At 54.7% G+C, this 57,671-nt stretch carries 53 protein-coding genes and 4 tRNA genes (1 of these 57 running past the window's edge); 13 read left to right on the forward strand and 44 right to left on the reverse strand.

Features of this window, described 5'->3' with window-relative positions:
• Positions 1–360 precede the first annotated feature (360 nt).
• Genes hemG through pepQ form a run of 4 tightly spaced genes read right to left on the reverse strand, consistent with a single transcriptional unit; the run spans position 361 to position 4,353 of the window.
• Entirely contained in the window at positions 361–906 is a 546-nt protein-coding gene (gene hemG, locus AOY24_RS16365) for a menaquinone-dependent protoporphyrinogen IX dehydrogenase (protein WP_042998838.1), read from the reverse strand.
• A gap of 11 nt (positions 907–917) precedes the next feature.
• A complete protein-coding gene (gene trkH, locus AOY24_RS16370) occupies positions 918–2,369 on the reverse strand; it encodes a Trk system potassium transporter TrkH (protein WP_042998837.1) in 1,452 nt (483 codons plus the stop codon).
• 38 nt (positions 2,370–2,407) lie between these two features.
• Positions 2,408–3,022, reverse strand: a complete 615-nt coding sequence (locus AOY24_RS16375; RefSeq protein ID WP_054176988.1) for an IMPACT family protein — start codon at positions 3,020–3,022, stop codon at positions 2,408–2,410.
• On the reverse strand, positions 3,022–4,353 hold the full coding sequence (pepQ, locus tag AOY24_RS16380; protein ID WP_054176989.1) for a Xaa-Pro dipeptidase: 1,332 nt from the start codon (positions 4,351–4,353) through the stop codon (positions 3,022–3,024). Before pepQ ends, AOY24_RS16375 begins: the two co-directional genes overlap by 1 nt.
• Positions 4,354–4,543: 190 nt before the next feature.
• Here pepQ and fadB point away from each other — a divergent pair, with 190 nt between their 5' ends.
• Positions 4,544–6,733 (forward strand): fatty acid oxidation complex subunit alpha FadB, encoded by a 2,190-nt coding sequence (gene fadB / locus AOY24_RS16385; RefSeq protein WP_054176990.1) that lies wholly within the window; start codon positions 4,544–4,546, stop codon positions 6,731–6,733.
• A gap of 9 nt (positions 6,734–6,742) precedes the next feature.
• Positions 6,743–7,906: an acetyl-CoA C-acyltransferase FadA gene (gene fadA, locus AOY24_RS16390; protein WP_046402115.1), complete on the forward strand. Its 1,164-nt coding sequence runs from the start codon at positions 6,743–6,745 to the stop codon at positions 7,904–7,906.
• Positions 7,907–8,076: 170 nt separating this feature from the next.
• Here fadA and fre read toward each other — a convergent pair whose 3' ends face one another.
• Positions 8,077–8,778 carry an NAD(P)H-flavin reductase gene (fre, locus tag AOY24_RS16395; RefSeq protein WP_044258316.1) on the reverse strand — a complete coding sequence of 234 codons (702 nt, stop codon included), beginning with the start codon at positions 8,776–8,778 and terminating at the stop codon, positions 8,077–8,079.
• Positions 8,779–8,816: 38 nt separating this feature from the next.
• The gene (gene ubiD, locus AOY24_RS16400) at positions 8,817–10,310 is read right to left on the reverse strand and encodes a 4-hydroxy-3-polyprenylbenzoate decarboxylase (protein WP_044327658.1); all 1,494 of its coding nucleotides are present in this window, start codon (positions 10,308–10,310) and stop codon (positions 8,817–8,819) included.
• A 168-nt stretch (positions 10,311–10,478) separates the two neighbouring features.
• Between ubiD and rfaH the strand changes: the two genes are divergently transcribed.
• A complete protein-coding gene (gene rfaH / locus AOY24_RS16405) occupies positions 10,479–10,967 on the forward strand; it encodes a transcription/translation regulatory transformer protein RfaH (RefSeq protein WP_042998831.1) in 489 nt (162 codons plus the stop codon).
• 7 nt (positions 10,968–10,974) lie between these two features.
• On the opposite strand, the gene tatD is transcribed toward rfaH, so the two are convergent.
• From tatD to udp, 9 genes are all read right to left on the reverse strand, one after another.
• Complete coding sequence (tatD, locus tag AOY24_RS16410; protein ID WP_054176991.1) at positions 10,975–11,757, reverse strand: 3'-5' ssDNA/RNA exonuclease TatD; 783 nt, start codon at positions 11,755–11,757, stop codon at positions 10,975–10,977.
• A gap of 41 nt (positions 11,758–11,798) precedes the next feature.
• Complete coding sequence (tatC, locus tag AOY24_RS16415; RefSeq protein ID WP_042998829.1) at positions 11,799–12,590, reverse strand: Sec-independent protein translocase subunit TatC; 792 nt, start codon at positions 12,588–12,590, stop codon at positions 11,799–11,801.
• A gap of 2 nt (positions 12,591–12,592) precedes the next feature.
• Positions 12,593–13,123 carry a Sec-independent protein translocase protein TatB gene (tatB, locus tag AOY24_RS16420; protein WP_042998828.1) on the reverse strand — a complete coding sequence of 177 codons (531 nt, stop codon included), beginning with the start codon at positions 13,121–13,123 and terminating at the stop codon, positions 12,593–12,595.
• 3 nt (positions 13,124–13,126) lie between these two features.
• Positions 13,127–13,396 carry a Sec-independent protein translocase subunit TatA gene (gene tatA / locus AOY24_RS16425; RefSeq protein WP_042998827.1) on the reverse strand — a complete coding sequence of 90 codons (270 nt, stop codon included), beginning with the start codon at positions 13,394–13,396 and terminating at the stop codon, positions 13,127–13,129.
• A gap of 78 nt (positions 13,397–13,474) precedes the next feature.
• Positions 13,475–15,115: a ubiquinone biosynthesis regulatory protein kinase UbiB gene (gene ubiB, locus AOY24_RS16430; RefSeq protein ID WP_044258310.1), complete on the reverse strand. Its 1,641-nt coding sequence runs from the start codon at positions 15,113–15,115 to the stop codon at positions 13,475–13,477.
• Positions 15,112–15,717: a ubiquinone biosynthesis protein UbiJ gene (gene ubiJ, locus AOY24_RS16435; protein WP_042998825.1), complete on the reverse strand. Its 606-nt coding sequence runs from the start codon at positions 15,715–15,717 to the stop codon at positions 15,112–15,114. Before ubiJ ends, ubiB begins: the two co-directional genes overlap by 4 nt.
• A 13-nt stretch (positions 15,718–15,730) precedes the next feature.
• Positions 15,731–16,486: a bifunctional demethylmenaquinone methyltransferase/2-methoxy-6-polyprenyl-1,4-benzoquinol methylase UbiE gene (gene ubiE / locus AOY24_RS16440; RefSeq protein ID WP_042326162.1), complete on the reverse strand. Its 756-nt coding sequence runs from the start codon at positions 16,484–16,486 to the stop codon at positions 15,731–15,733.
• A gap of 94 nt (positions 16,487–16,580) precedes the next feature.
• Complete coding sequence (gene rmuC / locus AOY24_RS16445) at positions 16,581–18,008, reverse strand: DNA recombination protein RmuC (protein ID WP_054177010.1); 1,428 nt, start codon at positions 18,006–18,008, stop codon at positions 16,581–16,583.
• 153 nt (positions 18,009–18,161) lie between these two features.
• Positions 18,162–18,923 (reverse strand): uridine phosphorylase, encoded by a 762-nt coding sequence (gene udp, locus AOY24_RS16450; RefSeq protein ID WP_042998824.1) that lies wholly within the window; start codon positions 18,921–18,923, stop codon positions 18,162–18,164.
• A 260-nt stretch (positions 18,924–19,183) separates the two neighbouring features.
• Between udp and AOY24_RS16455 the strand changes: the two genes are divergently transcribed.
• Positions 19,184–19,993: a dienelactone hydrolase family protein gene (locus tag AOY24_RS16455; protein ID WP_042998823.1), complete on the forward strand. Its 810-nt coding sequence runs from the start codon at positions 19,184–19,186 to the stop codon at positions 19,991–19,993.
• Positions 19,994–20,059: 66 nt separating this feature from the next.
• Here the strand turns inward: AOY24_RS16455 and metE are convergent, their stop codons facing one another.
• The gene (gene metE / locus AOY24_RS16460; protein WP_054176992.1) at positions 20,060–22,321 is read right to left on the reverse strand and encodes a 5-methyltetrahydropteroyltriglutamate--homocysteine S-methyltransferase; all 2,262 of its coding nucleotides are present in this window, start codon (positions 22,319–22,321) and stop codon (positions 20,060–20,062) included.
• 235 nt (positions 22,322–22,556) lie between these two features.
• Between metE and metR the strand changes: the two genes are divergently transcribed.
• A complete protein-coding gene (gene metR, locus AOY24_RS16465; RefSeq protein WP_042998821.1) occupies positions 22,557–23,510 on the forward strand; it encodes an HTH-type transcriptional regulator MetR in 954 nt (317 codons plus the stop codon).
• Here the strand turns inward: metR and bioP are convergent.
• The 3 genes from bioP to pldB all read right to left on the reverse strand — a co-directional run bounded on the left by bioP (position 23,398) and on the right by pldB (position 26,209).
• Positions 23,398–24,297 carry a biotin transporter gene (gene bioP, locus AOY24_RS24095; RefSeq protein WP_042998820.1) on the reverse strand — a complete coding sequence of 300 codons (900 nt, stop codon included), beginning with the start codon at positions 24,295–24,297 and terminating at the stop codon, positions 23,398–23,400. The two genes, metR and bioP, sit on opposite strands and share 113 nt — an antisense overlap.
• 80 nt (positions 24,298–24,377) lie before the next feature.
• Positions 24,378–25,178 carry a sugar/pyridoxal phosphate phosphatase YigL gene (gene yigL / locus AOY24_RS16475; RefSeq protein WP_042998819.1) on the reverse strand — a complete coding sequence of 267 codons (801 nt, stop codon included), beginning with the start codon at positions 25,176–25,178 and terminating at the stop codon, positions 24,378–24,380.
• 8 nt (positions 25,179–25,186) lie between these two features.
• Positions 25,187–26,209 (reverse strand): lysophospholipase L2, encoded by a 1,023-nt coding sequence (gene pldB, locus AOY24_RS16480; protein WP_042998818.1) that lies wholly within the window; start codon positions 26,207–26,209, stop codon positions 25,187–25,189.
• A 236-nt stretch (positions 26,210–26,445) separates the two neighbouring features.
• On the opposite strand from pldB, the gene rhtB reads away from it, so the two are divergent.
• Positions 26,446–27,066 carry a homoserine/homoserine lactone efflux protein gene (gene rhtB, locus AOY24_RS16485; protein WP_054176993.1) on the forward strand — a complete coding sequence of 207 codons (621 nt, stop codon included), beginning with the start codon at positions 26,446–26,448 and terminating at the stop codon, positions 27,064–27,066.
• Positions 27,067–27,108: 42 nt separating this feature from the next.
• Here the strand turns inward: rhtB and rhtC are convergent, their stop codons facing one another.
• The 3 genes from rhtC to pldA form a co-directional block, all read right to left on the reverse strand.
• The gene (gene rhtC / locus AOY24_RS16490) at positions 27,109–27,729 is read right to left on the reverse strand and encodes a threonine export protein RhtC (protein WP_042998816.1); all 621 of its coding nucleotides are present in this window, start codon (positions 27,727–27,729) and stop codon (positions 27,109–27,111) included.
• Positions 27,730–27,795: 66 nt separating this feature from the next.
• Positions 27,796–29,625 carry an ATP-dependent DNA helicase RecQ gene (recQ, locus tag AOY24_RS16495; RefSeq protein ID WP_054176994.1) on the reverse strand — a complete coding sequence of 610 codons (1,830 nt, stop codon included), beginning with the start codon at positions 29,623–29,625 and terminating at the stop codon, positions 27,796–27,798.
• Between the two features lie 84 nt (positions 29,626–29,709).
• Positions 29,710–30,579, reverse strand: a complete 870-nt coding sequence (gene pldA, locus AOY24_RS16500; protein WP_054176995.1) for a phospholipase A — start codon at positions 30,577–30,579, stop codon at positions 29,710–29,712.
• A gap of 164 nt (positions 30,580–30,743) precedes the next feature.
• On the opposite strand from pldA, the gene yigI reads away from it, so the two are divergent.
• Complete coding sequence (yigI, locus tag AOY24_RS16505; protein ID WP_042998813.1) at positions 30,744–31,211, forward strand: acyl-CoA thioesterase YigI; 468 nt, start codon at positions 30,744–30,746, stop codon at positions 31,209–31,211.
• A gap of 43 nt (positions 31,212–31,254) precedes the next feature.
• Complete coding sequence (rarD, locus tag AOY24_RS16510) at positions 31,255–32,148, forward strand: EamA family transporter RarD (RefSeq protein WP_042998812.1); 894 nt, start codon at positions 31,255–31,257, stop codon at positions 32,146–32,148.
• A 91-nt stretch (positions 32,149–32,239) separates the two neighbouring features.
• On the opposite strand, the gene corA is transcribed toward rarD, so the two are convergent.
• The 8 genes from corA to AOY24_RS16545 all read right to left on the reverse strand — a co-directional run bounded on the left by corA (position 32,240) and on the right by AOY24_RS16545 (position 39,176).
• Positions 32,240–33,190: a magnesium/cobalt transporter CorA gene (gene corA, locus AOY24_RS16515; RefSeq protein WP_042326126.1), complete on the reverse strand. Its 951-nt coding sequence runs from the start codon at positions 33,188–33,190 to the stop codon at positions 32,240–32,242.
• 154 nt (positions 33,191–33,344) lie between these two features.
• Positions 33,345–33,401 carry a YsgD/CorL family protein gene (gene ysgD / locus AOY24_RS25405; protein ID WP_212723238.1) on the reverse strand — a complete coding sequence of 19 codons (57 nt, stop codon included), beginning with the start codon at positions 33,399–33,401 and terminating at the stop codon, positions 33,345–33,347.
• A 148-nt stretch (positions 33,402–33,549) separates the two neighbouring features.
• Positions 33,550–35,712 carry a DNA helicase II gene (uvrD, locus tag AOY24_RS16520; protein WP_042998811.1) on the reverse strand — a complete coding sequence of 721 codons (2,163 nt, stop codon included), beginning with the start codon at positions 35,710–35,712 and terminating at the stop codon, positions 33,550–33,552.
• 86 nt (positions 35,713–35,798) lie between these two features.
• A complete protein-coding gene (gene yigB, locus AOY24_RS16525; RefSeq protein ID WP_042998810.1) occupies positions 35,799–36,515 on the reverse strand; it encodes a 5-amino-6-(5-phospho-D-ribitylamino)uracil phosphatase YigB in 717 nt (238 codons plus the stop codon).
• Complete coding sequence (xerC, locus tag AOY24_RS16530) at positions 36,515–37,411, reverse strand: tyrosine recombinase XerC (protein WP_044327585.1); 897 nt, start codon at positions 37,409–37,411, stop codon at positions 36,515–36,517. The genes yigB and xerC overlap by 1 nt, the downstream gene beginning before the upstream one ends.
• On the reverse strand, positions 37,408–38,115 hold the full coding sequence (locus tag AOY24_RS16535) for a DUF484 domain-containing protein (protein WP_042998808.1): 708 nt from the start codon (positions 38,113–38,115) through the stop codon (positions 37,408–37,410). The genes xerC and AOY24_RS16535 overlap by 4 nt, the downstream gene beginning before the upstream one ends.
• Positions 38,112–38,936, reverse strand: coding sequence for a diaminopimelate epimerase (gene dapF / locus AOY24_RS16540; protein WP_042998807.1), 825 nt, complete (start codon positions 38,934–38,936; stop codon positions 38,112–38,114). The genes AOY24_RS16535 and dapF overlap by 4 nt, the downstream gene beginning before the upstream one ends.
• Positions 38,937–38,972: 36 nt before the next feature.
• Positions 38,973–39,176: a lipoprotein gene (locus tag AOY24_RS16545; protein WP_042326113.1), complete on the reverse strand. Its 204-nt coding sequence runs from the start codon at positions 39,174–39,176 to the stop codon at positions 38,973–38,975.
• A 138-nt stretch (positions 39,177–39,314) separates the two neighbouring features.
• On the opposite strand from AOY24_RS16545, the gene cyaY reads away from it, so the two are divergent.
• The gene (cyaY, locus tag AOY24_RS16550; protein WP_042998806.1) at positions 39,315–39,635 is read left to right on the forward strand and encodes an iron donor protein CyaY; all 321 of its coding nucleotides are present in this window, start codon (positions 39,315–39,317) and stop codon (positions 39,633–39,635) included.
• A gap of 33 nt (positions 39,636–39,668) precedes the next feature.
• Here cyaY and cyaA read toward each other — a convergent pair whose 3' ends face one another.
• Positions 39,669–42,215, reverse strand: coding sequence for a class I adenylate cyclase (cyaA, locus tag AOY24_RS16555; protein WP_042998805.1), 2,547 nt, complete (start codon positions 42,213–42,215; stop codon positions 39,669–39,671).
• A gap of 390 nt (positions 42,216–42,605) precedes the next feature.
• On the opposite strand from cyaA, the gene hemC reads away from it, so the two are divergent.
• The 4 genes from hemC to hemY are packed head-to-tail and all read left to right on the forward strand — an operon-like array spanning position 42,606 to position 46,689.
• Positions 42,606–43,547: a hydroxymethylbilane synthase gene (hemC, locus tag AOY24_RS16560; protein ID WP_042998804.1), complete on the forward strand. Its 942-nt coding sequence runs from the start codon at positions 42,606–42,608 to the stop codon at positions 43,545–43,547.
• The gene (hemD, locus tag AOY24_RS16565; RefSeq protein ID WP_044258294.1) at positions 43,544–44,284 is read left to right on the forward strand and encodes a uroporphyrinogen-III synthase; all 741 of its coding nucleotides are present in this window, start codon (positions 43,544–43,546) and stop codon (positions 44,282–44,284) included. Before hemC ends, hemD begins: the two co-directional genes overlap by 4 nt.
• 21 nt (positions 44,285–44,305) lie before the next feature.
• A complete protein-coding gene (gene hemX, locus AOY24_RS16570; RefSeq protein WP_054176996.1) occupies positions 44,306–45,490 on the forward strand; it encodes a uroporphyrinogen-III C-methyltransferase in 1,185 nt (394 codons plus the stop codon).
• A gap of 2 nt (positions 45,491–45,492) precedes the next feature.
• The gene (hemY, locus tag AOY24_RS16575) at positions 45,493–46,689 is read left to right on the forward strand and encodes a protoheme IX biogenesis protein HemY (RefSeq protein ID WP_044258291.1); all 1,197 of its coding nucleotides are present in this window, start codon (positions 45,493–45,495) and stop codon (positions 46,687–46,689) included.
• Positions 46,690–47,376: 687 nt separating this feature from the next.
• On the opposite strand, the gene AOY24_RS16580 is transcribed toward hemY, so the two are convergent.
• The 13 genes from AOY24_RS16580 to rffG all read right to left on the reverse strand — a co-directional run.
• A tRNA-Pro gene (locus AOY24_RS16580) sits at positions 47,377–47,453 on the reverse strand.
• A 41-nt stretch (positions 47,454–47,494) separates the two neighbouring features.
• Positions 47,495–47,581 (reverse strand) — tRNA-Leu (locus AOY24_RS16585).
• Positions 47,582–47,600: 19 nt separating this feature from the next.
• Positions 47,601–47,676 (reverse strand) — tRNA-His (locus AOY24_RS16590).
• Positions 47,677–47,733: 57 nt separating this feature from the next.
• Positions 47,734–47,810 (reverse strand) — tRNA-Arg (locus AOY24_RS16595).
• Positions 47,811–47,912: 102 nt separating this feature from the next.
• Positions 47,913–49,298: an amino acid permease gene (locus AOY24_RS16600; RefSeq protein WP_042998800.1), complete on the reverse strand. Its 1,386-nt coding sequence runs from the start codon at positions 49,296–49,298 to the stop codon at positions 47,913–47,915.
• A gap of 203 nt (positions 49,299–49,501) precedes the next feature.
• Positions 49,502–50,242: a lipopolysaccharide N-acetylmannosaminouronosyltransferase gene (gene wecG / locus AOY24_RS16605; protein WP_054176997.1), complete on the reverse strand. Its 741-nt coding sequence runs from the start codon at positions 50,240–50,242 to the stop codon at positions 49,502–49,504.
• A 2-nt stretch (positions 50,243–50,244) separates the two neighbouring features.
• Positions 50,245–51,597, reverse strand: a complete 1,353-nt coding sequence (gene wzyE / locus AOY24_RS16610; protein WP_054176998.1) for an ECA oligosaccharide polymerase — start codon at positions 51,595–51,597, stop codon at positions 50,245–50,247.
• Positions 51,594–52,673 (reverse strand): TDP-N-acetylfucosamine:lipid II N-acetylfucosaminyltransferase, encoded by a 1,080-nt coding sequence (locus tag AOY24_RS16615; protein ID WP_054176999.1) that lies wholly within the window; start codon positions 52,671–52,673, stop codon positions 51,594–51,596. Before AOY24_RS16615 ends, wzyE begins: the two co-directional genes overlap by 4 nt.
• A complete protein-coding gene (gene wzxE, locus AOY24_RS16620; protein WP_044267317.1) occupies positions 52,670–53,920 on the reverse strand; it encodes a lipid III flippase WzxE in 1,251 nt (416 codons plus the stop codon). The genes AOY24_RS16615 and wzxE overlap by 4 nt, the downstream gene beginning before the upstream one ends.
• A 1-nt stretch (position 53,921) precedes the next feature.
• Complete coding sequence (gene rffA, locus AOY24_RS16625; protein ID WP_044258283.1) at positions 53,922–55,052, reverse strand: dTDP-4-amino-4,6-dideoxygalactose transaminase; 1,131 nt, start codon at positions 55,050–55,052, stop codon at positions 53,922–53,924.
• Positions 55,053–55,056: 4 nt separating this feature from the next.
• Positions 55,057–55,734, reverse strand: coding sequence for a dTDP-4-amino-4,6-dideoxy-D-galactose acyltransferase (gene rffC, locus AOY24_RS16630; protein WP_042998794.1), 678 nt, complete (start codon positions 55,732–55,734; stop codon positions 55,057–55,059).
• Positions 55,712–56,593, reverse strand: a complete 882-nt coding sequence (gene rfbA, locus AOY24_RS16635; RefSeq protein ID WP_054177000.1) for a glucose-1-phosphate thymidylyltransferase RfbA — start codon at positions 56,591–56,593, stop codon at positions 55,712–55,714. Before rfbA ends, rffC begins: the two co-directional genes overlap by 23 nt.
• 19 nt (positions 56,594–56,612) lie before the next feature.
• On the reverse strand, positions 56,613–57,671 hold the 3' portion of the coding sequence (rffG, locus tag AOY24_RS16640; RefSeq protein ID WP_054177001.1) for a dTDP-glucose 4,6-dehydratase. 9 nt of this gene lie beyond the right edge of the window; only the last 1,059 of its 1,068 coding nucleotides appear in the window; its start codon lies beyond the right edge, outside the window; the stop codon is at positions 56,613–56,615.

Raw genomic sequence — 57,671 nt, forward strand, 5'->3', positions numbered from 1 at the left:
ATGAATTACGTGTTCACTCTTTGAGACTTGGTATTCATTTTTCGTCTTGCGACGTTAAGAATCCATGTCACTCTGAGTGCCCACACAGATTGTCTGATAAATTGTTAAAGAGCAGTGCCGCTTCGCTTTTTCTCAGCGGCGCGGGGTGTGCATAATACGCTTTCCCGCTTCAGAGTCAAGCATTTATTTCGCTTTTCTCTGTCGGTGTTCATCACTGGTTTTCACCGGAGAACCCTGCTGACCCGGCGGCTTGCGTGCCGTTGTTCCGTGTCAGTGGAGGCGCATTATAGGGAGTTATTTCGGGCTGACAAGGGGAAATTTAAAATAATTTTCCGAGTGCGCATTTTTTATTCTTTGCGTTTATTTAACCACCGAATCGGGGGTTAACTGGGCGATTTCGCGGGCAAAACTCGCCACTTGCTCCCAGTCGGTATAGATAACTTCTTTGCGCGTATCCGTTTCGCCGCCCGACATTTTCATAATGAGTTGAATCATCATGCGATCATACCAGCGATAGCGTGGGTACAGCAGCGCCCCGGCGATAACCGCAGAACGGTCTGGCCGCCACTGTGAGTTCATTAAAAACTTGCGCGCGTAGCTGTTGGTCTGCGGCGTCCGCTTTTCCGGTTTACGCGCCACCAGGTTGACGGAGTAAAACGCGCTTGGCATGTGATTCAGTCGCGTCGCATGTTTCTTCACAAACTCGAGAAATGCAGAATGATAGTGTCCATAACGAATGGATGCGCCAATGACCACACGGTCATAGCGTTCCCAGTCAGGCTCTTCGGTACGATGCAGGTTGACGACATCCGTACAAACGCCAAGCTCTTTGAGTTCTGACGCCAGATAAGCGGCGATTTCCCGGGTCTGTCCATCGCGAGATGAGAAAAGAATCAGTGTTTTCACGTGTTACTCCATTATTCACGCCAGAAGGTCGGGGTAAAAAGTACCAGCAAAGTGAAGACTTCCAGACGACCGAACAGCATATTGGCAATCAGGATCCATTTTGCCACTGGATTCATACTGGCAAAGTTGTCCGCCACGACGCCCAGCCCGGGTCCAAGGTTGTTCAACGTCGCCACCACGGAAGCAAAGGCCGAGAAATCGTCCACACCAGTCGCGATAATCGCCAGCATACTGACAATAAAAACCAGCGCATACGCCGAGAAAAATCCCCAGACCGCTTCAAGAATACGCTCCGGCAGCGCGCGATTCCCCAGTTTGATGCTATAGACCGCATTGGGATGCACCAGGCGCTTTAGCTCGCGGTTCCCCTGTTTGAACAGCAAGAGGATACGGATAACCTTCAGTCCCCCGCCCGTTGACCCTGCACAGCCGCCGATAAACGCAGAACATAGCAGCAATACCGGCAGGAAAAGCGGCCAGCGCGCAATACTGTCGGTGGTAAATCCGGCCGTAGTCGCCATCGACACCACCTGGAAAAAGGCCTGATTGAGCGTCGTCAGTGCGGAGTTATAGATGTTATGGAACCAGAGCACTAATGTGCAGATGACCACCAGCGTCAGTTGGACGCCAATGAACATGCGAAATTCGGGGTCACGCCAGTAAACCTTCAGGCTGCGGCCACTCAGTAACGAGAAGTGCAGACCGTAGTTACAGCCGGAGATTAATAAGAAGATAGCGATGATAGTGTTAATCGTTGGGCTGTCAAAATAACCCACGCTGGCATCATGGGTAGAAAACCCGCCGATCGCGATAGTAGCGAAACTGTGTCCGATGGCGTCAAACGCTGGCATGCCGGCAAACCACAGCGCCAGCGCGCAGGCGACCGTCAGCAGGACGTAGATCAGCCACAGCGTTTTTGCCGTTTCGGCAATACGCGGGCGCATCTTGTTATCTTTCAGCGGCCCTGGCATTTCAGCGCGATAGAGTTGCATCCCACCGACGCCGAGTATCGGCAAGATCGCGACGGCCAGCACAATGATTCCCATCCCACCGAACCATTGCAGCATCTGGCGATAAAAGAGGATCGCATGCGGCAGCGAATCCAGCCCCACCAGCGTGGTAGCGCCGGTCGTGGTCAGTCCGGAGAATGATTCGAAAAACGCATCGGTAATCGTGAGGTTCGGGCTTTCAGAAAAAATGAAGGGTAACGCACCCACGCTACCCAGCACGGTCCAGAACAGTACCACGATCAGAAACCCTTCACGGGATTTCAGTTCGCCTTTCTCACGACGGTTCGGCCACCACAACATGGAGCCAATCACCAGTGCGACAAAAAAGGTTTGCGTAAATGCGCGTCCCGCCCCATCACGATAGATAAGCGCTACCAGCCCCGGGAGGATCATCGTGCCCGAAAATAAGATAACCAGTAGTCCTACAATTCGGGTAATGGCGCGAAAATGCATCTCTGCCGCTTCCTTAGTTCTTCAAAATGAGGTGGGGATTATTCTTCAATCGCTAACAATTGCAATGAACCACGACTAAAATCCGCCAGCTTTGCTGAAAATTCATCCACTTTCGCATAAGGAAGCGCCACCCGTAACCGAACGAATGCCTGGTAATCACTGGTGACGATTTTGCCGCCATATTGACCCAGAAGTGCTTCAACGCCAGCCAACTGCGCGTACTCACACTGCAAAGTATATTCGGTTAATGGCGTCTTGCGCTGTGTCGTTAACTGACGCAATGCCTGGTTTACGCCACCGCCGTAGGCTTTAACCAGTCCGCCGGTGCCGAGTAAGATCCCGCCGTAATAGCGCACCACAACGGCGGTAATTTCCCCAACGCCGCTGCCCATCAACTGCGCGAGCATCGGCCTGCCTGCCGTTCCCGCCGGTTCACCATCATCTGAAAAGCCCAATTGCTGCGAATCATCCGGCGCTCCCGCCACCCACGCCACGCAATGGTGACGGGCGTCCGGGTGCTCCGCTCTGACTGATTCCACAAACGCTTTTGCCGCCTCTACGCCATCGGTATGCGCCAACAACGTAATGAAGCGGCTTTTTTTGATCTCTTCGACAACGGTGACCGGCGCCGCAGGGATTAACCAACTGTCCATTACGCCAGTTTCAGATCCCGCGTCATGTTTTCAACGTTGTTCTCGTGGATCACCACGTTATCTTCAATACGAATACCACCAAACGGTTTCAGCGCTTCAATTTTCTGCCAGTTGAAGTGTTTGCTGAACTGCCCTTCACGCCACGGCGCGAGCAGCGATTCGATGAAGTAAAAGCCCGGTTCAATGGTCAACACCATGCCCGGCTGGAGCACACGGGTGCAGCGCAGATACGGATATTTGGACGGCGCGGCGAGATGCGTACCGGTGTCATCCTGCATAAAGCCCGCAACATCATGCACCTGCAGGCCCAGCGGATGGCCGATCCCGTGCGGCATAAACGGTCCGGTGAGATCGTTTTCGACCATCGCCTCTTCGCTCATGTCGGTGACGAGCTGATGCTTACGCAGCAGTTTTGCAATACGCTGATGGAACTGAACATGATAATCCACATAGCTGACACCCGTTTTCATGGTGGCAATCAGCGCCAGCTGTTCGTCATTCACATCTTTCACTAACTGCGCATACTCATTGTCGCTTTTCGCCGACCAGGTACGGGTCAGGTCTGCGGCATAACCGTTGTACTCCGCACCGGCATCCAGCAAGAAGCTGCGGATTTCAGACGGTGCCTGATGATCCAGCTTCGTATAATGCAAAACCGACGCATGCTCGTTCAGCGCCACGATATTGCTGTACGGCACATCGGTGTCGCGGTGACCGGTCGCAGTCAGATAGGCCAGGTTGATATCGAACTCGCTCATCCCCGAACGGAAGGCTTCTTCCGCCGCACGGTGTCCATTCACCGCCATTTTCTGCGCTTCGCGCATGCAGGCCAGTTCGTAGTCCGTTTTGTAGGCGCGGTAATAGTGCAGATAGTCGATCACCCCTTTCGGGTTGATATTGCTGGCGGCGATCTCCAGTTGCAACGCACGCTCTGGAACCGGGCCGATATAACCAATATTGCCGCGCGCGGCAGGCAGTTGACTGCCAATGCCATCCGCCTTCGGCAGGGCAATCACCTCAACTTCTTCAGTCCAGAAGGAGGTCGGCAGCGGTTCAACGTTGTGCCAGTAATCGACCGGCAAGTAAAACCACAGTTTGGGTTTGTTCACCCCATCAACCAGCAACCAGCAGTTGGGAACCTGAGTCACCGGCACCCAGGCTTTAAACTGCGGATTAACCTTAAACGGGTAAGGATGATCGTCGAGAAAAACGTTAACCAGCTCGCCGGAGTGAATAAGCAGCGCATCAAGCTTAAAGCGTTCCAACGCATCACGCGTCCGTTCTTGTAAGGTAACGATATGATTTTTATAGAGTGCGGCCAGTGATTCCATTTTCTATCCTTCTGTTTTTTTCGACCTCAAGTCTCCGCATCTTAGCACATCGATTCACGAGAGCGTGATTTCTACCAGGTGTGATCGGATCGGCATTTTTTTAATCAGTCATTTGCATTTTATTAACATAAAATACACACTTCGCTTCATCTGGTATGACCAGATCACCTTGCGGATTCAGGAGACTGACATGCTTTACAAAGGCGACAACCTGTACCTCGACTGGCTGGAAGATGGCATCGCCGAACTGGTGTTCGATGCCCCAGGCTCAGTGAACAAACTCGACACGGCAACCGTCGCCAGCCTCGGCCAGGCGCTGGACGTACTGGAAAAACAAACAGAGTTAAAAGGACTGCTGCTGCGTTCGAATAAAGCAGCCTTTATCGTCGGTGCCGATATCACCGAATTCCTTTCGCTGTTTCTCGTTCCCGAAGAACAGCTCAGCCAGTGGTTGCATTTCGCCAACAGCGTCTTTAACCGTCTGGAAGATCTGCCGGTCCCCACGCTCTCTGCGGTTAACGGCTATGCGTTAGGTGGCGGCTGCGAATGCGTACTGGCGACCGATTACCGCCTGGCGACGCCGGATCTGCGTATCGGTCTGCCAGAAACAAAGCTGGGCATCATGCCAGGCTTTGGCGGTTCCGTACGTATGCCGCGCATGTTAGGCGCGGACAGCGCACTGGAGATCATTGCTGCCGGTAAAGACGTTGGTGCTGAACAGGCGCTGAAAATCGGTCTGGTCGATGGCGTCGTGAAAGCGGAAAAACTGATTGAAGGCGCAAAAGCAGTTTTACGTCAGGCCATCAGCGGCGATCTGGACTGGAAAGCGAAGCGTCAGCCGAAGCTGGAACCGCTGAAGCTCAGCAAAATTGAAGCTGCCATGAGCTTCACCATTGCCAAAGGCATGGTCGCGCAAACGGCAGGCAAACATTACCCGGCCCCGATGACTGCAGTGAAAACCATTGAAGCCGCCGCGCGTTTTGGCCGTGAAGAAGCGCTTAATCTGGAAAACAAAAGTTTTGTTCCGCTGGCGCACACCAATGAAGCCCGCGCGTTGGTCGGTATCTTCCTTAACGACCAATATGTGAAAGGCAAAGCGAAGAAGCTGACCAAAGACGTTGAGACGCCAAAACAGGCTGCTGTGCTGGGCGCAGGCATTATGGGCGGCGGTATCGCGTATCAGTCGGCGTGGAAAGGCGTGCCGGTTATCATGAAAGATATCAATGACAAATCCCTGACCCTCGGAATGACCGAAGCGGCTAAGCTGCTGAACAAACAGCTTGAGCGCGGCAAAATTGACGGTCTGAAGATGGCGGGCGTGATTTCGACCATTCACCCTACGCTGGACTATGCCGGTTTTGATCGCGTGGACATCGTGGTCGAAGCCGTGGTTGAAAACCCGAAAGTCAAAAAAGCGGTGCTGTCCGAAACGGAAGACAAGGTTCGCCCGGATACCGTGCTGGCCTCTAACACCTCCACCATTCCCATCAGTGAACTGGCAAGCGTGCTGAAACGCCCGGAAAATTTCTGCGGGATGCATTTCTTTAACCCGGTTCACCGGATGCCGCTGGTTGAGATCATTCGTGGCGAGAAAAGCGCCGATGAAACCATCGCGAAAGTAGTCGCCTGGGCAAGCAAAATGGGCAAAACACCGATTGTGGTGAACGACTGCCCCGGCTTCTTTGTAAACCGCGTACTGTTCCCTTACTTCGCGGGATTCAGCCAGTTGCTGCGCGACGGAGCGGACTTCCGCAAAGTCGACAAGGTCATGGAAAAACAGTTCGGCTGGCCGATGGGCCCGGCATACCTGCTTGATGTTGTCGGCATTGATACAGCGCATCACGCGCAGGCCGTGATGTCCGCAGGCTTCCCGCAGCGGATGCAAAAAGATTATCGCGACGCGATCGATGCGCTGTTTGACGCCAGTCGTTTTGGTCAGAAAAACGGTCTGGGCTTCTGGCGCTATAAAGAAGACAACAAAGGTAAGCCGAAGAAAGAAGAGGATGCCACCGTTGATGACCTGCTGGCTGACGTCAGTAACGCGAAGCGTGATTTCAGCGAAGACGAAATTATCACCCGTATGATGATCCCGATGGTCAACGAAGTGGTGCGCTGTCTCGAAGAAGGCATTATCGCCAGTCCGGCAGAGGCCGATATGGCACTGGTTTACGGTCTGGGCTTCCCTCCGTTCCACGGCGGCGCGTTCCGCTGGCTGGATACGCTCGGCAGCGCGAAGTATCTCGATATGGCGCAACAGTATCAGCACCTCGGTCCGTTATACGACGTTCCGGAAGGTCTGCGTAATAAAGCGCGTCATAACGAACCGTATTATCCCCCGGTTGAGCCTGCCCGTCCGGTCGGCGACCTGAAAACGGCTTAAGGAGTCACAATGGAACAGGTTGTAATTGTTGATGCGATCCGTACCCCGATGGGCCGTTCGAAAGGGGGCGCGTTTCGCAACGTGCGTGCGGAAGATCTCTCCGCACATTTGATGCGTAGTCTGCTGGCGCGTAATCCGGCGCTTGAAGCGGCGGCGCTTGATGACATCTACTGGGGTTGCGTGCAGCAGACGCTGGAGCAGGGCTTTAACATCGCCCGTAACGCGGCGCTGCTGGCGGAAGTTCCACACTCCGTTCCGGCGGTGACCGTCAACCGTCTGTGCGGCTCTTCCATGCAGGCATTGCATGACGCCGCACGAATGATCATGACCGGTGATGCGCAGGCCTGTCTGGTGGGTGGCGTGGAGCATATGGGCCATGTGCCGATGAGCCACGGCGTCGATTTTCACCCAGGTCTGAGCCGTAACGTCGCCAAAGCGGCGGGCATGATGGGACTAACGGCGGAGATGCTCTCACGCATGCACGGCATCAGCCGTGAAATGCAGGATGCCTTTGCCGCACGTTCACACGCCCGCGCCTGGGCCGCCACGCAGTCCGGCGCGTTTAAGAATGAAATTATCCCAACCGGTGGGCATGACGCCGATGGCGTGCTGAAGCAGTTTAACTACGACGAAGTGATCCGTCCGGAAACCACGGTTGAAGCGTTATCTACCCTGCGTCCGGCGTTTGACCCGGTCAGCGGCACGGTCACCGCAGGAACCTCTTCTGCACTCTCCGATGGTGCCGCCGCCATGCTGGTGATGAGCGCGAGTCGTGCACGCGAGTTAGGTCTGAAACCACGCGCCCGCGTGCGCTCAATGGCGGTGGTCGGTTGTGATCCTTCCATCATGGGATACGGTCCGGTTCCGGCGTCGAAACTGGCGCTGAAAAAAGCGGGGCTTTCGGCCAGTGATATCGGTTTGTTTGAGATGAACGAAGCGTTTGCTGCGCAGATCCTGCCGTGTATTAAAGATCTGGGGTTAATGGAGCAGATTGACGAGAAGATCAACCTTAACGGCGGCGCGATCGCGCTCGGTCACCCGTTGGGTTGTTCTGGCGCGCGTATCAGCACCACGTTGTTGAACCTGATGGAACGCAAAGATGTCCAGTTCGGCCTGGCGACGATGTGTATTGGGTTGGGTCAGGGTATCGCGACCGTGTTTGAGCGGGTGTAAAGATATTCACTCATTGTCGGCCGGGTAAGCGAAGCGCCCCCCGGCTCGATTGCCGGATGGCGATGCTAAAGCATCTCATCCGGCCTACAACGAAAACGTCACGGTATAACCATTTAGTTGCCGTTCTTCCCGCCTGTCAGGGGCGGGTTTTTTCTTCTTCGTTTCTCTTCTTAGATAAATGAGAACGCATCGCCAAACAGGCGATCTTCACGTGCGCTGCGCTCATTACAGAACAGGTCACGCGCGATTTTCGCCATCTCAAAACGCCCGGCAATGTAGATGTCATGATCGGCCAGCGTTCCGTGATCCTGCATCACCGCCGTTAAGACCGTCCCTGTACGCCCACGCCAGCCGGCTTCCGGTTGTTCCACCACGGCTTCAACGCGCAGATTGGGATGGTTGACAGAGAGCGCTTCAAGTTCAGAGAGATCGTAGAGATGCTTCTCTTCACGTCCCCCCCAGTAAATCGTGACCTCACGATTGGGATTATGCGCCAGCGCCGTCAACAGAATGGAACGGGCGTAGGAAAAACCCGTACCACCAGCAATCAGGATCAGCGGACGCTCTTCATCGTCACGCAGCCATGCGTCGCCGTGCGGAATATCTATCGTTATCTCATGATCTTTCAGGATGCGATCCATCACTGCTTTGGCATAGAGATTAATTTCTGACGCGCCAATGTGGAGCTCAATAAAACCCTGCTCATCCGGCGTAGAGGCCATCGAGAACGGACGTTTATCCCGCTCATCCATCACGACCATCAAATATTGACCGGCACGAAAGGAAAATGCCGCGTCGGGTACTAAACGAACACGGTATACGGTATCAGTGATAGCTTCTACCGAGGTCACTTTACAGCTTAAGGTTGTCATGCGCTCCCTCTATGGGTCTGTAGGGCAAAACGAGCGCCTCAGGCGCCTTTACCGTCATTAAAGATGGCCAGTTCATCCCAAATCGCATCAATGCGGGCGGTCACGTCGGGGTCTTTTTTAATTGGACGTCCCCACTCGCGTTGGGTTTCACCTGGCCATTTGTTCGTGGCATCCAGCCCCATTTTTGAACCCAGACCGGAGACCGGCGAGGCAAAATCCAGATAATCAATTGGCGTATTTTCTACCAGCACCGTGTCCCTGGCCGGGTCCATACGGGTGGTAATCGCCCAAATCACATCGTTCCAGTCGCGTGCATTGACGTCATCATCACAGACGATAACAAATTTGGTGTACATAAACTGGCGTAAAAATGACCAGACACCCATCATGACGCGTTTCGCATGCCCCGCGTACTGTTTTTTAATCGTGACGACGGCAAGGCGATAAGAGCACCCTTCCGGCGGCAGGTAAAAATCGACGATTTCCGGGAACTGTTTTTGCAGAATCGGCACAAACACTTCATTTAGCGCAACGCCAAGTACGGCAGGCTCATCCGGCGGACGACCGGTGTAGGTCGAATGGTAAATCGCATCTTCACGCTGGGTAATATGCGTGACGGTAAAGACCGGGAAGCTATCCACTTCATTGTAATACCCCGTATGGTCGCCATACGGGCCTTCCGGCGCCATTTCACCCGGATCGATATACCCTTCCAACACAATTTCCGCACTGGCAGGCACTTCAAGATCGTTAGACAGGCATTTAACCACTTCGGTTTTCGTACCGCGCAGCAGACCGGCAAAGGCGTACTCTGAGAGTGTGTCTGGTACCGGCGTCACCGCGCCAAGAATGGTGGCAGGATCGGCGCCTAAGGCGACAGACACCGGGAAACGTTCACCCGGATGCGCCGCACACCACTCCTGATAATCAAGCGCGCCGCCACGATGGGACAGCCAGCGCATGATCAATTTATTTTTGCCAATCAACTGCTGGCGATAAATCCCCAGATTCTGCCGCTCTTTATGCGGGCCACGCGTGACGGTCAGCCCCCAGGTGATGAGCGGCGCGGCATCTTCTGGCCAGCAGGTCATAATGGGAATTCGGTTTAAATCGACGTCATCGCCAGAGATGATTTTTTGCTGACAAGGCGCACCGCGCAGTCGCTTCGTCGGCATATTCAGCACCTGTTTGAACTGCGGCAGTTTATCAAACAGATCGCGGAAGCCCTTCGGCGGCTCCGGTTCTTTCAAAAAGGCCAGTAATTTACCCACTTCCCGCAGCGCAGAGACATCATCCTGCCCCATGCCCATCGCGACACGCTTTGGCGTACCAAACAGGTTACACAACACCGGCATTGAATAGCCTTTGGGGTTTTCAAACAGCAGCGCAGGGCCACCGGCACGTAACGTGCGGTCGGCAATTTCTGTGATTTCCAGATATGGATCCACTTCAAGCGTAATGCGTTTGAGTTCACCCTGTTGTTCAAGCAGCGTCAGGAAGTCGCGTAAATCGTGATATTTCATGGCGTCCATTGTGGCCTCTTCGTAAGCGCCTCATTATACGGCGTTCATCATCGTGATGCTGTATTTTTGTTAAATTAGCGTGAACTCTGGCAGCCCACCGCCGCCACCGGGATTATAATTAACTTCACGCCTTACATTTGCTATGCTTGCGCCCCGAATAAGCGGATAAGAGCCATTATGCAATCCTGGTATTTACTGTACTGCAAACGCGGGCAACTTCAGCGTGCTCAGGAACACCTCGAAAGACAGGCAGTGAGCTGCCTGACACCGATGATCACCCTGGAAAAAATGGTGCGTGGAAAACGTACTGCAGTCAGCGAACCCCTGTTCCCTAACTATCTGTTCGTGGAATTTGACCCGGAAGTGATTCATACCACGACGATCAATGCCACGCGCGGCGTCAGCCATTTTGTCCGCTTTGGCGCATCACCGGCAATTGTCCCTGCTACGGTGATTCACCAGCTCTCCGTCTATAAGCCAGAAGGCATTGTCGACCCTGAAACGCCTTACCCCGGCGATCGAGTGGTCATCACGGAAGGGGCTTTTGAAGGCCTGCAGGCGATCTTCACTGAACCGGACGGTGAAGCGCGTTCCATGCTGCTGCTCAACCTGTTGAATAAAGAGGTGAAGCAGAGCGTGAAAAACACCGGTTTCCGTAAGCTTTAACGGCGACTTAAAACGACATTCCAAACAGTGTCCTGACGTTCGCATCCGTTGTGGCGGAAAGCCACTGCGGATCGTCTCCGCGCCAGTGGGCGATACGCTCAAGAATATGTGGCAGATATGCCGGTTCGTTACGTCGCGATGCGGGTTTCGGCGAGAGATCGCGCGGCAACAGATACGGCGCATCGGTTTCAATCAGCAACTGTTCGGCCGGAATAAACGGTAGCAATTCGCGCAGTTCCAGCCCACGACGCTCATCACAGACCCAGCCTGTAATGCCGATATGTAATCCTCTGTCGATACAGTCCTGCATTTCTTCACGCGTGCCGGTAAAGCAGTGCAGCACCGCACCCGGGAGTTTGTCCAGCCACGGATCCAACAGCGTCAGAAATCGTGCATGCGCATCACGACAATGCATAAAAACCGGCATCTGTAACTCAGCAGCGATACGCAACTGCGCATCAAACGCCCGCTCTTGTTCCTGCGGAGTGGAAAAATTACGATTGAAATCAAGGCCACATTCGCCAATCGCCATGACCTCAGGCATTGAAGCCAGCGCCACAATCGCCTCCTCTGTGGCAGGCTGCCACTGGCTACTGTCGTGCGGGTGAACACCGGCCGTCGACCAACAGTGAGGATAAATGTGCGCCAGTCGTTGCGCCTGTTGGCTTTCATGCAGGTTTGTTCCGGTGAGAAGCAGGCCCTTCACGCCAGCGGCCCTCGCGCGAGCCACAACCTCATCACGGTCTTTTAAAAACTGCGAGCTGGTTAAATTAACGCCGATATCAAACATGCTTCGCTCCATATGACAACCGCCCTGGCGGGCGGTTGAATTTACTCTTCTGTCTTCTCGGCTTTCTCAGCTTCGGCTTCTGATTCCGCCTCGTTATCTTCATCCCGTGTCTGTCGCTTACCGACATAGAAACGTGAGAAGAAAACGCCGACCTCAAACAGGAAGTACATCGGAATCGCCAGTAACGTCTGCGAAAAAACATCCGGCGGCGTCAGCAACATCCCTACCACAAACGCGCCAACTAACACATAAGGCCGTTTTTTACGCAAATCTTCCGGTGTCGTCACCCCCATCCAGCAAAGCAGCACGATGGCAACGGGCACCTCAAACGAGACCCCGAACGCCATAAACAGCGCCATGACAAAGCTCAGATAGCTGGCAATATCCGTCGAGACCTGCACACCTTCCGGCGCGGTATTGGCAAGGAAGCCAAACGCCAGCGGGAACACGACAAAGTAGGCAAACGCCATGCCGATATAGAACAGTAACGAGCTGGAGATCAGTAACGGTACCACCATGCGGCGTTCATGCTTATACAGCGCTGGCGCGATAAACGCCCAGACCTGATAAAGGATCACCGGTGCTGACAGGATCAGCGACACCATGAAGGTTAATTTGATCGGGGTGAAGAACGGTGATGCGACATCCGTCGCGATCATGGTTGCGCCCTGCGGCAACTGTTTGATAAGCGGCGAGGAAACCAGGTGATAGATGTCATTGGCAAAATAGACCAATGCCAGAAAAATCACGATAACCGCAATAATGCAGTTAAGCAGACGTTTACGCAGCTCAATCAGGTGCGTGATAAGCGGTTGAGTATCTTCTACAGCCATGTTTACGGTTTATCACTCGACGTAGGGGAGGAGCCAGCAACAGGGGCAGCGGTTTTCGGTTCAGCGTCCTTCACGTTGACGGCAGGAGACGTCTCCCCGACAATCTCAGGAGCCTGTTCCGGTGCGCTGGCCTGGACTTCAGCAGTAGCGGGCGTGACCCCTTCATGCTGTTCTTCGTTCCCTTTCACCACCGGGTTATGGATGGTGTGCGCTTCGTCGCTCGCTTTTTCGGGCTCGTTCGCGCTATAGGAACGTTTCATTGACTCCGCCGCCTGGCGCAGTTCATCCATTGAGGCTTTCAGCTCGGGAGTCAGATTTTCCAGGCTCGCTTTCTCAACCTTTTTCAGGCTGTCCTGAAACTCCTGGAGCTTAAGCTCCTGGGTCAGTTCATTCTGAACGGTGGTCGCAAGGGATCGCAATGCGCGTACCCAGCCAGCTATCGTTTTGACGGCTACCGGCAATCGCTGCGGCCCCAGTACGACGAGGCCGATAATAAACACCAGTAACAGTTCGCTAAAGCCGATATCAAACACGAATTACACCTGCTCTTTATCGTGGCTTTTCGCGTCTTCTTTTTTCGCCGTTTCTTTAGCAGCGTCTGCCGGTTTGTCAGTAATAGACTTCGCGGTAAAGTCAGCGTCCTGACTGGCTTTATCCTGTTTAGCATCATCATCACTCATGGCTTTTTTGAAGCCTTTGATGGATGCGCCAAGATCGGAACCGATGGAGCCGAGCTTCTTGGTGCCAAACAACAGTACAACTATGACGGCAATGATCACCAACTGCCAAATACTGATACCACCCATACATGTTCCTCTGTGATAGATGATGAATTAATAAGGCCGTAGTATACGTTACCCGGCCTGCCTTGAGCGATGAAAAAATCAGCGAGTTTTGCGCCAGCCGACAATCCAGGCGACCAGACCGCCTGCCATCAACCAGCCGGGCATATAGCCCCATTCAGGACGATTAATCAACAGGAATGTCCCACTCAATAGTAACGTGGCTCCAATTCCCAATAAGTAACGGGATTGGCCCTGACGCACATGATTCTCCTGAAGCTCGCGCGCAATCTTATCAACACTGTGCTGTAAATATTTGCCCTGGCGCAAACTGTCGTACACCAGTTCAGGGAGTTCTGGCATTTTTTCGACCCAGAACGGCGCTTTTTCCTTAAATGCCCTGACCAGCGCCGGAATACCGACCTGATCTTTAATCCATGATTCCAGAAAAGGCTTCGCCGTTTTCCAGAGATCCAACTGCGGATACAGCTGACGTCCTACGCCCTCAACATACAGTAATGTCTTCTGCAACAATACCAGTTGAGGCTGCACTTCCATGTTAAATCGACGCGCCGTATTGAAAAGGTTTAACAAAACGTGACCAAACGAGATTTCTGCTAGCGGTTTCTCGAAGATAGGCTCGCATACGGTACGAATCGCAAACTCAAACTCTTCAACGTTGGTATCCGGCGGAACCCAGCCTGAATCAACATGCAGTTCCGCAACCTTGCGGTAATCACGATTAAAGAACGCGATAAAGTTCTCCGCCAGGTAACGCTTATCTTCCTTGTTTAAGGAGCCGACAATGCCGCAATCAATGCCAATATATTTCGGGTTCTCGGGGTGTTCATAACTGACAAAGATGTTTCCGGGATGCATATCCGCGTGGAAAAAGCTGTCGCGAAACACCTGAGTGAAGAAAACCTGCACGCCGCGCTCCGCCAGCAACTTCATGTTGGTGCCGTTTTTCTCCAGCGTCACCACATCGGAAACCGGGATGCCATAGATGCGTTCCATCACCATCATATTCTCACTGCAGTAGTCAGAATAAACTTCCGGGATGTAGAGCATGGGGCTGTCTTCAAAGTTTCGCCGTAGCTGAATGGCGTTGGCCGATTCGCGCAGCAGGTTCAGCTCATCAATCAGTGTTTTTTCATATTCCCGCACCACTTCCGTCGGGCGCAGACGGCGACCGTCCGGTAGCAAGCGCGGCACCCAGCGGGCAAGACGATAAATCAGTCGTAGATCCGCTTTGATAACCGGCAGGATGTCAGGACGTATGACTTTGATGACGACCTCTTTGCCGTTCGATTTCAGTCTCGCCGTATGCACCTGAGCAATTGACGCCGACGCCAGCGGCTGAATCTCGAATTCATCAAACCAGGCTTCAACGGGCAGTCCGCCCATCGCTTCTTCGATTTGCGCTTTCGCCAGCTTGCCATCGAAGGGGGCGACTTTGTCCTGTAACAACGCCAGTTGATCGGCGATATGCGGAGGGAAGAGATCGCGGCGAGTTGAGAGCATTTGACCAAACTTGATCCACACCGGCCCTAACTCCTGCAGAGCCAGTCTCAGTCGCTCTCCCAATAATTTGTCTTTATGCCGGTTTGGCATCCAGAACAGGCAGTAACGCCATAACCGCAGCGGCAGCGTGATCCGCATTTTGGGGATGAGTTCATCAAGTCCGTAACTTAAAAAAGTGCGAATGATGAAATACAGGCGCCGTACTTCACCTGGCGTCATTTAGCCTCCAGTTTTTCCAGCCGCCGGGTCAGCGCATCGACAGCGCGTTCCACCGCTGCCGTTTCTTCCGCGAACCAGGCAACCTCTAACGGTCCGGGTGCCATTCGCCACTCTTCCGTAATGGCTTCGGCAACATAACGTTGCTGACGTTGGATCCCGTGACGGAGAAATTTTGCCCCGCCGCGCAGGGCTTTGCTGATCCCTTCCGCCGCGATGTCGCCGGTATAAGGCGCCAGCAGTTCAGCAGGATCGAATTCCGCCAGGTCGGCAAGGGCAACGAAATTTTGCACAACCTGAATATCACCCTGCACTTCCAGTTCGCCACTGCGAATCAGCGCAGCCAGTTGCTGGCGGTCACGTAATTTTGGCAATACGCTGGCATGAGTGATCACCGTACAATCGGCCTCGCCAGCCCACTCGCCCAGCACGTCAACCTGGCGTTCGCTGAACAGCAGAATTAATGATGTCGAAAAGCCTTTTAGCTCTACACGCAGCACTTTTCCCAGCAGACGCGCTCGCGCCGTTTTCAACGCCGGCGAACGATACAGGAATGAATTAAGCAAACTTTCCATTCCAGCAGTCACTAAGGGTTTAAAAGGCATCCCCGTTCTCCTGTCAGAACTTATAGCCGCGATGTAGCGCAACCACACCCGCTGTCAGGTTGTAATAGTCGACACTTTCGAACCCGGCGTCCTGCATCATCGCTTTCAAGGTGTCCTGATCGGGATGCATACGGATGGATTCCGCCAGATAGCGATAGCTATCGGCATCATTGGCGACCATTGAACCGATACGCGGCAGGATATGGAACGAGTAGGCGTCGTACGCTTTGCTCAGTGGCTCGATAATCGGTTTAGAGAATTCCAGCACCAGCAGACGACCACCTGGCTTCAGGACACGGAACATTGAGCGCAGGGCTTTGTCTTTGTCCGTGACGTTACGCAAACCGAAGGAAATAGTGATGCAGTCAAACGTATTGTCCGGGAACGGCAGCGCTTCCGCATTGGCCTGAACATATTCTACGTTGCCAATCACGCCGATATTGCGCAGCTTTTCACGACCCATTTTGAGCATTGAGTCATTGATGTCAGCCAGAATCACCTTGCCGGTCTCCCCGACCAGACGGGAGAATTTAGCCGTCAGATCGCCGGTTCCCCCGGCTAAATCCAGTACTGTCTGACCACGGCGGACGCCGCTACAGTCGATGGTGAAGCGCTTCCACAAACGATGGATGCCAAAAGACATCAAATCATTCATAACATCATATTTTGATGCCACAGAATGAAAAACGTGGGCCACCATGTCCGCTTTATGCTCTTTAGCGACAGTCTGAAAACCAAAGTGCGTCGTTTCTTGTGAATTATCCACCATCTCAGTGCCTGCTCATCAAAAAATTGTTCGAGAAGTGTAACAGATTGGGGCGCATTGCCCTACCCTTCTGCCTGTCCGGGTTACTCCGAACGGACTAATTCGATTGCTGCTTTATCCCGTCATCGTCGGAATAAGATGCATCTTCCTGCTCTTCAGGTACCGATCGCAACCGATACTCTTCATCCTGCGTTGTGGCCTGTTCCGCCAGTTCAGGGTTAATCTCGCGCTTAATTTCTACCCCTAAGCCGCGAAACGCTTCGGCCTGTGCCAGCACGTTGCCGCGCCCCGACGACAGCTTTTTCATCGCCTGACGATAGTTATCCTGCGCTTTGTCCAGACTCTGCCCGATGGAGGACATATCGTCGACAAACAGCCGCATCTTGTCATAGAGCTTACTCGCACGGTCCGCAATCTGTTGCGCATTACGGCTTTGATGTTCGTAACGCCATAGATTCGCAATGGTTCGCAACGCCACCAGTAATGTCGTGGGACTGACCAGCATAATATTATTTTTAAGCGCTTCAGTAATCAGTTCGGGCTGTCGGTCGAGCGCTAACAGAAACGCGGGCTCCACCGGAATAAACATCAGCACGTAATCCAGCGTGCGCAGCCCCGGAAGCTGCTGGTAGTCCTTACGTCCCAACAGGCGAATATGGTTACGCACCGAAGCAATGTGTTCCTGAAGCGCGCTTTCGCGGGTGTAATCGTCTTCCGCATTAAAATAGCGCTCATAGGCCACCAGCGTCATTTTGGCGTCGATCACCACATCTTTTCCCTGCGGTAAACGTACAATTACGTCGGGCTGCATGCGGGCACGAACGTCATTCTCGATACTGACCTGCGTTTCGTACTCATAACCTTCACGCAGTCCGGATGCTTCCAGCACACGGGTGAGTACGACTTCGCCCCAGTTCCCCTGCGTTTTATTATCGCCTTTTAGTGCACGCGTCAGGTTGACCGCTTCCTGGGCCATTTGTGCATTAAGCTGTTGGAGATTGCGAATTTCATGCGCCAGGGTGTGACGTTCTCGCGCTTCCTGACCAAAGCTGTCCTGAACCTGGCGACGGAAACCGTCCAGTTGTTCACGCAGCGGCGTCAGCAGACCATTCAGGCTCTGTCGGTTTTGCTCATCAACCCGGCGATTGCTTTGCTCAAAGATTCGGTTTGCCAGGTTTTCAAACTGTTCGCTCAGACGCTGCTCGCTGTTGATCATCTGGCGAATTTTATCTTCCGCATGCTGCTGTGTGGCTTCCATTCGCGTGGTCACTTCACGCAGATCCGCTTCCAGCGAGGTGTTAATGCTGCGCAGGCTACGTAATTCGTTATTGAGCAACTCGCACTCATCACGCCAGTGTTCACTTTGGGCAAGCTGTTGTTTGGCAGCACTTAATGCCGCAACCATCTCTTCACGTTCAGCGAATTGTTCGGCTTTCTGTTGCGCATGCTGATAGCTGGCTATCAGCCAGCCAAGCGCAATGCCCACCAGCGCAATAACCGCATAAATGATGATTGAGATATCCAAAATGCCTCCCGACGCCATACATCACCCGCACAAAATAGAATTGTGCTGTATAAACGTCCAGTTTTAAAGAACTTTCCTGCGAGGCGGTACGCAAATAATCGCGTAAAAGCAAAAGGCCGAACGCGTCGGCCTTTTTTACGGAAGAGAAGAGAATTAGATGAGACGACGTGCCGCTTCCACCACGATTTTCACCGCATGGCTTTCGGTTTGTTTCATCGTCTCCGCATTCGGGATCTCTTGCTGGGTGCGGTTGACGATTACCCCCGCAACCATCCCGGCGCGCAGGCCCTGGCTTGCACACATGGTCAGCAGCGTGGCGGACTCCATTTCGTAGTTCATCACGCCCATTGACTGCCACTCTTCCATGGAGCCTTTGAAACGACGTACTACGCGACCGGAGAAAGTGTCGTAACGTTCCTGGCCTGGGTAGAAGGTGTCAGAAGATGCAGTTACGCCCACGTGAGTTGTAGCACCGATGGATTTTGCCGCTTCAACCAGCGCGGTGGTGCATTCAAAGTCAGCGACTGCCGGATACTCCATCGGCGCAAAGTGCAGGCTCGCACCATCCAGACGAACGGACGCCGTGGTGACCAGAACATCGCCGACATTGATATGCGGCTGAATGGCCCCCGTGGTGCCAATACGCAGGAAAGTACGAATGCCCAACTGAGCCAATTCTTCCACCGCTATAGAAGTTGATGGGCCGCCGATACCGGTCGAGCAGACGATGACGGCTTTACCGTCCAGCTCTGCGCGCCAGGTAGTGAATTCACGGTGAGATGCCAGTTTAACCGGCTTCTCCATCAGCGCGGCGATCTTTTCTACACGTTCCGGATCGCCAGGGACGATAGCCAGCGTAGCCCCTTGTAAATCGTTCTTGGTGAGGCCGAGATGAAAAACGTCAGACCTGGACATATAAAACTCCTCTGTGATTCGGTTTTTGTCAGAAGAAGCAAAAAGACACTTTACCGAAGGACTTAAGATATTTTCGTGACCGCTATCACCATGATGCAATTCATTTGCATTAATTTACCTACAAAAAGTGATCAACATCACATCAATAGCCCAACTTTCTCTTTCTTTGCACAAAAAGCGAGCCGTTTGAGGCAGTGTGAATGGGTAAAGGCTGTCTATAGTTAATAGTGCGCTATTTTTCTAAGGGTACGGAGAATACCATGACATCAACACCACAAACCGGTTTTGCACCTGCAGCATCCCCTATTGCCTCTACCTCAGTGCATACCCCGGACGACGCCATCGTCGCGGGTTTTACGTCAATCCCTTCTCAGGGGGACGAGATGCCGGCGTTTCACGCCCGGCCGAAAAAGAGCAATGGCCCACTGCCTGTGGTCATTGTAGTGCAGGAAATCTTTGGCGTGCATGAACATATCCGCGACATCTGCCGTCGTCTGGCGCTGGACGGCTATTTGGCTATCGCGCCAGAACTCTACTTCCGCGAGGGCGATCCCAATGATTTCGCCGATATTCCCACGCTATTGAGCGGTCTGGTGGCGAAAGTGCCGGATTCTCAGGTTCTGGCCGATCTGGATCACGTCGCCAGTTGGGCGTCCCGCAACGGTGGCGATGTTCATCGTCTGATGATCACTGGCTTTTGTTGGGGCGGACGTATTACGTGGCTGTACGCGGCGCATAACCCGCAACTGAAAGCCGCTGTAGCCTGGTATGGGAAGTTGGTTGGCGATAAGTCGTTGAATTCGCCGAAACATCCTGTCGATGTGGCGACCGATCTGAACGCCCCGGTGCTGGGTCTGTACGGCGGTCAGGATAACAGTATTTCACAGGAGAGCGTGGAGACCATGCGCCAGGCCTTACGCGCCGCTAACGCCAATACGGAGATTGTCGTCTATCCTGATGCCGGTCATGCCTTCAATGCCGACTACCGCTCGAGCTATCACGAAGAATCTGCCAAAGACGGCTGGCAAAGAATGCTGGCGTGGTTTGCACAGTACGGAAGTAAGAAATAACGCAGGTCTGAACCGCCCCCCGACAACAGGCCCGGTGGCGACTTCGCCTTACCGGGCCCAGGAAGATCACGCCTGACGCAGATTCTGCGCGGCTTTCACCATGTTCGCCAGCGCGGCGCGGGTTTCCGGCCAACCGCGGGTTTTCAGGCCACAGTCCGGGTTCACCCACAGGCGTTCAGCCGGGATACGTTGTGCCGCTTTTTGCAACAGCGCCTCAATCCACTCTACGCTCGGGACATTCGGCGAGTGAATGTCATACACGCCCGGTCCGATTTCGTTCGGATAGTCGAACTCTTCGAACGACTCCAGCAGCTCCATGTCGGAACGTGAGGTTTCAATGGTGATCACGTCAGCATCCAGCGCGGCAATAGAATCCATGATGTCGTTAAACTCGCAGTAACACATGTGGGTGTGGATCTGGGTATCATCTTTCGCCACCGCCGCGTTGATACGGAACGCTTCCACGCCCCACGCCAGATAAGCCGCCCAGTCGCTACGACGCAACGGCAGCCCTTCGCGTAGTGCGGGTTCATCAATCTGAATGATGCCAATGCCTGCCGCTTCCAGATCCGCCACCTCATCACGCAGTGCCAGCGCGATCTGTTTGGCGATGGTTTCGCGGGTGACGTCTTCACGCGGGAAGGACCAGCAGAGAATGGTCACCGGGCCGGTCAGCATGCCTTTTACCGGTTTGTCAGTCAGCGACTGAGCATACTTCGCCCATTCTACGGTGATCGCTTCCGGACGGCTGACGTCGCCGATCACCACCGGCGGTTTCACGCAGCGAGAGCCGTAACTCTGCACCCAGCCATTCTGGGTGAAAACAAAGCCATCGAGGTGCTCGCCGAAATATTCCACCATGTCGTTACGCTCGGCTTCACCGTGGACCAGCACGTCCAGGCCTAAGCGTTCCTGCTCAACAATCGCCTGCTTAATATGCTCCGCGATGCCAGTGCGATAGTTGTTAGCATCAAGCTGACCTTTTTTGAAGTCCAGACGCAGGCCGCGGATTTCAGTAGTCTGCGGGAAAGAACCGATAGTGGTCGTCGGCCATGCAGGCAGGTTGAAGCGCGCACGCTGAGCCTCAGCGCGCACTTCGTACGGGTTCGCCCGCTGGCTGTCCTGCGCGGTGATGGCCGCCAGACGTTTTTCCACTGCTGCATTGTGCACACGGGTCGAGTGGCGACGCGCCTGAATCGGTGCGCTCCATTCGGCGATGGCGGCGGTATCGCCGCTGTTCAGCGCATCGCGCAGCAGCGTCAGTTCACCACACTTTTGTAGGGCGAAGGCAAACCAGCTCTTCACTTCCGCATCCAGACGCGTTTCAACGCTTAGGTCGATCGGGCTGTGCAGCAATGAGCAGGACGAGGCCACCCACAGATCGCGAAGGCCTACGATATCTTTAATCTGGGCATATTTTTCTGTCAGATCGGCACGCCAGACGTTGCGTCCATTGACCAGACCGGCAGACAGCAGCCAGTCAGTCGGCAGGCGTTTGTGCAGCGCTGTCACGTCATCTTTACCGTGGACCAGGTCAACGTGGAGTCCTTGTACCGGCAGCGCGGCAATGGTATCAAGGTTAGGCGTCACACCTTCAAAGTAGGTGGTCAGCAGCAGTTTCACCTGCCCGGAAAGCGCATCGTAGGCCGGTTTGAAGGCGTTCAGCCACGTCTGCGGCAGTTCCAGCACCAGCGCGGGTTCGTCGATCTGCACCCACTCGATGCCGCGTTTTGCCAGTTCCGCCAGCACCTGCTGGTAAACCGGCAGAATGTCTTTCAGCAGGCTCAGGCGATCGAACGACTCGCCCTTTACTTTGCCCAGCCACAAGTAAGTGACCGGGCCGAGCAGCACAGGTTTCACCTTGTGACCCAGCGCCAGCGCTTCGTCTACTTCATCCAGCAGTTGTGTCCAGGTCAGTTTGAACTGCTGACCCTTAACGAACTCCGGCACCATATAGTGATAGTTGGTGTTAAACCATTTGGTCATTTCTGCCGCCGCAGCCGGTTCGCCGGTCGGCGCACGACCGCGACCAATGCGGAACAGGGTGTCGATATCGACGGAACCATCTTTGTTCTGATGACGCGCCGGGACGTTACCGAGCAGCAGGCTGGTGGTCAGAACATGGTCGTACCAGGCAAAATCGCCGACCGGCAGTAGATCGATACCGGCCTGCTTTTGCTGATCCCAGTGACGCGCCCGCAGTTCGCGGCCCACCGCCAGCAGTTCTTCACGGGTCACATTACCCGCCCAGTAGCCCTCTTGCGCTTTTTTCAGCTCGCGACGCAGGCCAACACGAGGGAAACCGAGGGTGTGATTCAGTATTGTCATTTTACTTCCTCTAATTATATGTAAATCCTATGGATTTTTAATTCAGGGAAGGTGGCAAGTTTGCTCATCCCCGGGAGCTTACATCAGTAAGTAACCAGGGCGGGGAAACGCAGCCAACGCACCATAAATTTAAAATACGAAGGATTTTGGACGTCTGGATGTTTACACATCCATATTTGACAGTTACTGTATATTCCTCAAGCGCAATTTGTTCATGCCGAAGTGAAGGACTTTCATGATCGAGATTAAACACCTGAAAACGCTCCAGGCGTTGCGGAATACCGGGTCACTGGCAGCCGCCGCGGCGACGCTGCATCAGACCCAATCCGCCCTGTCTCACCAGTTCAGCGATCTGGAACAGCGCCTTGGCTTTCGGCTATTCATACGTAAAAGTCAGCCGCTGCGTTTCACCCCACAGGGTGAGATCCTGTTGCAACTGGCCAGTCAGGTTCTGCCACAAATTAACCGCGCGTTGCAGGCCTGCAACGAACCACAACAAACCCGTCTGCGTATCGCCATTGAGTGCCATAGCTGTATTCAGTGGTTGACCCCGGCGCTGGAAAACTTCCGCGCCAAATGGCCGCAGGTGGAGATGGATTTTAAATCCGGCGTGACGTTTGACCCCCAACCGGCGCTCCAGCAGGACGAGCTCGATCTGGTGATGACCTCTGACATTCTGCCGCGCAGCGGGCTGCATTATTCTCCGATGTTTGATTTTGAAGTTCGCCTGGTGCTGGCACCCGAGCATCCGCTGACCAGCAAAACGCAGATCACCCCGGAAGATTTAGCCAGCGAAACGCTGCTGATCTATCCGGTACAACGCAGTCGACTGGACGTCTGGCGTCATTTTCTTCAGCCCGCAGGGGTCAGCCCGTCACTGAAAAGCGTGGATAATACTCTGCTGTTGATTCAGATGGTGGCGGCAAACATGGGCATTGCTGCCCTGCCGCACTGGGTCGTGGAGAGTTTTGAACGCCAGGGTCTGGTGGTGACCAGAACCCTGGGAGAGGGCTTATGGAGCCGCCTGTACGCCGCCGTGCGTGATGGCGAGCAGCGCCAGCCGGTGACTGAGGCGTTTATTCGATCGGCGCGCAATCACGCCTGCGATCATCTGCCGTTTGTTCGGAGCGCGGAGCGACCCACTTTCGATGCACCCACAGTGAAGCCAATATCACCATCGCACCTGTAATAAAACTTGGCCAGTGAGGCTGTTGGTGCCAGATAGCCAGGTTGACCAGCAGCCCTGCGGGCACATGCATATTGTTCATAATACCCAGCGTCCCCGCATCAACCTGTGTCGCGCCGTAGTTCCACATAAAGTAGCCGATGCCTGAAGCGGCCACGCCCAGGAACACCAGAATTCCCCACTGGAGCGTGGTTTCCGGCATTTTCTGCGCATTGCCCAACATGAACCAGGCAACTACCGCCACCAGAAACGCGCCGATGTAAAACCATGCAAAGGCGTTATGCTGGGGCATCGGGCGCGTCTCCATCAGGCGTTTATAGCCCACCATCCCGATGGCAAAACTGATGTTGGAAAGCTGTACCAGCAGCAGACCAGTCCAGAAGTGATCGGTCACCTGGTCATAACGAATAATCCCTGCGCCAATCACCGCCAGCAGCGCGCTAAACGCATACCCCCAGCGCAGCCGCCGTTTACTCATCAGATCGTAAATCAGCGTGATATAGAGCGGCGTCAACACGGTAAACAACAGCAGTTCAGAGACAGTCAGATAGAGATAAGCGTGGAAACTCAGCATATACATGATGCCAAGCTGCATGGCTCCCACCAGCATATAAAGCCCGATAGTTTTCAGGCTGTGCCCGCGCGTACGCAGGAAAGGCAGGAATACCAGCGCCGCCAGACCGACCCGAACCAACACGGCAAAGTAGCTATCGACGTGCCCGGCAAGGTATTCCCCGAACAGGCTGAAGGAGAAAGCCCACAGGATCGTGGTAATGATCAGTAACGCCACAATGGATATCTCGTAGAATATGGAGTATCCATTGTAGCGGAGAGTTAAGTTGACAACTGATTAATTAATCAGCATTCATCTTAGCGTAAGAAGAGATCGCGCAGATAATGCGGCACCGCATCGTCGATATTAGAGCCGATCACTTCCAGTTCCGGATGCAGATCCTTCAGGCGTTGATGCGCCCCGGCCATAATGCAGCCTTTGCCTGCCATTGACAGCATTTCAGCGTCGTTCATCCCGTCGCCAAAGGCGATGCAGTCTTTGAGGCTGTAACCCATCGCGTTGGCGACCGCCTCCAGCGCATGGCCTTTCGACACGCCGCCCGCCATCACTTCCAGACAGGTGAGCGTGGAGAAGCTCACGTTCACCCGATCGCCCCAGCGCGCATTAATAGCTTGTTCCAGCGGCAGCAGGACGTCATGAGAATGACTGGTGAAGAACACTTTGCTGACGCCTTCCGGCTCCAGTAAACCCGGTTCAAACAGCGAGTAATGGAACACCGCCTCTTTGAAAAATCGCATTTCATCCGGACGATGGCGGTTCATAAACCATTCGTCATCGCGATAGACGTTAGTGATGATATCCGGGTTCGCGTTCACCACCCCAAACAGATCGCTGGCAATATCGCGGTCCAGATTATGGGTAAACACCAGATTGCCATCCATATCATGCACACGCGCGCCGTTGGAGGTAATCATATAGCACTTAATCTCCAGATTATCGCGAATCTGCCCCACATCGACATGATGTCGACCGGTCGCAAAGACAAAGTTAACGCCGCGTGCGGTCAGCAGCTTCAATGTCTCTTTCGCGTAAGGGGATAGGGTATGGTCGGGAGAAAGCAGTGTGCCATCTAAATCAGACGCAACAATCTGATACATATAAAAATTCAACCTCTGAGCAAAGCGGTTTCCGCTGATGAGTTATGCTTGTTGAAAAAATCAACGATAGCCTGAAGCGCAACTGAGCGCATAGCGTCCTTTTCAAAAAGGATCTCATGGTAAGCGCCTTTAATGACCAGCGGATGCCCCCCTTCGACAGGATGGCCCGCTGCGGCGCGGAGTTCACAAAAACGTTCGTGCATGCGGTTATCCACCACACGCTCTTCTTCAGCCTGAATCAGCAGAGTTGGCGTGGCGTCATCGCCCGCGCCTGCCAGCACCTGTTCAGCCGCCAGGATGCCTTCCCGTACCCAATGAAAGGTTGGGCCGCCGACGCGCAGCTGCGGCTCATCGGCATAAAAACGTAAATTACGCCGATAGCGTTGTCGACTGTGCGTTAATAAATTCATGCCAAAGGGCAATGCCCGCCAGCGTCCGGTGCCGATCGCATACCCTTCCCGGATACGCTGATGACCTTCGGCCCAGTCGAGGATATGGCGTACCATCCAGTCCGGCAAACGCATCACAATACCAAACATTGGCGCGCAGAGCGCGATCGCATCGCACTGATGCGGATGGCGCTGCAAAAACAGCGTCGCAATCGCCCCGCCCATTGAGTGTGCCAGAATATAACGTTTACGCCACGGTCCCGGCTGCACTTCTTGTCCCCAGAACGCCGATAAATCATCAACATAGTCGTTGAAATTGTCGACATGTCCGCGATTAGGATCCGATAGCATACGCCCGGAACGCCCCTGACCGCGATGGTCAATAATGAGGACATCAAAGCCCAGATGAAACAGGTCATACGCCAGCTCAGCGTACTTTACATAGCTTTCAATTCGCCCCGGACAGATGACAATGACACGATCGTTATGCGCTGCGCGAAACCGGACAAACCGCACCGGCACACGACCGACGCCGGTCAATTCCGCTTCCTCACGCTGACGCCAGAAGTCTGTCAGCGGCCCCATGGAAAAAGCCGCAAACGCGTTTTCTCTCGTTTCCCAGTCTTTTTGCTGCTGAAACATCGGGTATCCAGCCTCGTTTACCAGGTAAAAATCGTTTTTTTAATCATGTCTGACACAACACCGCAACAGTAGCGTATTGTGGCATATACCCGTCATACTTCAAGCTGCAGATGCGTTGGCTTTCCTCGCTCATCCCCGTCATGTACTCCCTGTACGCGCCTGGGATTTCGCTGCGTCGCCGCCTTTGTGCAACTCGAATTATTTAGTGTATTTAAAGTGCAATCAGGGAGTTTCTCATGACTTTTGAATGGTGGTTCGCCTACCTGCTGACATCCATAATTTTGAGCCTTTCGCCCGGTTCCGGCGCCATCAATACCATGACGACTTCCCTTAATCACGGCTATCGCGGCGCAGTGGCGTCGATTGCCGGGTTACAGGCCGGACTGGGCATTCATATCGTGCTGGTCGGCGTCGGTCTGGGCACGCTGTTTTCACGCTCCGTCATCGCCTTTGAGGTGCTGAAATGGGCGGGCGCGGCCTATCTGATTTGGTTAGGTATCCAGCAATGGCGCGCCGCCGGTGCGATTGATCTGAATGCTATGGCCCAGACCCAGTCGCGCGGTCGCCTGTTTAAACGCGCCGTATTCGTGAACCTGACAAACCCTAAAAGCATCGTCTTCCTGGCGGCCCTTTTCCCACAGTTCGTGATGCCAAAAGAACCCCAACTGATGCAGTACATCGTGCTCGGCGTAACCACTATTGCAGTCGACATCGTGGTGATGATCGGCTACGCCACGCTGGCGCAGCGTATCGCGTTGTGGATCAAAGGACCGAAACAGATGAAAGCGTTGAATAAAGTTTTCGGTTCGCTGTTTATGCTGGTGGGTGCACTGCTGGCGTCGGCGCGCCACGCCTGACCGGTTGCCGGATAGCAACTGGCACGTATCCGGCACGAAGACTTAGCGCGAAATGATCAGATGGATACCGAACCCCGCGAACAACGCCCCGGCAAAACCGTCGATCCATTTCGCCATACGCTGGTAGCCACGACGCATTTTCGGCAGCGCAAACAGGCTGGCAACCACGGTAAACCACGCGAAAGTCTCAACGATAATCAGCACGAAAATCCCCCAACGCGCGGCAGTACCGACGCTGTCGCCGACAAACAGAGAAAAGACCGAACCGAAGTAGATGATGGCTTTCGGGTTAGCCAGGTTCGTCAGTAACCCTTTCAGGAAACTGCGACCGCTTTGCGCCAGCTCAACCTGCGGCGTGGGTGCCGCGACATCCTGCTTTTTCAACGCGCCACGCAGCATCTGGTAGCCCATCCAGCACAGATACAGGCCGCCGCCGACCATGATAATAGTGTGTAGCCAGGCCATTTTTTCGATGATCAGATGCAGGCCGAGCAGCGCGATGCCCGCCCAGACCATGACGCCACAGGTAATGCCCAGCACGCCCATCATCGCTTCTTTACGCGAGCGGCTGACCGCCGTCTGCGAGACAAAAAAGAAATCCGGCCCTGGGCTCATCAGTGCCACAATGTGCACCATCGCCACGGTGAGAAATAACATTAACATGATGAAAATACTCGCGGGGGAAACAGTTCAGTGAGTCACCATCCTGGCACTTTTTTGCCCGGCTGACTACTCTTCGTCGTCACCATCAACGTGCGCGCGGATCAACGCCATAAACGCTTTACCGAAGCGTTCCAGTTTGCGCATTCCCACCCCGTTGACGCTGAGCATTTCGCTCGCGGAAACCGGCATCTGTTCCGCCATCTCAATCAGCGTGGCGTCGTTGAAGACGACGTACGGCGGGATATTCTCTTCATCAGCAATAGCTTTACGCAGCTTGCGCAGTTTGGCGAACAGTTTGCGATCGTAATTGCCGCCGAAAGATTTCTGCATGACGCGCGGTTTCAGGGCGACAATACGCGGCACTGCGAGTTGCAGGGCGACCTCGCCGCGCAGCAGCGGACGTGAAGCATCGGTGAGCTGTAGCGCGGAATGCTGGGCGATATTTTGCGTAACGAAGCCCAGGTGAATCAACTGGCGGATCACGCTCACCCAGTGCTCGTGACTCTGCTCGCGCCCCATACCGTACACCTTGAGCTTGTCGTGGCCGAGTTCGCGAATACGCTGGCTGTTAGCCCCGCGTATCACTTCCACCACGTAACCCATCCCAAAACGCTGGTTTACCCGACCAATGGTCGAGAGCGCAATCTGTGCGTCCTTCACGCCATCGTACTGTTTTGGCGGATCAAGACAGATATCGCAGTTGCCGCACGGTTCCTGACGCCCTTCACCGAAGTAGTTAAGCAGCACCAGACGACGACAGGTTTGCGCCTCGGCAAACGCGCCCATCGCGTTCAACTTGTGCCGTTCGATATCCTGTAGCTGTCCCTGCGGTTTTTCTTCCAGGCAGCGGCGCAGCCACGCCATATCCGCCGGATCGTAAAACAGCATCGCCTCCGCGGGCAGGCCGTCTCGCCCAGCACGACCGGTCTCCTGGTAGTAGGACTCAATGTTGCGGGGAATATCGAAATGCACCACAAAACGCACGTTAGGTTTGTTGATGCCCATGCCAAAAGCGACGGTCGCCACCACGATTTGCAGGTCGTCGCGCTGGAATTTCTCCTGCACGTCGGCGCGGATGTGATTTTCCAGCCCTGCATGGTATGCCGCGGCGCTAATGCCCCGGCTTTGCAGACGCGCGGCGGTGTCCTCCACTTTCGCACGACTGTTACAGTAAATAATCCCGGATTTACCACGCTGTTCCTGCACGTAACGCATCAGTTGATCGAGCGGTTTAAACTTCTCCATCAGCATGTAGCGAATGTTCGGACGGTCAAAACTGCTGATCTGGATTAAGGGATCGTTCAGTCCCAGCAGACGAACAATATCCAGCCGTGTGGTTTCATCAGCGGTCGCGGTCAGCGCGACAAATGGCAGTGTGGGAAAACGCTGTCTGAGCTGGCCGAGTGCGGCATATTCCGGGCGGAAATCATGTCCCCACTGCGAGATACAGTGCGCTTCGTCCACGGCCAGTAACACCGGATTCCAGTGCGCCAGGTGCTCAAGGAAGTTATCCAGCATCAGGCGTTCAGGAGCGATATACAGCAGACGGATTTGTCCGGTACGACACCCCGCCATCACTTCAAGCTGCTGCTCGCGGGTTTGCGTCGAATTCAGACAAGCGGCCGCCACGCCGTTCGCCAGCAGTTGGTCGACCTGATCTTTCATCAGGGAAATCAGCGGCGAAACCACCACGGTCAGGCCATTGAGCAGTAAGGCAGGGATTTGATAGCAGAGGGATTTACCGCCCCCGGTCGGCATCACGACCAGGCAGTCGCGCCCCGAAACGACGGTGTCGATGATCGCTTCCTGACCCGGGCGAAACTGCTGGTAGCCAAAGGTTTCTTGCAAAACCTGCTTAGCTCCAGATTCCAGATTCAACACTTCCGCCTGCGCCACATTAACCCCGTTCGCTTAAATCAAAACAGGCGCTATTTTCAGCGCCTGAGGGAGAAACTGCAATGTTTAAAACACAATCATCGATCAGAAGATATCGTTGAGCATCACACCCACACCAACGCGCGTCTGATTAAAGTTATAGTCGATCAGCGATTCGCCATACCCGCTATATACCTGGGTATAGAGACGAATATGCTTCGTCATCGGATAACTCAGCCCCAGCTCCGCGCCGCCGTAACCGGTATTCCAGTTGTACTGGCCCTTCGCGCTCAGGACCGCATCGCCCAGGTGATAGCCGACCTTAAGCTGATAATAGCCCATGTATTTGGTGATATCTGGATTATCGTCGGTACTGCCGATGACGTACCACGGTTTAACCTCTACCAGCCAGTTGCCATTTTCCGCCATCAGACGCGTGTAAAGACGGTTCCAGCTACGTGATGTCGGATCGGAACGCCCGTTCGAATCATGGTTGTACCCCATTTCCACGTCGCGCAGCGTCCATCCGGCAACGCGGTAATCGGTAGCAAAACCCAGGAACAGCTGCGGTTCATAGTTGGTTTCACGAAATGGTGACGACTCTTTTGTATTGGATAACTGCCACCAGGACTTCTGCGTATAAGAGGCGCCCAGAACCGAATTCGGCCCCATAATCCCACGCCAGATCGGAAACGCCAGGCTCAGCTGGAACTTCACTTCATCTTTGCGGGCATTTTCTGACCAGTTGTAGGAACTGATCGCTTCTTTGTTCATGTCGCTGGTATTGGTGTAGATCAGATAGTTCGTATCGTAGGGATAGAGCGTAAAAGGATTATCATGCTCCTGCAGCATATTGGCGATAATACTGCCCCGCACCGCCGGTGCATCATGAACCTCTTTCACCGTCGCCTCTTGCGCATACGCCGCCAGCGGCAGCAGTGTTGCTGGTAGCAACCAAGCCAGAATCGCCCGCATTCTTGTTGTTCTCCTGAACGAAAAATTTTTGATTTGTCTATTATTCTGCCAACCATTTTACATATTTACACACATCCTCGTTAGTTATCCCGTCTTAAAGTGGAAAACAACATTTAAGAAGCATAACATCAACATTTCATTAACCAATGGAGTGTTGGAATCGTATGTCTGCCGTACTGACTGCTGAACAAGTCCTGAAGCTTGTGGGCGAAATGTTTGTCTACCACATGCCGTTCAACCGGGCGCTGGGCCTGGAACTGGAACGCTATGAGAAAGAGTTTGCCCAACTGGCGTTTAATAATCAGCCGATGATGGTGGGAAACTGGGCGCAAAGCATACTGCATGGCGGGGTGATCGCCTCTGCGCTGGACGTGGCTGCCGGGCTGGTGTGTGTCGGCAGTACTCTGACGCGCCATGAAACCATCAGTGAAGACGAACTGCGCCAGCGGCTGTCTCGCATGGGGACCATCGATCTGCGCGTAGACTACCTGCGTCCGGGTCGGGGCAATCGCTTTACCGCCACCAGCAGTCTGCTGCGCGCCGGGAATAAAGTCGCCGTCGCGCGTGTGGAATTACACAACGAAGAGCAGCTTTATATTGCCAGCGCCACCGCCACTTATATGGTGGGGTAAAAACAGGTAAACTGTTGTTACATTTCAGACATGAGTTTTCCCGATGGATGCAAAACAAACGCGGCTGGGCGTGTTACTCGCGCTTGCCGCCTATTTTATTTGGGGGATCGCTCCGGCGTACTTCAAGCTAATTTATTATGTTCCCGCAGATGAAATCCTGACCCATCGCGTGATCTGGTCGTTTTTCTTTATGGTGGCGCTGATCAGCATTAGCCGACAGTGGTCGAGCGTAAAAGCGCTGCTGAAAACACCGAAAAAGATCTTCCTGTTGGCGCTCTCGGCGGTACTCGTGGGGGGCAACTGGCTGTTGTTTATCTGGGCGGTAAACAACCACCATATGCTGGAAGCCAGCCTGGGTTATTTTATCAACCCGCTGGTGAACATTGTGCTGGGAATGCTTTTCCTCGGTGAACGCTTCCGTCGGATGCAGTGGCTGGCGGTAATTCTGGCGACCTGTGGCGTTCTGGTGCAGCTCTGGACCTTCGGTTCACTACCCGTCATCGCGCTGGGACTGGCGTTCAGCTTTGCCTTTTACGGTCTGGTACGCAAAAAAATCGCCGTTGAAGCGCAAACCGGGATGCTGGTGGAAACTTTGTGGCTGTTGCCTGTTGCCGCCATCTACCTGTTCGGTATCGCCGACAGCTCAACCAGCCATATGGGGCAGAACCCGATGTCACTCAACCTGCTGCTGATTGCCGCCGGGGTGGTGACCACGGTTCCGCTGCTGTGCTTTACCGGTGCGGCGACGCGCCTGCGCCTTTCTACGCTGGGCTTCTTCCAGTACATCGGCCCGACGCTGATGTTCCTGCTGGCCGTCACGTTCTACGGTGAAGTGCCGGGCGCGGATAAAATGGTGACATTTGCCTTTATCTGGGTCGCGCTGGCGATCTTCGTGACGGATGCGATTTATACGCAGAGACGGGGACGTCGGAGTTAGGGGGGTTGCCGGATGGCGGCTGTGCCTTATCCGGCCTATGATGATGTACTTTCTGTAAGCCGGATAAGCGAAGCGCCATCCGGCATAACCATTACAGCCAGTTCTTCCGTTTAAAGTACAGATACGGTGCCAGACCGGCGAGCAGCATAAAGATAATCGCGCCCGGGTAGCCAAAGCTCCACTTCAGTTCAGGCATAAACTCAAAGTTCATCCCATAGCTGGATGCCACCAGCGTCGGCGGCAGGAAAACCACGGAAACCACCGAGAAGATCTTGATGATGCGGTTCTGCTCGATGTTGATAAAGCCCATCGCCGCCTGCATCAGGAAGTTCACTTTCTGAAACAGGGATTCATTGTGCGGCAGCAGGGATTCGATATCTCGCAGGATCTCGCGCGCCTGTTCCAGTTGTCCGCCCGGTAAACGCGCCTTGCGGACCAGGAAGTTCAGCGCACGCTGGGTATCCATCAGACACAGGCGGACTTTCCAGCCGATATCTTCCAGTTCTGCCAGCGTCGAGAGGGCTTCATCGTACTCATCGCCCTGGTGCCCTTCCATAATCACCCGACTCAGCTCTTCCAGATCGCTGTAGATGTTTTCGATTTCATCCGCCAGCTGTTCGATTTTGGTTTCGAACAGATCCAGCAGCAGTTCATAGGCGTTACCGTCAACCATGGCCTGGCTGCGGGCGCGCATACGATACAAACGAAACGCGGGCAGCTCACGTTCACGCAGGGTAAACAGGCGGCCATCGCGGATGGTGAATGCCACGGTGGAGTTACCCGCGTGGTCTTCTGCATCTTCGAAGAAGAAAAAGGAGTGGATGTGCAGACCGTCTTCGTCTTCGAAGAAACGGGCGGATGCTTCGATGTCTTCCAGTTCAGGACGGGTCGCCAGGCTCTGGCCCAGCTCAGATTGTACGCGCAGTCGCTCGTCGTCGTCGGGCTCGACCAGGTCGACCCAGACGGCATCAATCAGGGTTTGTGACTCTTCGACTTCCAGCCGGGTGAGTCGGTTATTTTCCAGTTGAAATGCGCTCAGCATGACCGGGACTCCCAATGCTTAAAAATATCGGACAGTTCGGTGGGCACACAGAAACAAATTGGGTTTCAGACCATTAAACAGCCTGACTCAGCGCGACGGGAAAAAAGAGAAGGTCGCTGACAACCGCTAAGGCTATCAGCAAAAAGGGATAGCCTTAGGAGTTGATCCTGGATGACAGGATAATGAGCCAGTATCTACTGGGTGTGTCCAAGGCGAATGTCCTCTTAGCGTAATCGTGCGCGCATGTTACGCCAGCAAAAATTTGCCGTCAACACGCAACGAAACGCGAAAAAGTAATAATTTCCCCTTATGCAGAAAGGTTAGCAGAGGGGGAAATTAAAGTGATAATTATCTATAAGTTAGACCGTTTCTAACTTCGCATACGCAGCAACGAGCCATTTAATTCCCTGTCCCTGGAAAGCCACCTGCAACCGGCTGTGTTCGCCGCTGCCCTCCAGATTCACAATGGTGCCCTCGCCGAACTTAGCATGGCGCACACGCTGGCCCAGCTTGTAACCGGTGTCGTTTTCCGCCATCGGCGTCCCCATCCGCTGATGGCTCACCGGACGGCTGATCGTTGCACGCAGACGGACCTCTTCAACGCACGCTTCCGGCAACTCACCGATGAAGCGCGACGGACGGTGATACACCTCTTTGCCATACAAGCGACGCGTTTCGGCATAGGTTAGGGTCAGTTTCTGCATCGCACGGGTCACGCCGACATAGGCCAGACGACGCTCTTCTTCAAGGCGTCCGCCCTCATCCAGTGACATCTGGCTGGGGAACATCCCCTCTTCCATCCCGACGATAAACACCTGCGGGAACTCCAGCCCTTTCGCCGAGTGCAGCGTCATGAGCTGTACCGCATCCTGCCAGGTATCCGCCTGCCCTTCGCCCGCTTCCAGCGCCGCATGGGAGAGAAATGCCTGCAACGGCATCAGATCTTCGTCTTCGTCGTTGTAGCTGAACTGGCGCGTCGCCGTCACCAGTTCCTCTAAGTTCTCGATGCGGGTCTGACCTTTCTCGCCTTTCTCCTGCTCGTACATCATGCGCAGGCCGGAATCTTTAATCACCCGGTCAGTCTGCACGTGCAGCGGCATATCTGCCGTTTCCTGCGCCAGTGCGTCAATGAGTTCCATAAAGCGTTGCAGCGCACTGGCGGCACGACCGGCCAGCGCTTTTTCCTGCAACAGTTCGCGGCACGCCTGCCACAACGTGAGCTGGCGATCGCGTGACGTCTGGCGCACCACGTCCAGCGTCCGATCGCCAATCCCGCGCGTCGGGGTATTCACCACGCGTTCAAAGGCGGCGTCATCATTGCGGTTCGCAATCAGGCGCAGATAAGAGAGCGCATCTTTGATTTCCTGACGCTCGAAGAAGCGCATGCCGCCGTATATGCGGTACGGCATACTGGCCTGTAGCAGCGCCTCTTCCAGCACACGCGACTGGGCGTTACTGCGGTAGAGAATAGCGCACTGCTCCAGCGCGCCACCGTTGTCCTGCCAGGTTTTGATCCGGTTGACGACAAAGCGCGCTTCATCCAGCTCGTTAAACGCGCAGTAGAGTGAAATGGGCTCGCCTTCGACGCCATCGGTCCACAGCTTTTTACCCAGACGCCCATTGTTGTTCTCGATCAGAGCGTTCGCCGCGCTGAGAATATTACTGGTTGAGCGGTAGTTCTGCTCAAGACGGATGGTTTGCGCACCGGGGAAGTCGTTCAGGAAGCGCTGGATGTTTTCTACCTGCGCGCCGCGCCAGCCGTAGATCGACTGGTCGTCATCGCCCACGATCATCACTTTGCCGGTATCGCCAGCCAGCAGACGGATCCAGGCATACTGGATGTTGTTGGTATCCTGGAATTCGTCCACCAGGATATTCGTGAAACGTTCGCGGTAGTGCTGAAGAATATGCGGTTTGTTGAGCCACAGCTCATGCGCGCGCAGCAGTAGTTCGGCAAAATCCACCAGCCCCGCACGATCGCACGCTTCCTGATAGGCCTGATACACCTTCTGCCAGGTCTGCTCAATCGGGTTACCGAAACTCTGAATATGATGTGGGCGCAGACCTTCGTCTTTCTGTCCGTTGATGTACCACATCGCCTGACGCGCCGGCCACTGCTTCTCGTCGAGGTTCATCGCCTTAATCAGACGCTTGAGCAGACGCAACTGGTCTTCGCTGTCGAGGATCTGAAAATCCTGCGGCAAATTCGCATCCATGTGATGCGCGCGCAACAGTCGGTGCGCCAGACCGTGGAAAGTGCCGACCCACATGCCGCCCTGGCTGGTGCCCATAATCTGGCCGATACGGTGACGCATCTCCGCCGCCGCTTTATTGGTAAAGGTTACCGCCATAATCGAATACGGCGAGTTATTTTCTACCGTCAGCAGCCAGGCGATACGGTGTACCAGTACGCGTGTCTTACCGCTCCCTGCCCCCGCGAGAACCAGCACGTTGCTACGTGGCGCGGCCACCGCTTCGCGCTGTTTATCATTGAGGCTGTCGAGCAGATAAGAAACGTCCATTGGCACCGCCGCATTAAAAGAAGTAGGGCGGATAAGCGTCGCGCCATCCGCCAAAAAGCTGTGTATTTATACAGAACTGCTGGTGATTATATCAGCGAGGTCAGAGATGCCAACTGTGAAATCTCAATATGTGGCAGTAAGCGGCTGTCAAAAGTGTGCATCAGGTCGGCATTTTCCGGTTTAATCCAGCAGGCCTGCAACCCACTGCGGATCGCCCCGGCAACGTCGGTCGTCAGATCGTCGCCCACGTGCAGGATCTCGCCGATCGGCACAGTTAACTTTTCCGCCGCCAGAAAGTACATATCACTGAACGGCTTTGAGCGTCCGTCCGGACCGGCGCGCAGCACAAATTCGAAATAGTCGCCGAGGCCGAACAGCTCCGGCTGCGCGTTGCCGTTGGTGATCGCCACCAGCGGCCACTTTCTCGCTAACGCTTTCAGCGTGTCGTGCGTCTCTTGCGGGACATCGACCTGACTGCGCCACTTCGCAAAGTTCATCATCGCGGCATTCGCCCCCGCAACCGCCTCCTGCGCGGAGAGTCCGGCGTTTAGCATGGCACGCTCGACGGCGCGATGACGCCAGCGGGTGACATCGTGGTAAATTTCCGGCTCCGCTTCCCGTACCGCCTGACGCAAGCGTTGCAGATCAGTATTTTGCAGCGTGCGTAGCGCCGGATGGTAGTTTTGCACAAAGGCGAGCGCTTCCTGTTCGGTGCGCTGGATAACCGGACGGTTATCGTAAAGAGTGTCATCGAGATCGAACGTGATCGCCGAGATGGGTCCTGGAGACCGGTAAAAACGCATTATTTCCCCCGTTTGGCGCGTGGATGCGCCGCATCGTACACCGAGGCCAGGTGTTGAAAATCAAGATGAGTATAGATTTGCGTGGTCGAGAGGTTGGCGTGTCCCAGCAGTTCCTGTACGCCTCGCAGGTCACCGCTCGATTCCAGCATATGCGTGGCAAACGAGTGGCGCAGCTTATGCGGATGCACGTGGCTGTTTAACCCCTGCTTAATGCCCCACTCGGCAAAACGCTTTTGCACGTTGCGCGCGGAAATACGGTTGCCCAGCTTCGACAGGAACAGCGCGTCTTCCTCGCTGCCAAACAACCCGCGCAGATCCAGCCAGTGCTCAATCCACGCCACCGCATTGCGACCAATGGGCAGGCGACGCTCTTTGCTGCCTTTCCCCATCACCCACACTTCACCGCTGTCGAGATCCAGATGTTTGATGTCCAGCCCCACCAGCTCCGACAAACGCAGACCCGCACCGTACATCACCTCCAGCATCGCGCGGTCGCGCACGGCGAGCGGATCGTTAAGGTCGATATCCAGCAGACGGTTCACATCATCAACATCGATATTTTTCGGCAAATGGCGCGGCGCTTTGGGTGCCTGTACCCCTTTCGCCGGATTGGCTTTCAGCTTGCCTTCGCTAACCATCCAGTCGAAGAAGCTGCGCAGAGCAGAGAGGCGTAGCGCAAGACTCGCAGGGCCAAGTCCTTTACGGCGGCTGCGCACCGCGAAACTGCGCACCATTGCAGCGTCACATTGTTGCCAGCTTTGTAGTCCGGTTTCGCCGGCTAAAGCGATGATGGCATCAAGCTGACGCTGATAGTTTTTCAGCGTGATGGGGCTAAGCTGGCGTTCTACGCCCAGATAGCGCAGAAATCGGGTGACATCGGTGGCAAAGTCCGTCATACGCGTTCAATCCAGCGCTCCAGCAGATCCGGCATCATTAGCGCGATTTCATGCAGGAGTTGCGTTCCCTGGCCTGCCTGATAGTGATGCGTGTCGCGGCTGCTGAACAAAATGACGCCCAAATCGCCGTCACGTCCCAGCATCGACATCGCCACCGAACCAATCGCCTTCGCTTCCGGCAACACCACCAGCAATTCCGGACCGTTTAAGGTGCCCAGATAGTGCTGCTCCTGCCCCAGCCGCTGAATACGCAGCGGTTCGAAGGCCTGGCGGCTTAACGCCAGATGGGTATAGCTTGACGGCGCGCCGAGACGCCAGCGATCGGGAAACAGGCGCACCGTGGCACCGGCAAGGCCCAGTTCACGCGCCCAGCGATGAAAGCGCATCAGCATATCGTCCAGGCTGGTCGCGGCAACCAGACGTCCCTGCAAATGCAACAGGCGATAAAACAGGCTTTCGTTGGCATTCGCCTGCGCCATCAACAGCGACATATTTTCTTCAAGGACGTTAATGTGATTACGCGCGCGGGCCATGTGCCACTCAACGAGCGAGACGGTGCCCCGCACCGGGTGCGGCACCCGCATCGCTTCCACGGCATGCGCATTGCGGATAAAAAACTCAGGGTTTTTCTGCAGATAGTCGACGACCGCCCGGTCATCGAGTTCCGTAAGCGTTTCCTGTAGTTCTTCCCCTGGCTGCTTCATAGATGGATAAACCCGTCATAGACATGTGCCGCCGGGCCAGTCATGTATAACGGATGACCCGGACCTTTCCAGGCGATATCAAGGCGACCGCCCGGTAATTCCACGCGGACCTCTTCCGCCAGCAAACCTTGCTGAATGCCGACGGCGACGGCCGCGCACGCGCCGCTCCCACAGGCCTGTGTCTCTCCCGCGCCGCGCTCATAAACGCGTAGGCGAATATGCTCGCGTTTCATGATCTGCATAAAACCGATATTGGCCCGTTCAGGAAAACGTTCGTGACTTTCCAGAACCGGTCCTAGCGTTTCCACCGCCGCCGTATCAACATCGTCGACCTGAATCACACAGTGCGGATTACCCATTGAAACGACACCGCACAATATTGTCTGTTCCGCCGCTCGCATAATATAGGTCTTTTCCGCTTTGTTAGCGCGAAAAGGCACCTGCGATGGCTCAAAATTGGGTTCACCCATGTTGACGCGCACTAACTCATCGTCCGTCACGCTCAACACCATCCGCCCATTCGCCGTACTGACGCGAATATCACGTTTGTTGGTTAACCCCTTGAGGCGCACAAAACGGGCAAAACAGCGCGCGCCGTTACCACACTGCGACACTTCACTGCCGTCGGCATTAAAAATGCGGTAATGAAAATCCAGCTCAGGATCGTACGGAGGTTCAACCACCAGCAGTTGATCAAACCCCACCCCCAGATGCCTGTCAGATAAACGACGGATCAATTCTGGCGAAAAAAAGACATTCTGCGTTACCGCGTCGACGACCATAAAATCGTTGCCAAGGCCATGCATTTTAGAGAATTGCATTATTCACTCCGTTCACGCGGGTACAGAAACACACCGTCAGTAGTTCACCTGGGAAGGCCCATCTCCCGTGGCACGATCGTTTTGATCGGGCGTGGTGGATTGCGTTTGTGTATCAACCGGTTTAGTCGGCGGCGGTGCATTTTTATCAGCCGGAGGGAAATAGAGCGGCCCTTTAAGGCCACAACCCGTCAGGCTGAACAGAGTGAGAAGAACAGCGAGTGCCTGAAACACGTTTTTCATTATGGATTGCCTGTAAGTTCATACTTTCTGTTTTCTATCATCGCAGGAGAAGGCGTAAAAGCAAGAGTTTGCCTGTAATCTGCAACGCGATTTGTTTCAGGTTATACTGCCGCCATCACGAAAAAACGGGAAACGACAATGAACGACAGTGAATTTCATCGCCTGGCCGATACCTTGTGGATGACCATCGAAGAACGTCTTGACGACTGGGACGGCGACAGCGATATCGACTGCGAAATCAATGGCGGCGTACTGACCATTAGCTTTGAAAACGGCAGCAAAATCATTATTAACCGTCAGGAACCGCTGCACCAGGTGTGGCTGGCGACCAAACAGGGCGGCTACCATTTTGACCTGAAAGGGGACGAATGGGTTTGCGACCGGAGCGGAGAAACCTTCTGGGATCTGCTGGAACAGGCGGCAACGCATCAGGCGGGCGAAGAAGTCAGCTTCCGTTAAGTCTTATTTGCCGGATAACATCCGGCAAAACTATCACGAGAAATACTGCTGCAACTGCGGCGTGTCGTTATCCTGATTGGCTGGCGGAACGTTGCCGAGTGATTGTGCGCGGAACGGGATCACCTGTGCGCGTCCGTCCGTATTCACAATCTGATAGAACTGCGGCAGGTTGAAGTTGATGAAACTGGAGCCGTAGGTAAAGCGGTCGTGCGACGAGGAGTAGAAACGGCTGACGTCGCGCACCAGCTCTTCTTTGCTGCCTTCGCAGTGATGATACACTTCCGCCCGGTTACTCTCGTCCAGAATGTAGATGTTAAAGCCCTTCTCATCACCGGTCTCTTCAAAGAAGAACTGAATGATCCCTTCGCTGGCGAAGCCATCCACGACCGACGGCAGTTTCACCTGATTGGTTTCCACCTGAACTGACAGGCCGTGCAATTTGTTATGCGAAATTGCGCCGTAGAACTCAATGGCGTTTTCCAGCTTCTGTACCGACACATTCAGGCGTTCAAAGAACAGGCCCCATGTCTGACCGGAAACGCGCAATGCCTTAAAGCGCCCTGTCTCCTGACGGGTACTGGAGAGACGCAGCTCGATGCACTCTGAAACCAGTTGCTGCACGCGGGTACGAATCAAACCACGCAGATGCTGGCTGTAGCAGAACACTTCCACGCTGTCCGGCGGCGCGGCGTCCTGGTGCATTTTGCCCAGAATCGTTTTCAGTGCTTCTATCATCGCCTGTTCGCCGTTGAAATGCAGCGTACGCACTTCATTCCACGAGTTGCGGTACAGCAGATCTACGCTGCCCACCAGGCAATTTTGCTCTTCGCCAAAGCTGAAAACATCCAGCTTACGGAAGTCAAAATGGACCACCTGATTGCGGAATGCCGCCGTCGGGTCATATTCGAGGTTAACGATGATCGCCAGATGGCGAATTTCACACGGGCTGTAGAGCGCTTTCGGCGTCGGCGCAGGCAAACGCAGCGGGAAATGGTGCGACACATCGGCCACCATCTCCTGCAATTTCGGCAGATCGACAATGCCGTTGCCCTTAATAAACAGATGCGTGCGCGACGTCAGCAGACCGTTAAACCACGCCCAGGCCACCAGCTTATTCAGATAGCGGTTATATTCCAGCGGCTGATGGCTGATGATGGAATCCATGTTTGGCGCACGGTTGTAGAGATACCAACCTGAACGGTTGGCGCGACCTGGCGGAACGTGGATAAAGGTTAAGTTCGGTTCAGAGAGGTCCGGCGAAATCTGTGGGTTCACCAGCGTAACTTTACCGGGTAACGCTTCAAACGCGGCGTACAGCTTACGGGTCAGAACGCCAATATCCTGCGGGCTGGCGCTGACGCTGAGATTATTACGACGCGCAAAGCGGATCAGATTACGGTAGCTCTGCATCATAGCATCGAGCAGTTCGTTGTGCGCTTCACGTACCTGATCAATCTTCCAGTTCGCCCGGTTGTCGAGCATGGCCAGACGATTTTCGTCCCATCCCCACTCGCTTACTAACTGACTGAGCACTTCACGACGCCAGCCGACGCAGGCGCGTTCGCGGCTCAGTTTTTCGCAAACTTTTAAGTAGAAACATCGGCGCACTAAATCCAGGCGCGTCGGATCTTCAATCGCCGTGAGGTATTCCGTCACGCGTTCCAGCATCATGCAGTACGGGTCAAGACCAAACGAGACGATCTCGCCGTCATGCAGGCGCTGTTTAATGTCTTTCGCCAACAGGCGTGGATTGGGGTATTCCCAGGAGTAGGCTTCCAGCAACAGCGTTTTCAGCACCGCCTTGTACGGTGAATCGATACTTTTATACAGTTGCCAGAGGCTGGCGCCAAAGTACTCTTCAGCGGAGAGCGAGCTTAATCCGCCCAGGTCCAGCCATTCGTTTGGCGTGAGCACACCCTGAGCGTAGAGCGTCATAACGTAGTCGTCGTAATGCTCTTCTTCATCGCCCGGCACCATATTCCACAGAATACGCTTACCGGCGAGACGCACCGCGGTACGGTAGAATTCATCCAGCAGCAGGATATGCTGCGTCGAGCCACAGTCTTCACCACCCAGACTGCCGCTTTCATTATGGCGGAAACGGTTTTCATCAATCAGGAAGAAGCTGACTTCCACCCCCAGCGAAGCGGCCCAACTTTCCAGCAAACTGCATTTACGCTGCAGCAGTTGTCGTTCTTCACTGTCCAGCCAGGACTGGTGGCACACCCAGATATCAAGATCCGACGAACAGCTTTGTCCGACAGAGGAGGTGCTGCCCATGGAATAAACGCCGGTAATCGGCAACTCACCTTTTGGCGGATCCTGCGGCGCCAGACCGCGATACAGTTCCAGTTCGTTCAGATAGTGGCGTTGGGTTTCATCAGGCGTGTAAAAGCAAATGCCTCTGGGAACGTTACCATCGAGGTATCCCGGCATCAGCGGATGGTGATAGTGCAATAATGTCGGCAGAAGACTGTACACCTGCTGGAAAGCAGGTCCCATGGCAGCAAGCGCGCGATCCACACGCAGTTGATTAATGGCATCCAGTCTCTGTTTCAGAGTCTCAATATAGAGGTACAAGACGTATCGCCTGATGTTGCTACCCGTCATGCCGTCGATTGTCGCAGCGCGATCCGCTTACCAACAACCTTCACCATTCGGGATAAACCAAATGACAAAAATAACCGTTACCTTTTACGACCTTTTTTTTGTGCGTTCAGTCGAAAAAATGGCCTAAAACGTGATCAATTTAACACCTTGCTCATTGACCGTAAAGAAAGATGCGCTACATACAAGTGTAGCACCAATCGCTTCGCGTAAATTCTGAAGTACGCCCGGACGGTTTCTCGTCATTAAATACTGCCAGCCGCAACACAGCGTCTTATCCTTGACTTACCTTTGACCGTAACACTGACATCCCACTTGTAAGGATGTTAGGATGAACCACGGACGATAATGACGGTAACAAGCATGTTAGACAATGTTTTAAGAATTGCCACACGCCAAAGCCCCCTCGCGCTCTGGCAGGCACATTATGTCAAAGACGCTCTGATGGCGAGCCATCCCGGCCTGGTCGTGGAGCTGGTGCCTATGGTGACGCGTGGTGATGTCATTCTTGATACCCCACTGGCGAAAGTAGGCGGCAAAGGTCTGTTCGTAAAAGAGCTGGAAGTTGCGCTGCTCGAAAAACGTGCCGACATCGCGGTGCACTCAATGAAAGATGTTCCGGTTGAATTTCCGGAAGGTCTGGGACTGGTTACTATCTGTGAGCGCGACGATCCGCGCGACGCCTTTGTCTCGAACACATATAACACCCTTGATGAACTGCCCGCCGGCAGCATCGTGGGTACCTCCAGCTTGCGTCGCCAGTGTCAGCTGGCAGAACGCCGTCCGGATCTCGTCATTCGTTCACTGCGCGGCAACGTTGGAACCCGCCTGAGCAAGCTGGATAACGGCGACTATGATGCCATTATCCTGGCCGTTGCCGGTTTAAAACGCTTAGGGCTGGAATCGCGAATCCGCACGGCGCTTCCACCAGAAGTGTCGCTGCCTGCCGTGGGGCAAGGCGCGGTTGGCATCGAATGCCGCCTCGACGATAGCCGGACTCAGGCGCTGCTGGCCCCGCTGAATGATGAAATGACCGCACTTCGCGTCAAAGCCGAGCGCGCCATGAACACCCGCCTGGAAGGGGGCTGTCAGGTGCCAATTGGCAGCTATGCTGAAATCATTGATGGTGAGATTTGGCTACGCGCGCTGGTCGGTGCGCCAGACGGTTCACAAATGGTACGCGGAGAGCGCCGTGGCTCGCCCGATCAGGCGGAGCAGATGGGCATTTCGCTGGCCGAAGAGCTGCTGGATAACGGCGCGCGCGCGATTCTGACCGAGGTTTATAACGGAGAATCCCCCGCATGAGTATCCTGGTCACCCGCCCGTCTCCCGCAGGGGAAGCGTTAGTGAGCCGTCTGCGCACACTGGGGCAGGAGGCCTGGAGTTTTCCGCTCATCGAATTTACCCCGGGTCAGGATTTATCGCGACTGGCCGGGGTGTTTTCGACGATCACTGATAACGATCTGCTCTTTGTGCTGTCACAGCACGCGGTCTCTTTTGCCCATGCGCAACTGGAACGTGAAGGGCTGAAGTGGCCGGCCGCCGCGCACTATTTTGCTATTGGTCGCACGACCGCCCTGGCGCTGCATACCGTCAGCGGATATGACATTCGCTATCCACTGGATCGGGAAATCAGCGAAGTCTTGCTACAATTACCTGAATTACAAAATATTGCGGGCAAACGTGCGCTGATCTTACGCGGCAACGGCGGTCGGGAGCTATTAGGCGAAACCCTGGCGGCACGCGGTGCAGATGTCACGTTTTATGAATGTTATCAACGTAGTGCTAAACCTTACGATGGGGCACAAGAAGCGATGCGCTGGCAGTCGCGCGGCGTGACAACGATAGTGGTCACCAGCGGGGAAATGCTGCAACAGCTTAACGCACTAATCCCGCAGTGGTATCGCGAAAACTGGTTACTACGCTGTCGGCTTATTGTCGTCAGCGAGCGTCTGGCGCACCTCGCCCGGGAACTGGGCTGGCAAGATATTAAGGTCGCTGATAACGCCGACAACGATGCGCTACTGCGCGCATTACAATAACTCTCATAATGGGAAGCCATAATGACGGAACAAGAAAAATCCTCCGCCGTGGTTGAAGAGACCAGGGAGGCCGTGGAAACTCAGCCACAGCCAGCTACTGCTGAAAAAAAGAGTAAAAACGGCACTGCGCTCATCCTGAGTGCGGTGGCAATCGCCATCGCGCTGGCAGCCAGTGTTGGACTCTATGGCTGGGGAAAACAACAGGCGACCACACAGACCGCCACCAGCGATGCACTGGCTAATCAACTGACCGCGCTGCAAAAAGCGCAGGAAAGCCAGAAGGCGGAGCTGGAAGGCGTCATTAAACAGCAGGCGGCGCAGCTTGAGCAGGCCAACCGTCAGCAAACTGAACTGGCGAAACAGCTGGATGAAGTCCAACAGAAAGTCGCCACGATTTCCGGTAGCGATGCCAAAACGTGGCTGCTTGCGCAGGCCGATTTTCTGGTCAAGCTAGCCGGACGTAAGCTGTGGAGCGATCAGGATGTGACGACGGCGGCCGCACTACTGAAGAGCGCAGATGCCAGCCTCGCGGACATGAACGATCCCAGCCTGATTACCGCACGCCGGGCTATCACCGATGATATCGCCAGTCTTTCCTCCGTCGCTCAGGTGGATTACGACGGTATCATCCTGAAAATTAATCAGCTTTCTAATCAGATCGATAACCTGCGTCTGGCGGATAACGACAGCGACGGTTCACCGATGGACGCCGATAGCCCTGAGCTTTCCAGTTCAATCAGCGAATGGCGCGTCAATCTACAAAAAAGCTGGCAGAACTTTATGGACAGCTTTATCACCATCCGCCGCCGCGATGATACTGCGGTCCCGCTGTTAGCGCCGAATCAGGATGTCTATCTGCGGGAAAACATCCGCTCTCGTCTGCTGGTTGCCGCCCAGGCCGTGCCGCGCCATCAGGAAGAGACTTACCGTCAGGCGCTGGATAACGTCTCCACCTGGGTGCGTGCCTACTACGATACCGACGACGCCACGACAAAAGCCTTCCTTGAAGAAGTGGACAAGTTGAGCCAGCAGAGCATCACGATGGACGTACCGGAAACGCTACAAAGCCAGGCGATCCTCGAAAAATTGATGCAAACCCGCGTGCGTAACCTGCTGGCACAACCGGGCGCCGCGCCATCTGAAGCGCCCCCTGCGTCTGAAGCACCGCAGGCAGAAACCCCGGCAGCCGCGCCGCAAGGAGAATAATGATGCTAAAAGTATTATTGCTCTTTGTGCTGTTGATCGCGGGTATCGTGATCGGCCCGATGATTGCCGGTCACCAGGGTTATGTCCTGATCCAGACCGACACGTACAATATTGAAACCAGCGTGACTGGGCTGGTCATCATCCTGATCCTTGCGATGGTGGTACTGTTTGCCATCGAATGGCTGCTGCGCCGCCTCTTCCGGACTGGCGCACATACGCGCGGCTGGTTTGTGGGTCGCAAACGTCGTCGTGCCCGCAAGCAGACCGAACAGGCGCTGTTGAAACTGGCGGAAGGAGACTATCAGCAGGTTGAGAAGCTGATGGCGAAAAATGCCGATCATGCTGAACAGCCGGTAGTGAACTACCTGCTCGCCGCTGAAGCAGCGCAACAGCGTGGTGACGAAGCGCGCGCAAACCAACATCTGGAACGTGCGGCAGAACTCGCGGGCAACGACACGATCCCGGTTGAGATCGCGCGTGTCCGCCTGCAACTGGCGCGCAATGAGAACCATGCCGCGCGCCACGGCGTGGATAAATTGCTGGAGGTAACGCCGCGCCATCCGGAAGTACTGCGTCTGGCAGAACAGGCCTACATTCGCACCGGTGCCTGGAGCTCGCTGCTGGATATCATCCCGTCAATGGCGAAAGCGAACGTCGGTGATGAAGAGCATCGTGCGATGCTGGAACAGCAGGCGTGGATTGGTCTGATGGATCAGGCGCGCGCCGATCAGGGCAGCGATGGTCTACGCGAATGGTGGAAAAACCAGAGCCGTAAAACCCGTCATCAGGTCGCCCTGCAGGTGGCCATGGCCGAGCATCTGATTGAATGCGACGATCACGACATGGCGCAGCAAATCATTATCGACGGTCTGAAGCGTCAGTATGACGATCGCCTCGTGCTGCCAATTCCGCGTCTGAAAACCAATAATCCGGAACAGCTGGAGAAAGTCCTGCGTCAGCAAATCAAGACCGTCGGCGATCGCCCGCTGCTGTGGAGTACGCTGGGTCAGTCGCTGATGAAGCACGGCGAATGGCAGGAAGCGACCGTTGCCTTCCGCGCCGCGCTGAAGCAGCGGCCGGACGCGTACGATTACGCCTGGCTTGCCGACGCGCTCGACCGCCTGCATCAACCGGAAGAAGCGGCCACCATGCGCCGTGACGGCCTGATGCTGACGTTGCAGAATAATCCCCCGCAATAACGCCCTGACGCCCGGTGACGCTTCGCGCTCCGGGCATTAATCGCATACACAAAATCATTCAGGATGCATCGAGGCGGCAAGTCTGAGGATCCCCGGGAGCTTACATAAGTCAGTGACCGGGGTGAGCAGGCGCAGCCAACAAAGGGGCAGCCTGGAGGATGACGTATATGCATAAAAAAACGCCCGCTCTTTTGGAGCAGGCGTTAAACAGGTCTTTATGACAACATAAATGGGTGCTTCACTCAACGTTATGTCCATGGTGTTTGATGAGGCCGAAGCGACATCTGTCTGTGGACGATAAGCACCGTAAACGGCTCTGCATCATTCCTGAGTTTATGAGGCACTATGGCGAGCATAAGAGATGGAATGAGCATCTACCCGACTATTATTGCACATTGCATGCCAGGATTGCACCGCTAAAAATAGGGATTAAGATAATTCGCTATCCCTGTACTGGCGCGGGTTGTCGGCGATTTTGCCTTTTTCTGCCAGCCGGAAATACACCTCATTGTCGCTCAGCAGAGACAGATCTCGCCCGATATACGAAAGTCTTGAAATTTCAGAAGGTTAATCGTCACCAAATGGCGACAATGGCAAACAGGGTTGTCTCAGGGAAGCAACAGGGGGAAAAGAAGAAGAAAGTGTTGCGTAGAAAAAGAAAAACCCCGCCGAAGCGGGGTTCAAAATTGGTCGGCGAGAGAGGATTCGAACCTCCGACCCACTGGTCCCAAACCAGTTGCGCTACCAAGCTGCGCTACTCGCCGATGTACTGCTTTTTGAATTTTTAGTTCAATTCGTTAAGTCGTGGTGCGAGGGGGGGGACTTGAACCCCCACGTCCGTAAGGACACTAACACCTGAAGCTAGCGCGTCTACCAATTCCGCCACCTTCGCATTTCACAACTTTTAATAATGGGGTGGCTAATGGGATTCGAACCCACGACAACTGGAATCACAATCCAGGGCTCTACCAACTGAGCTATAGCCACCACTACAAATCTTTGTTACGCGGTATCAAAACCACCGCAGCTCCAGCACCGGGTAAATGGTGCGCCCGACAGGATTCGAACCTGAGACCTCTGCCTCCGGAGGGCAGCGCTCTATCCAGCTGAGCTACGGGCGCTTAGCGCCGTTGCGGGGGTGGATAATACGGACTTCACACCCCGCTGTCTAGTGCCTTTTTAAATAAAATGCGCGTTTGGTTACGCTTTGCGCGTTTTGTCGCTTATTCCCCCGTTTTCTGGGCGATACCCTGACGGTTGAGGCCAAAAACCTTGTAAACAGCCGTCACGGAGAGCAGGAAGATGATGCCGACAAACAGCGACATACGGGTATCTTCATTAAAGTACATGCCTATCAGTACGCAAACCAGGAAAGCCATCGTCAAATAGTTTGCCCACGGGAACAGAATTGAACGGAACGGATGGCTGGCCATCGCCGCTTTATGCGCCCGACGAAAACGCAACTGGCTAATCAGGATCACAAACCACGGCACCATCCCCGGCAGCACGCTTGCACTATAAACATAGACGAAGACGCGCTGCGGATTAGGAATGATGTAGTTCAGGCACGAACCGACCAGCAGAATCGCAATCGACAACGCCACGCCCGCCACCGGAACGCCGTGACGGGAAACTTTCCCCATCGCCGCCGGCAGTTGACGATTCTTCGCCAGCGCGTAAAGCATACGCCCACAACTGTACATTCCGCTGTTACAGCCAGACAGCGCGGCGGTCAGCACGACAAAGTTGATAATCGCCGCCGCGGTAGTGATACCAATTTTGGCAAAGGTCAGGACGAACGGACTGCCGTTGCTACCAATTTCGTTCCACGGGAAGATAGTGACGATCACGAAAATCGCTCCCACGTAGAAGATCAGAATACGCCACAGCACTTTACCTACCGCGCTACGCAGCGTGACCTGCGGGTTTTTGGCTTCGCCCGCCGTAATCCCGATCAGCTCCACGCCCTGATAAGAGGCGACCACAATACACAACGCGGTGAGGAAGCCTTTCCAGCCACCGGCAAAGAAACCGCCGTGCCCGGTCAGGTTACCAAAGCCAATCGGCTGCCCGCCGTTGCCAAGGCCGAAGAAAATCACGCCCAGACCCACCACAATCATCACGATGATGGTGGTGACTTTGATCATCGCAAACCAGAACTCAATTTCGCCATACAGACGAACGGCCGCCAGGTTTGCCAGCGCCACCAGTCCAACGGCAATTAGCGCCGGTATCCATTGCGCCATTTCCGGAAACCAGAACTGGACATAGACGCCGATCGCGGTGATCTCCGAAATACCGACCGCCATCCACATAAACCAGTATGACCATGCGGTGAGATAACCGAAGAACGGGCTCATGTAGCGGTGAGCGTAAACGGCGAAAGAACCGGCAACCGGCTCCAGGAACAGCATCTCGCCCATTGAACGCATAATGAAAAAGACGAACAGGCCGGCGACAATATATGCCAGCAGTACCGATGGTCCTGCCCATTTCAGGGTGCTTGCCGCCCCCATAAACAGGCCGACGCCAATGGTGCCCCCGAGGGCAATCAATTCGATATGACGAGCCTCCAGCCCACGCTGCAGCTCCGGTTTATTCTCTGCCATAAATCCTCTTGTCGTGTTTACATGCTTTCCGGCATTGCCGGTTATTGTTATGGGTACATCGCTGGGGGCGCATGTTTTCGCAAATTTGGCGAAATGGCAAACGAAGCATTAAAAAATTGCATTTTTTTGTAAAAACAGTGCAAAAATGAGGCAACATGGTAGCGCATGGAGCAGAATGCGCTACCTGCATGAAGAAGGGGTTTTTAGATATTACCGCTGTAGTGCCAGCGCAGGTAACGCAGTAAACGGAGTTGACGGGTAATGCGGCTCGGCTGCGACAGCAAGCGATACAGCCACTCCAGCCCCAGATTTTGCCACACCTTCGGCGCGCGTTTTACATGACCGGTGAAAACATCATAGGTACCGCCGACGCCCATATAGAGCGCATGCGGATGCACCTGCTGGCAATCGCGCATAAAGATTTCCTGTTTCGGCGATCCCATCGCCACGGTGACGATTTTCGCCCCACTGGCGTGGATTTGCTCAAATAGCGCAGGACGCTGCTCCGGCGTAAAATAACCGTCCTGGCTGCCGACAATGTTCACATTCCACTGGGCGCGCAGTTTCGCTTGCGTTTGTGCCAGCACTTCCGGCTTTCCGCCCACAAGGAATACCGGCGTGCCTTCCTCTCCCGCGCGGGCCATCAACGCTTCCCAGAGATCGGCACCCGCTACGCGAGAAACCTGGGCATGCGGAAATTTTTTGCGTACCGAGCGCACGACGCTGATCCCGTCGGCATATTTATACTCTGCTGCCTCAATCAGGGTACGGACTTCTGGGTTATCTTCCGCCATCAGGACCTTTTCTGCGTTAATCGCCACCAGCGTACCTTGTTTAAGCTGGCCGCCAGCATAGAGATAATCCAGCGCATGGTGCATATCACGCCAGCCAATCAGCTGGAGTCCGCGCAGATCGTAAATTGGTGCTGTTGTATTATCAGTCATTGCTATCCTTCAACCTGTTTGTCTGGCAGGGCTCGCCAACGTTTATGGATCAGTCCGGCCTGGTCAAACAGCCAGAACAGAAGTTTTGCCACCAGCAAACAGGCACCAAAAACCACCAGGAAAAAAACAACACGAGAGACAAACGAGTCCAGTCCCTCTCGCGCCAGCACGATCATATTGAAAATCGCGCCAAAGCAAAAACTATGCAAAATCGCGGCCTTGTAGCGGTTGACCTCACGATTACCCAGCTCGTACAGCCAGTCGAACCATTTGATGATAAGCCCTACCACAACCGCGCCCAGCGGGATAAACAGCGCGCCGCCCATCACCACCAGCGAACCAATCAGCGTTGGAGAAATCGCCAGACCGGAATGGTTGTTCAGCACTTCCCACGTAAAGTAGTTCGCCGTATTCAGCACCACACTCGGCCGCCCTGGCCAAAGCCAGGAAGGAATAAAGACGTAGAAATCACGGGCAATTGGCGCCAGCCCCTGAAAGTCGATTTTGTCGTAATTTTGCAGCAGCAGCGCCAGGTTCTCCCACGGAGAAAACGTGTCACGAGTGAGATAGAGAAACGTATAGAACGCCTCGTCACCGCTGACGTTCAGCCCGTAGCGCTTCAATGCCAGCCAGAACATCCCGACAATCCCCAGCACGCCTGCTGCCGCCAGCATCCACAGCGAGATCCAGCCGCGAATAATACCGATGAACAGGAAGATGGCGAAGGCAATGATGATATTGGCGCGAGTGCCGCCGACAATCATATACGTCAGCAGGCCAAATGCGACGGTGCTGACTAGGAAGAACAGCCACGCTTTGCTGTCCTGGCGCAGGAAATAGACCACCAGCATGGCCGGGATGAAAAAGTAAAAGAAGCGTTTTAACGCCACGCCGGAAACTTCACTGGAAAAAATCTGGCTATACGATTGCAGGCGGAACAGTAAAAAGCCGTTGTGCATGAAGAAGATGCCCACGCTGATCAGCGCAATCCCCATCAGAATCATCCAGGTGAGATGGGTTTCCACCCGATTCATCGTGAACAGCGGTTTGCGCGGCGCGTCCGCAATCCGTTTGCGTAAGCGGGTCTTATAGGTCACATAGTAGATCGCGTAGAAACAGGCAGCGGAAAGCAGCGCCTGTAGCAGGATTTCCGGCGGTGCGATGGCGACGTCAAAGCGGAACGCCAGCACGCTGGTCAGCGGAAAGCCAAAAAAGAAGGTCAGCAAAAACAGCAGCGAGAAGAAAACGTTGAAGTTGAAGCGCACGCGGCGAAACTCAAACCAGGTTAGCGTGGCGATAAACAACGTGGAGAGGAGCCAGACGACAAACAGGCCGCTGAACTGCATCAGACTCATAGCGCCTCCCCTGCGGCAACCTGCAACGCGTGATGCCAGGGCTGCAAATAGTTCGGGCTAAAGAAGGTAATGGTATTTTTATCCACTGACGCCAGCTGGCGCTGAGCCTCGCGCACCACCTGTTCGTTAAGTTCATCGGTCGTAAACAGCACCGGAAGATGCTGTTCCACCATGTCCTGCCAGAAGGGATTTTCGCGGTTCAGCACGCAGGGCACGCCTGCCTGAATCAGCAAACACAAGGTGCCAATTCCCTGCTGACGGGCAAAAATAAAGTACCCGAGATCGCACTGACGAAGCAGCACCAGATAGTCGTCGAACGCCAGCTTGTCGCTGAGGATCTGCAGGTTATCTGCACTGAACAGTCTTAGCCCCGCCTGACGAACGTCCGCGATATACGCCTCGTTATTCGCCGGATAGCCCATCGGGACAACCACATTTACGGTGTCGCCAAACTGCTGATGCACCGCCCGCAGCGCGGCGATATGTTCGTTGCTGCGATCGCCTGAGTTGCCCACCAGAATGGTCATTTTTCCGCTGCGTTGGCGATCGTTCACCATATTGTTGAGCGCGGGATCCATTCGCGTCGGGAAATAGAGCAGTTCTCCCGGCACGCGCGGATGCTGTTGGGCGAAATAGTTCAGATCGCCACGGGTGGCAAAAACGCCCCCAACACGGCTTTGCGCCAGACGGCGAAGCGGATAAAACAGTTTGAATTTCAGTCCGCTGGAGACTTCATACAGATCCGCGCCCCAGATGTGCCAGTAAAACTGACTGGGCTTAATTCCACCGCTCAGTAACGCCAGCCACAGCGCCATATTAAACTGACCGTGGAAGAAGAAACGCTGCTGTCTGTTCGCTTTAGCTTGCGCTATCACCGCTTGCGCCAGCGATTTTTTACCGCTGTAGAAACGGATGGAGAGCGCCGGGCAACTTTCCGTCAACCCGGCATCCTGACCGGCGACCATAAAGACACAGGCATGCTCACTGGTCGATGCCAGCGTATCGTTGAAAAACCGCAGCACGGTTTGATTATGGTGAGGGATATCCGATCCCAGTACGTGAATCAGTACAGTCATGCCCGCCTACGCCAGAGTAAAAATACACAACAACATAAAGAAAAATAGACGACATACGTTGCCATATAGGCCTGTGCCGCACCCAGCGCGCCATGTGCCGGGATCAGCCAGTGCGCAAATGCCGTCAATAAAATGAACTGGCTGATTTCCGCCAGAATATAAAACCGCAGTGACGCTTTGGCGATCACCAGGTAACCGAAGACATATGCCCCAACTTTCAGCACATCTCCAACCAACTGCCAGGCAAACAGATCGCGCATGGCGGTGAATTTCTCAGAGAACAGCAGCCAGATAGCAAAGTCACGCAGCAGCCAGACGGAGAAGCTCGCAGCGGCCACCGCAGGCAGAACAAACTTCAGCGACTTCACCACTTCCCGTGTGATGTCCCGCTTTTCGGTAAGGCGCGACAGCGTCGGCAACAGGTAAACGCTAAACGACGCGGTAATAAATTGTAGGTAAGCATCCGAGATACTGCTCACCCCTTGCCAGATCCCGACGTCATCCCAACTGTAGTGCGCCGCCAGCAGGTTTCGCATCATCACATACGCCACTGGCAGCGTGACGGAGGTGATCAGCGCCATCAGGGTAAACTTGCTGAGCTGGCCCGCCAGCCCGTTATCCCAGGATGGCTTGAGATAGCGCAGGGGGATCATTCCGCGTTTCAGCAGCATGGCTGCCGCCGGGATCACCACCAATGCGGGCACCAGCGCCAGGCCGAGGAGCGCACCTTCATAGCCGCCCAGCCGGTAACAGCCATAATAGGCGACAACGCCCACCAGGCTGCCGACAATCAGTGACAGCGCATTCCCGGCCGCATCACGAAATCCTTTCATTAACGCCAGCAGCAGGTTGGCCCAGGCAATCCCCATCTGCACCAGCGCCACTAAGCGTACTAACCCCTGATACTGCGTATGACCAAACAGTCCCTGGCTAATCGGTGCCGCCGCAAGCAGAAACACCAGCGCCAGCAGCGTCGAAAAACCCAGCACCATCGCCGAGGATGTCCCGACCACCTGCCGCAATTGTTCGGGGTTATCGTGAGACTGCGCAACGTATTTGGTGACGCCGTTGAAAATGCCGGCCCCCGCCAGGACGCCAAGCACGGTGACCATCTGACGGAAATTTCCCGCTTGCCCGACACCCGCCGGGCCGAATGACACCGCCAGCAGCTTAACGACCAGTAACCCCGCGCCAATTTTGACCAGCGTGCTGGCCGCCGTCCACAAGGACGCTTTCGCAAGCGACATATCAGGCGAAATAGTTCAGCAATGTCGTAATCACCGTGCGCTGATTCACTGCCGACAGGTTATAGAACAGCGGCAGGCGCAGCAGACGTTCGCTCTCTTTGGTGGTGTAGCGGTCCTCGCCGGAGAATTCACCAAACTTGTCGCCAGCCGGGCAGTCATGCAGCGGAATGTAGTGGAACACCGCCATAATCTCGGCTTCTTTCAGGAAGTTAATCAGCGCGCTACGATCGTCAATGTCGCGCAGCTTGATATAAAACATATGGGCGTTCTGTTTGCAGTCATCCGGAATGGATGGCAATTCAATTCTGCCCGCACGCGCCAGCGGTGCGAGGGCATCGTAGTAGGTCTGCCACAGCGCCAGACGCTGCTGATTAATGCGGTCCGCCGCTTCCAACTGTGCCCAGAGATAAGCGGCCTGTAGATCGGACATCAAATAGCTGGAACCAATATCACGCCAGGTATATTTGTCGACCTGACCACGGAAGAACTGGCTGCGGTTAGTCCCTTTTTCACGAATGATTTCGGCTCGCTCAATAAGGCTGCGATCGTTAATCAGCGTTGCGCCGCCTTCGCCACCGGCGGTGTAGTTTTTGGTTTCATGGAAACTAAAGCAGCCGATGTGGCCGATCGTTCCCAGCGCCCGGCCTTTGTAAGTCGACATCACCCCCTGCGCGGCGTCTTCTACCACAAACAGGTTGTACTTATCCGCCAGCGCCATGATGGTGTCCATCTCACAGGCCACACCCGCATAATGCACCGGCACAATCGCCCGCGTTTTTTCGGTGATCGCCGCTTCAATGCGCGTTTCGTCAATGTTCATGGTATCCGGACGGATATCCACAAAGATGATTTTAGCGCCGCGCAGCACAAAGGCATTCGCGGTCGACACGAAGGTGTAACTCGGCATGATCACTTCATCACCCGGCTGGATATCCAGCAGCAGTGCCGCCATCTCCAGTGAGGCGGTACAGGAAGGCGTCAGCAGTACCTTCGCACTGCCAAAACGCTGCTCAAGCCACTGCTGACAACGACGAGTAAAGCCCCCATCGCCACACAGTTTGCCGCTGCCCATTGCAGACTGCATATACTCAAGTTCGGTACCCACCACCGGCGGTGCGTTAAACGGAATCATGTTGTCACCTGTATAACCAGTACGCGGTGCTTTCTACATTCGCACCGCTTTGTATATAACGTTTAAGCGCGGCGGTGTTGCCCATCTGGGTCGCCACCCGCAATGTTGTTTTGCCGCGCGCCTGCGCCCATCCCAGCGCCGCCTGCATCAGCTCTGCCCCAACGCCACGCCCGGCGAGCAAGCCGATTCGCGCCTCGCGGTCATCCAGTTCACGCAGCGAGACATAGCCGCGAATATCCCCATTTGAGGTGCGAAGAACCAGACACTGATGATCAAACGTGCCGTGCACCGCGTTTTCAATCCACTGCGCATAAAAGCGAGCGCTGGCGTCAGGCGCATACCACGGCGTGCGAAAGCGGCTTTGCGCAAAGGCCGCCGCAGCGAGCTGGCGCAAGGCCGGAATGTCCGTCAGTTGTGCAATTTCTGCGCCAGTTTGACCGTTGTTTTTCCCGACAGGAAGAACAAAATCGACTTCCCCTTCCACCAGCGCGAAACCCAGTTGTTGCAGAGCATCCAGCTCGCGGGTATTGGCCGCCGGGATTTTGGCCTGCACCCGCGACCAGGGCTGTAAGGCTTCTGCGGTCAATAACGGCGCCGCCGGATCCAGCCGGACAATGGCGCTGTTGATGCCAAAGAAGCGGTTTTCCCAGCCCAGCGGCTCAATACTGGCGTGGACGTGCACGAAGCAGCTCCAGTAAATATTGGCCATAACCTGTTTTCGCCAGAGCGCTGGCGGCACGTTTCACGCCGTCATCATCCAGCCAGCCATTGCGCCAGGCAATCTCTTCCAGACAGGCAATTTTGAATCCCTGACGCTTTTCAACCGTCTGCACAAAGGTGCTCGCCTCAATCAGGCTGTCATGCGTTCCCGTATCGAGCCAGGCAAAACCGCGGCCCAGCAGCTCAACGGTCAGATTGCCTGCGTCAAGGTACATCTGATTGATAGAGGTGATCTCCAGTTCGCCGCGTTCAGATGGTTTCACGCGCTTTGCGTACTCCACCACCTTGCTGTCGTAGAAATAGAACCCGGTCACCGCCCAGTTAGATTTTGGCTGCTTCGGTTTCTCTTCTAACGAGATGGCGCGGAAATTGTCATCAAACTCCACCACGCCAAACCGTTCTGGATCCATCACCTGATAGCCAAACACGGTCGCCCCTTCGGTACGCGCGGCGACATGGCGCAATTTAGGACTGAACCCCTGACCGAAGAAAATATTGTCGCCTAACACCAGGCAGGAAGGTTCGCCGTTCAGGAACGTCTCACCGATGATAAACGCTTGCGCCAGGCCATCCGGACTCGGTTGTTCGGCATACTGCAAATGAATGCCAAATTCAGAACCGTCGCCTAACAGACGCTGAAAATATCCTTTGTCTTCCGGCGTGGTGATAATCAGGATCTCACGAATGCCGGCCAGCATGAGCACCGATAACGGGTAATAAATCATCGGCTTATCGTAAATGGGGAGCAGCTGTTTCGACACGCCACGCGTGATAGGATGCAAACGGGTGCCAGAGCCGCCCGCCAGAATGATACCTTTCATGCCTTCCTCCTCCGGGAAATTAGCCCTTCAGACCTAAACGTTGCCCCTGATAACTGCCGTCTTGTACGGGCTTCCACCAGGCCTCATTCGCCAGATACCACTGCACGGTTTTACGCATGCCGCTTTCAAAGGTTTCCTGCGGCGTCCAGCCAAGCTCACGGGCGATTTTTGACGCATCAATGGCGTAACGTAAGTCGTGACCAGGACGATCGTCCACAAAGGTAATCAGGTCGCGGTAATGTGCGATACCCTGTGGTTTGTTCGGCGCCAGCGTTTCCAGCAGCTCGCAAATCGTCTCAACCACGTCCAGATTCTTACGCTCGTTATGACCGCCGATGTTATACGTTTCACCGACTTCTCCGGTGGTCGCCACGCAGTACAGCGCTCTCGCGTGATCGTCCACATACAGCCAGTCGCGGACCTGCTGTCCGTTGCCATACACCGGCAGCGGTTTGCCCGCCAGCGCATTAAGAATCATCAGCGGGATCAGTTTTTCCGGGAAGTGGTAAGGGCCATAGTTGTTAGAGCAGTTGGTGATAAGGGTTGGAAGACCGTAAGTGCGCAACCAGGCGCGCACCAGGTGATCGCTGCTGGCTTTCGACGCGGAATAGGGGCTGCTAGGGGCGTAGGGCGTCGTCTCAGTAAAGAAATCATCCGTCGAGTGCAGATCGCCATACACCTCGTCCGTCGAGATATGGTGGAAGCGAAACGCCGATTTCTTCTCGTCAGCCCGTTCACTCCAGTACGCCCGCGCCGCTTCCAGCAGCGTGTAGGTGCCAACAATGTTGGTTTCGATAAACGCCGCCGGTCCGTCGATGGAACGATCGACATGGCTTTCGGCGGCCAGGTGCATCACGCAGTCTGGCTGATATTGTTGAAAAACCCGATCCAGCGAGGCGCGATCGCAAATATCCACTTTCTCGAAAGCAAAGCGATCGTTCTGCGCAACCTGAGCCAGCGACATCAGATTGCCGGCGTAGGTGAGTTTATCCACCACCACCACCGCATCTGCCGTCTCATTAATGATATGCCGTACCACCGCTGAGCCGATGAAACCTGCGCCACCCGTCACCAGAAT

Origin of the sequence: Citrobacter sp. CtB7.12 (genome assembly GCF_001297795.1) — a bacterium.
GTDB lineage: Bacteria > Pseudomonadota > Gammaproteobacteria > Enterobacterales > Enterobacteriaceae > Citrobacter_A > Citrobacter_A amalonaticus.

Bases quoted from the DNA above. Each gene is read 5' to 3' on its own strand.
- tatA (WP_042998827.1), bottom strand. From the start codon at position 13,396: ATGGGTGGTATCAGTATTTGGCAGTTGGTGATCATTGCCGTCATAGTT.
- rfaH (WP_042998831.1), top strand. From the start codon at position 10,479: ATGCAATCCTGGTATTTACTGTACTGCAAACGCGGGCAACTTCAGCGT.
- ubiD (WP_044327658.1), bottom strand. From the start codon at position 10,310: ATGGACGCCATGAAATATCACGATTTACGCGACTTCCTGACGCTGCTT.
- dapF (WP_042998807.1), bottom strand. From the start codon at position 38,936: ATGCAATTCTCTAAAATGCATGGCCTTGGCAACGATTTTATGGTCGTC.
- corA (WP_042326126.1), bottom strand. From the start codon at position 33,190: ATGCTGAGCGCATTTCAACTGGAAAATAACCGACTCACCCGGCTGGAA.
- rfbA (WP_054177000.1), bottom strand. From the start codon at position 56,593: ATGAAAGGTATCATTCTGGCGGGCGGCTCTGGCACCCGTTTGCATCCT.
- ubiE (WP_042326162.1), bottom strand. From the start codon at position 16,486: ATGGTGGATAATTCACAAGAAACGACGCACTTTGGTTTTCAGACTGTC.
- wzxE (WP_044267317.1), bottom strand. From the start codon at position 53,920: ATGTCGCTTGCGAAAGCGTCCTTGTGGACGGCGGCCAGCACGCTGGTC.
- pepQ (WP_054176989.1), bottom strand. From the start codon at position 4,353: ATGGAATCACTGGCCGCACTCTATAAAAATCATATCGTTACCTTACAA.
- metR (WP_042998821.1), top strand. From the start codon at position 22,557: ATGATCGAGATTAAACACCTGAAAACGCTCCAGGCGTTGCGGAATACC.
- yigL (WP_042998819.1), bottom strand. From the start codon at position 25,178: ATGTATCAGATTGTTGCGTCTGATTTAGATGGCACACTGCTTTCTCCC.
- trkH (WP_042998837.1), bottom strand. From the start codon at position 2,369: ATGCATTTTCGCGCCATTACCCGAATTGTAGGACTACTGGTTATCTTA.
- fadA (WP_046402115.1), top strand. From the start codon at position 6,743: ATGGAACAGGTTGTAATTGTTGATGCGATCCGTACCCCGATGGGCCGT.
- cyaY (WP_042998806.1), top strand. From the start codon at position 39,315: ATGAACGACAGTGAATTTCATCGCCTGGCCGATACCTTGTGGATGACC.
- tatC (WP_042998829.1), bottom strand. From the start codon at position 12,590: ATGGCTGTAGAAGATACTCAACCGCTTATCACGCACCTGATTGAGCTG.
- hemY (WP_044258291.1), top strand. From the start codon at position 45,493: ATGCTAAAAGTATTATTGCTCTTTGTGCTGTTGATCGCGGGTATCGTG.
- AOY24_RS16545 (WP_042326113.1), bottom strand. From the start codon at position 39,176: ATGAAAAACGTGTTTCAGGCACTCGCTGTTCTTCTCACTCTGTTCAGC.
- AOY24_RS16535 (WP_042998808.1), bottom strand. From the start codon at position 38,115: ATGAAGCAGCCAGGGGAAGAACTACAGGAAACGCTTACGGAACTCGAT.
- yigI (WP_042998813.1), top strand. From the start codon at position 30,744: ATGTCTGCCGTACTGACTGCTGAACAAGTCCTGAAGCTTGTGGGCGAA.
- AOY24_RS16375 (WP_054176988.1), bottom strand. From the start codon at position 3,022: ATGGACAGTTGGTTAATCCCTGCGGCGCCGGTCACCGTTGTCGAAGAG.
- pldA (WP_054176995.1), bottom strand. From the start codon at position 30,579: ATGCGGGCGATTCTGGCTTGGTTGCTACCAGCAACACTGCTGCCGCTG.
- xerC (WP_044327585.1), bottom strand. From the start codon at position 37,411: ATGACGGACTTTGCCACCGATGTCACCCGATTTCTGCGCTATCTGGGC.
- rarD (WP_042998812.1), top strand. From the start codon at position 31,255: ATGGATGCAAAACAAACGCGGCTGGGCGTGTTACTCGCGCTTGCCGCC.
- uvrD (WP_042998811.1), bottom strand. From the start codon at position 35,712: ATGGACGTTTCTTATCTGCTCGACAGCCTCAATGATAAACAGCGCGAA.
- AOY24_RS16455 (WP_042998823.1), top strand. From the start codon at position 19,184: ATGACATCAACACCACAAACCGGTTTTGCACCTGCAGCATCCCCTATT.
- yigB (WP_042998810.1), bottom strand. From the start codon at position 36,515: ATGCGTTTTTACCGGTCTCCAGGACCCATCTCGGCGATCACGTTCGAT.
- fre (WP_044258316.1), bottom strand. From the start codon at position 8,778: ATGACAACCTTAAGCTGTAAAGTGACCTCGGTAGAAGCTATCACTGAT.
- AOY24_RS16615 (WP_054176999.1), bottom strand. From the start codon at position 52,673: ATGACTGTACTGATTCACGTACTGGGATCGGATATCCCTCACCATAAT.
- pldB (WP_042998818.1), bottom strand. From the start codon at position 26,209: ATGTTTCAGCAGCAAAAAGACTGGGAAACGAGAGAAAACGCGTTTGCG.
- fadB (WP_054176990.1), top strand. From the start codon at position 4,544: ATGCTTTACAAAGGCGACAACCTGTACCTCGACTGGCTGGAAGATGGC.
- rffA (WP_044258283.1), bottom strand. From the start codon at position 55,052: ATGATTCCGTTTAACGCACCGCCGGTGGTGGGTACCGAACTTGAGTAT.
- wecG (WP_054176997.1), bottom strand. From the start codon at position 50,242: ATGACTGATAATACAACAGCACCAATTTACGATCTGCGCGGACTCCAG.
- metE (WP_054176992.1), bottom strand. From the start codon at position 22,321: ATGACAATACTGAATCACACCCTCGGTTTCCCTCGTGTTGGCCTGCGT.
- AOY24_RS16600 (WP_042998800.1), bottom strand. From the start codon at position 49,298: ATGGCAGAGAATAAACCGGAGCTGCAGCGTGGGCTGGAGGCTCGTCAT.
- hemD (WP_044258294.1), top strand. From the start codon at position 43,544: ATGAGTATCCTGGTCACCCGCCCGTCTCCCGCAGGGGAAGCGTTAGTG.
- rhtB (WP_054176993.1), top strand. From the start codon at position 26,446: ATGACTTTTGAATGGTGGTTCGCCTACCTGCTGACATCCATAATTTTG.
- ubiB (WP_044258310.1), bottom strand. From the start codon at position 15,115: ATGACGCCAGGTGAAGTACGGCGCCTGTATTTCATCATTCGCACTTTT.
- ubiJ (WP_042998825.1), bottom strand. From the start codon at position 15,717: ATGCCTTTTAAACCCTTAGTGACTGCTGGAATGGAAAGTTTGCTTAAT.
- wzyE (WP_054176998.1), bottom strand. From the start codon at position 51,597: ATGAGTCTGATGCAGTTCAGCGGCCTGTTTGTCGTCTGGCTCCTCTCC.
- rhtC (WP_042998816.1), bottom strand. From the start codon at position 27,729: ATGTTAATGTTATTTCTCACCGTGGCGATGGTGCACATTGTGGCACTG.
- udp (WP_042998824.1), bottom strand. From the start codon at position 18,923: ATGTCCAGGTCTGACGTTTTTCATCTCGGCCTCACCAAGAACGATTTA.
- hemC (WP_042998804.1), top strand. From the start codon at position 42,606: ATGTTAGACAATGTTTTAAGAATTGCCACACGCCAAAGCCCCCTCGCG.
- tatD (WP_054176991.1), bottom strand. From the start codon at position 11,757: ATGTTTGATATCGGCGTTAATTTAACCAGCTCGCAGTTTTTAAAAGAC.
- hemX (WP_054176996.1), top strand. From the start codon at position 44,306: ATGACGGAACAAGAAAAATCCTCCGCCGTGGTTGAAGAGACCAGGGAG.